At 68.1% G+C, this 54,813-nt stretch carries 56 protein-coding genes (1 of these 56 running past the window's edge); 28 read left to right on the top strand and 28 right to left on the bottom strand.

Annotated features, from left to right (window positions below; translation table 11 throughout):
- The first annotated feature begins 188 nt into the window (after positions 1-188).
- The 3 genes from WOA58_RS02125 (at position 189) to WOA58_RS02115 (ending at position 4,725) form a co-directional block, all read left to right on the top strand.
- The gene (locus WOA58_RS02125; protein ID WP_340602495.1) at positions 189-575 is read left to right on the top strand and encodes a zinc ribbon domain-containing protein; all 387 of its coding nucleotides are present in this window, start codon (positions 189-191) and stop codon (positions 573-575) included.
- A gap of 49 nt (positions 576-624) precedes the next feature.
- The gene (locus WOA58_RS02120; protein ID WP_340602494.1) at positions 625-1,791 is read left to right on the top strand and encodes a metal-dependent hydrolase family protein; all 1,167 of its coding nucleotides are present in this window, start codon (positions 625-627) and stop codon (positions 1,789-1,791) included.
- 156 nt (positions 1,792-1,947) lie between these two features.
- Entirely contained in the window at positions 1,948-4,725 is a 2,778-nt protein-coding gene (locus tag WOA58_RS02115) for a M14 family zinc carboxypeptidase (protein WP_340602492.1), read from the top strand.
- 4 nt (positions 4,726-4,729) lie between these two features.
- Here the strand turns inward: WOA58_RS02115 and WOA58_RS02110 are convergent, their stop codons facing one another.
- Positions 4,730-5,986 (bottom strand): hypothetical protein, encoded by a 1,257-nt coding sequence (locus WOA58_RS02110; protein WP_340602491.1) that lies wholly within the window; start codon positions 5,984-5,986, stop codon positions 4,730-4,732.
- Positions 5,987-6,152: 166 nt separating this feature from the next.
- On the opposite strand from WOA58_RS02110, the gene WOA58_RS02105 reads away from it, so the two are divergent.
- The 4 genes from WOA58_RS02105 to WOA58_RS02090 are packed head-to-tail and all read left to right on the top strand — an operon-like array spanning position 6,153 to position 8,468.
- On the top strand, positions 6,153-6,383 hold the full coding sequence (locus tag WOA58_RS02105) for an AbrB/MazE/SpoVT family DNA-binding domain-containing protein (RefSeq protein WP_340603115.1): 231 nt from the start codon (positions 6,153-6,155) through the stop codon (positions 6,381-6,383).
- Positions 6,384-6,755, top strand: a complete 372-nt coding sequence (locus tag WOA58_RS02100; protein ID WP_340602490.1) for a type II toxin-antitoxin system VapC family toxin — start codon at positions 6,384-6,386, stop codon at positions 6,753-6,755.
- 40 nt (positions 6,756-6,795) lie between these two features.
- Positions 6,796-8,262 carry a replication factor C large subunit gene (locus tag WOA58_RS02095; protein ID WP_340602489.1) on the top strand — a complete coding sequence of 489 codons (1,467 nt, stop codon included), beginning with the start codon at positions 6,796-6,798 and terminating at the stop codon, positions 8,260-8,262.
- A gap of 56 nt (positions 8,263-8,318) precedes the next feature.
- Positions 8,319-8,468 carry a hypothetical protein gene (locus WOA58_RS02090; RefSeq protein ID WP_340602487.1) on the top strand — a complete coding sequence of 50 codons (150 nt, stop codon included), beginning with the start codon at positions 8,319-8,321 and terminating at the stop codon, positions 8,466-8,468.
- Here the strand turns inward: WOA58_RS02090 and WOA58_RS02085 are convergent.
- The gene (locus WOA58_RS02085; RefSeq protein WP_340602486.1) at positions 8,462-9,292 is read right to left on the bottom strand and encodes a COX15/CtaA family protein; all 831 of its coding nucleotides are present in this window, start codon (positions 9,290-9,292) and stop codon (positions 8,462-8,464) included. The two genes, WOA58_RS02090 and WOA58_RS02085, sit on opposite strands and share 7 nt — an antisense overlap.
- A 123-nt stretch (positions 9,293-9,415) precedes the next feature.
- On the opposite strand from WOA58_RS02085, the gene WOA58_RS02080 reads away from it, so the two are divergent.
- Entirely contained in the window at positions 9,416-10,486 is a 1,071-nt protein-coding gene (locus WOA58_RS02080) for a M24 family metallopeptidase (RefSeq protein ID WP_340602485.1), read from the top strand.
- 4 nt (positions 10,487-10,490) lie between these two features.
- Here WOA58_RS02080 and WOA58_RS02075 read toward each other — a convergent pair whose 3' ends face one another.
- Positions 10,491-11,120 carry a reverse transcriptase-like protein gene (locus WOA58_RS02075; protein WP_340602484.1) on the bottom strand — a complete coding sequence of 210 codons (630 nt, stop codon included), beginning with the start codon at positions 11,118-11,120 and terminating at the stop codon, positions 10,491-10,493.
- Positions 11,121-11,200: 80 nt separating this feature from the next.
- Here WOA58_RS02075 and WOA58_RS02070 point away from each other — a divergent pair, with 80 nt between their 5' ends.
- The 3 genes from WOA58_RS02070 to WOA58_RS02060 are packed head-to-tail and all read left to right on the top strand — an operon-like array spanning position 11,201 to position 14,628.
- On the top strand, positions 11,201-12,130 hold the full coding sequence (locus WOA58_RS02070) for a DMT family transporter (protein WP_340602482.1): 930 nt from the start codon (positions 11,201-11,203) through the stop codon (positions 12,128-12,130).
- 51 nt (positions 12,131-12,181) lie between these two features.
- Entirely contained in the window at positions 12,182-13,834 is a 1,653-nt protein-coding gene (locus WOA58_RS02065) for a hypothetical protein (protein ID WP_340602481.1), read from the top strand.
- Positions 13,835-13,869: 35 nt separating this feature from the next.
- Positions 13,870-14,628, top strand: coding sequence for an ABC transporter ATP-binding protein (locus WOA58_RS02060; protein WP_340602480.1), 759 nt, complete (start codon positions 13,870-13,872; stop codon positions 14,626-14,628).
- A gap of 66 nt (positions 14,629-14,694) precedes the next feature.
- Here the strand turns inward: WOA58_RS02060 and WOA58_RS02055 are convergent, their stop codons facing one another.
- From WOA58_RS02055 to WOA58_RS02040, 4 genes are all read right to left on the bottom strand, one after another.
- Entirely contained in the window at positions 14,695-14,961 is a 267-nt protein-coding gene (locus WOA58_RS02055) for a hypothetical protein (protein ID WP_340602479.1), read from the bottom strand.
- A 171-nt stretch (positions 14,962-15,132) separates the two neighbouring features.
- Positions 15,133-15,378 carry a hypothetical protein gene (locus tag WOA58_RS02050; protein ID WP_340602478.1) on the bottom strand — a complete coding sequence of 82 codons (246 nt, stop codon included), beginning with the start codon at positions 15,376-15,378 and terminating at the stop codon, positions 15,133-15,135.
- Between the two features lie 55 nt (positions 15,379-15,433).
- The gene (locus WOA58_RS02045; protein WP_340602477.1) at positions 15,434-15,865 is read right to left on the bottom strand and encodes a universal stress protein; all 432 of its coding nucleotides are present in this window, start codon (positions 15,863-15,865) and stop codon (positions 15,434-15,436) included.
- 38 nt (positions 15,866-15,903) lie between these two features.
- Positions 15,904-17,694: an ATP-binding protein gene (locus WOA58_RS02040; protein WP_340602475.1), complete on the bottom strand. Its 1,791-nt coding sequence runs from the start codon at positions 17,692-17,694 to the stop codon at positions 15,904-15,906.
- Between the two features lie 79 nt (positions 17,695-17,773).
- Here WOA58_RS02040 and WOA58_RS02035 point away from each other — a divergent pair, with 79 nt between their 5' ends.
- Entirely contained in the window at positions 17,774-18,118 is a 345-nt protein-coding gene (locus tag WOA58_RS02035; RefSeq protein ID WP_340602474.1) for a DUF7113 family protein, read from the top strand.
- 31 nt (positions 18,119-18,149) lie between these two features.
- Here the strand turns inward: WOA58_RS02035 and WOA58_RS02030 are convergent, their stop codons facing one another.
- The gene (locus WOA58_RS02030; protein WP_340602473.1) at positions 18,150-19,400 is read right to left on the bottom strand and encodes a DNA double-strand break repair nuclease NurA; all 1,251 of its coding nucleotides are present in this window, start codon (positions 19,398-19,400) and stop codon (positions 18,150-18,152) included.
- Positions 19,401-19,477: 77 nt separating this feature from the next.
- Here WOA58_RS02030 and gpmI point away from each other — a divergent pair, with 77 nt between their 5' ends.
- Positions 19,478-21,004, top strand: coding sequence for a 2,3-bisphosphoglycerate-independent phosphoglycerate mutase (gpmI, locus tag WOA58_RS02025; protein WP_340602472.1), 1,527 nt, complete (start codon positions 19,478-19,480; stop codon positions 21,002-21,004).
- Positions 21,005-21,031: 27 nt separating this feature from the next.
- Here gpmI and WOA58_RS02020 read toward each other — a convergent pair whose 3' ends face one another.
- Positions 21,032-22,555, bottom strand: a complete 1,524-nt coding sequence (locus WOA58_RS02020; protein ID WP_340602471.1) for an amidohydrolase — start codon at positions 22,553-22,555, stop codon at positions 21,032-21,034.
- An 86-nt stretch (positions 22,556-22,641) separates the two neighbouring features.
- Between WOA58_RS02020 and hmgA the strand changes: the two genes are divergently transcribed.
- Positions 22,642-23,865 carry a hydroxymethylglutaryl-CoA reductase (NADPH) gene (hmgA, locus tag WOA58_RS02015; RefSeq protein ID WP_340602470.1) on the top strand — a complete coding sequence of 408 codons (1,224 nt, stop codon included), beginning with the start codon at positions 22,642-22,644 and terminating at the stop codon, positions 23,863-23,865.
- Here hmgA and WOA58_RS02010 read toward each other — a convergent pair.
- On the bottom strand, positions 23,862-24,731 hold the full coding sequence (locus tag WOA58_RS02010) for a hypothetical protein (RefSeq protein ID WP_340602469.1): 870 nt from the start codon (positions 24,729-24,731) through the stop codon (positions 23,862-23,864). The genes hmgA and WOA58_RS02010 overlap by 4 nt on opposite strands.
- A gap of 142 nt (positions 24,732-24,873) precedes the next feature.
- On the opposite strand from WOA58_RS02010, the gene WOA58_RS02005 reads away from it, so the two are divergent.
- A complete protein-coding gene (locus WOA58_RS02005; protein ID WP_340602468.1) occupies positions 24,874-24,996 on the top strand; it encodes a hypothetical protein in 123 nt (40 codons plus the stop codon).
- Here WOA58_RS02005 and WOA58_RS02000 read toward each other — a convergent pair.
- The gene (locus WOA58_RS02000) at positions 24,993-25,514 is read right to left on the bottom strand and encodes a DUF5817 domain-containing protein (protein ID WP_340602466.1); all 522 of its coding nucleotides are present in this window, start codon (positions 25,512-25,514) and stop codon (positions 24,993-24,995) included. The genes WOA58_RS02005 and WOA58_RS02000 overlap by 4 nt on opposite strands.
- 53 nt (positions 25,515-25,567) lie before the next feature.
- Here WOA58_RS02000 and WOA58_RS01995 point away from each other — a divergent pair, with 53 nt between their 5' ends.
- Both WOA58_RS01995 and gvpN read left to right on the top strand, forming a co-directional pair.
- Positions 25,568-25,900 (top strand): cupin domain-containing protein, encoded by a 333-nt coding sequence (locus WOA58_RS01995; RefSeq protein WP_340602465.1) that lies wholly within the window; start codon positions 25,568-25,570, stop codon positions 25,898-25,900.
- Positions 25,901-25,981: 81 nt separating this feature from the next.
- Positions 25,982-26,905 (top strand): gas vesicle protein GvpN, encoded by a 924-nt coding sequence (gene gvpN, locus WOA58_RS01990; RefSeq protein WP_340602464.1) that lies wholly within the window; start codon positions 25,982-25,984, stop codon positions 26,903-26,905.
- Between the two features lie 385 nt (positions 26,906-27,290).
- Here the strand turns inward: gvpN and icd are convergent, their stop codons facing one another.
- From icd to WOA58_RS01975, 3 genes are all read right to left on the bottom strand, one after another.
- Positions 27,291-28,553, bottom strand: coding sequence for an isocitrate dehydrogenase (NADP(+)) (gene icd / locus WOA58_RS01985; RefSeq protein WP_340602463.1), 1,263 nt, complete (start codon positions 28,551-28,553; stop codon positions 27,291-27,293).
- Between the two features lie 71 nt (positions 28,554-28,624).
- A complete protein-coding gene (locus WOA58_RS01980) occupies positions 28,625-29,038 on the bottom strand; it encodes a hypothetical protein (RefSeq protein WP_340602462.1) in 414 nt (137 codons plus the stop codon).
- Entirely contained in the window at positions 29,035-29,721 is a 687-nt protein-coding gene (locus WOA58_RS01975; protein WP_340602461.1) for a hypothetical protein, read from the bottom strand. The genes WOA58_RS01980 and WOA58_RS01975 overlap by 4 nt, the downstream gene beginning before the upstream one ends.
- A gap of 219 nt (positions 29,722-29,940) precedes the next feature.
- Here WOA58_RS01975 and WOA58_RS01970 point away from each other — a divergent pair, with 219 nt between their 5' ends.
- Positions 29,941-30,888, top strand: coding sequence for an isoaspartyl peptidase/L-asparaginase (locus tag WOA58_RS01970; RefSeq protein WP_340602460.1), 948 nt, complete (start codon positions 29,941-29,943; stop codon positions 30,886-30,888).
- Between the two features lie 282 nt (positions 30,889-31,170).
- Positions 31,171-32,070, top strand: coding sequence for a type II methionyl aminopeptidase (gene map, locus WOA58_RS01965; RefSeq protein ID WP_340602459.1), 900 nt, complete (start codon positions 31,171-31,173; stop codon positions 32,068-32,070).
- An 87-nt stretch (positions 32,071-32,157) separates the two neighbouring features.
- Here map and WOA58_RS01960 read toward each other — a convergent pair whose 3' ends face one another.
- Entirely contained in the window at positions 32,158-32,358 is a 201-nt protein-coding gene (locus WOA58_RS01960) for a DUF7835 family putative zinc beta-ribbon protein (RefSeq protein WP_340602458.1), read from the bottom strand.
- A 116-nt stretch (positions 32,359-32,474) separates the two neighbouring features.
- Here WOA58_RS01960 and WOA58_RS01955 point away from each other — a divergent pair, with 116 nt between their 5' ends.
- Both WOA58_RS01955 and WOA58_RS01950 read left to right on the top strand, forming a co-directional pair.
- Positions 32,475-33,020: an HIT family protein gene (locus tag WOA58_RS01955; RefSeq protein WP_340602457.1), complete on the top strand. Its 546-nt coding sequence runs from the start codon at positions 32,475-32,477 to the stop codon at positions 33,018-33,020.
- A gap of 38 nt (positions 33,021-33,058) precedes the next feature.
- Positions 33,059-33,979: a cation diffusion facilitator family transporter gene (locus WOA58_RS01950; RefSeq protein ID WP_340602456.1), complete on the top strand. Its 921-nt coding sequence runs from the start codon at positions 33,059-33,061 to the stop codon at positions 33,977-33,979.
- An 87-nt stretch (positions 33,980-34,066) separates the two neighbouring features.
- Here WOA58_RS01950 and WOA58_RS01945 read toward each other — a convergent pair whose 3' ends face one another.
- The gene (locus WOA58_RS01945; RefSeq protein ID WP_340602455.1) at positions 34,067-35,344 is read right to left on the bottom strand and encodes a tRNA (N(6)-L-threonylcarbamoyladenosine(37)-C(2))-methylthiotransferase; all 1,278 of its coding nucleotides are present in this window, start codon (positions 35,342-35,344) and stop codon (positions 34,067-34,069) included.
- Positions 35,345-35,383: 39 nt separating this feature from the next.
- Complete coding sequence (locus WOA58_RS01940) at positions 35,384-37,663, bottom strand: amino acid permease (RefSeq protein WP_340602453.1); 2,280 nt, start codon at positions 37,661-37,663, stop codon at positions 35,384-35,386.
- 234 nt (positions 37,664-37,897) lie between these two features.
- Between WOA58_RS01940 and WOA58_RS01935 the strand changes: the two genes are divergently transcribed.
- The gene (locus WOA58_RS01935; RefSeq protein WP_340602452.1) at positions 37,898-38,326 is read left to right on the top strand and encodes a universal stress protein; all 429 of its coding nucleotides are present in this window, start codon (positions 37,898-37,900) and stop codon (positions 38,324-38,326) included.
- Between the two features lie 6 nt (positions 38,327-38,332).
- Here the strand turns inward: WOA58_RS01935 and WOA58_RS01930 are convergent, their stop codons facing one another.
- The 4 genes from WOA58_RS01930 to WOA58_RS01915 form a co-directional block, all read right to left on the bottom strand.
- Positions 38,333-40,381, bottom strand: a complete 2,049-nt coding sequence (locus WOA58_RS01930; RefSeq protein ID WP_340602451.1) for a cation:proton antiporter — start codon at positions 40,379-40,381, stop codon at positions 38,333-38,335.
- Positions 40,382-40,565: 184 nt separating this feature from the next.
- Entirely contained in the window at positions 40,566-41,216 is a 651-nt protein-coding gene (deoC, locus tag WOA58_RS01925) for a deoxyribose-phosphate aldolase (RefSeq protein WP_340602450.1), read from the bottom strand.
- A 32-nt stretch (positions 41,217-41,248) separates the two neighbouring features.
- On the bottom strand, positions 41,249-41,464 hold the full coding sequence (locus tag WOA58_RS01920) for a hypothetical protein (protein ID WP_340602449.1): 216 nt from the start codon (positions 41,462-41,464) through the stop codon (positions 41,249-41,251).
- Positions 41,465-41,931: 467 nt separating this feature from the next.
- Positions 41,932-42,612, bottom strand: a complete 681-nt coding sequence (locus WOA58_RS01915) for a helix-turn-helix domain-containing protein (RefSeq protein ID WP_340602448.1) — start codon at positions 42,610-42,612, stop codon at positions 41,932-41,934.
- 300 nt (positions 42,613-42,912) lie between these two features.
- On the opposite strand from WOA58_RS01915, the gene WOA58_RS01910 reads away from it, so the two are divergent.
- Genes WOA58_RS01910 through WOA58_RS01895 form a run of 4 tightly spaced genes read left to right on the top strand, consistent with a single transcriptional unit; the run spans position 42,913 to position 46,558 of the window.
- Entirely contained in the window at positions 42,913-43,704 is a 792-nt protein-coding gene (locus WOA58_RS01910; RefSeq protein WP_340602446.1) for a DUF63 family protein, read from the top strand.
- Between the two features lie 42 nt (positions 43,705-43,746).
- Positions 43,747-44,475 (top strand): nucleoside phosphorylase, encoded by a 729-nt coding sequence (locus WOA58_RS01905; RefSeq protein WP_340602445.1) that lies wholly within the window; start codon positions 43,747-43,749, stop codon positions 44,473-44,475.
- 42 nt (positions 44,476-44,517) lie between these two features.
- Positions 44,518-45,516: an AI-2E family transporter gene (locus WOA58_RS01900; protein WP_340602444.1), complete on the top strand. Its 999-nt coding sequence runs from the start codon at positions 44,518-44,520 to the stop codon at positions 45,514-45,516.
- 43 nt (positions 45,517-45,559) lie between these two features.
- A complete protein-coding gene (locus tag WOA58_RS01895; RefSeq protein WP_340602442.1) occupies positions 45,560-46,558 on the top strand; it encodes an AI-2E family transporter in 999 nt (332 codons plus the stop codon).
- 6 nt (positions 46,559-46,564) lie between these two features.
- On the opposite strand, the gene WOA58_RS01890 is transcribed toward WOA58_RS01895, so the two are convergent.
- From WOA58_RS01890 to WOA58_RS01870, 5 genes are all read right to left on the bottom strand, one after another.
- A complete protein-coding gene (locus WOA58_RS01890) occupies positions 46,565-47,722 on the bottom strand; it encodes an NAD-binding protein (RefSeq protein ID WP_340602441.1) in 1,158 nt (385 codons plus the stop codon).
- Positions 47,723-47,771: 49 nt separating this feature from the next.
- Positions 47,772-49,466, bottom strand: coding sequence for a cation:proton antiporter (locus WOA58_RS01885; RefSeq protein ID WP_340602439.1), 1,695 nt, complete (start codon positions 49,464-49,466; stop codon positions 47,772-47,774).
- Entirely contained in the window at positions 49,459-51,210 is a 1,752-nt protein-coding gene (locus WOA58_RS01880) for a cation:proton antiporter (RefSeq protein ID WP_340602438.1), read from the bottom strand. Before WOA58_RS01880 ends, WOA58_RS01885 begins: the two co-directional genes overlap by 8 nt.
- Positions 51,211-51,266: 56 nt before the next feature.
- Positions 51,267-51,713, bottom strand: a complete 447-nt coding sequence (locus tag WOA58_RS01875) for a universal stress protein (protein ID WP_340602437.1) — start codon at positions 51,711-51,713, stop codon at positions 51,267-51,269.
- Positions 51,714-51,828: 115 nt separating this feature from the next.
- The gene (locus WOA58_RS01870; RefSeq protein WP_340602436.1) at positions 51,829-53,046 is read right to left on the bottom strand and encodes a cation:proton antiporter; all 1,218 of its coding nucleotides are present in this window, start codon (positions 53,044-53,046) and stop codon (positions 51,829-51,831) included.
- A 130-nt stretch (positions 53,047-53,176) separates the two neighbouring features.
- Between WOA58_RS01870 and WOA58_RS01865 the strand changes: the two genes are divergently transcribed.
- Positions 53,177-53,656 (top strand): cation:proton antiporter regulatory subunit, encoded by a 480-nt coding sequence (locus tag WOA58_RS01865; RefSeq protein ID WP_340602435.1) that lies wholly within the window; start codon positions 53,177-53,179, stop codon positions 53,654-53,656.
- Positions 53,657-53,812: 156 nt separating this feature from the next.
- On the opposite strand, the gene WOA58_RS01860 is transcribed toward WOA58_RS01865, so the two are convergent.
- Positions 53,813-54,046 carry a TrmB family transcriptional regulator gene (locus tag WOA58_RS01860; protein WP_340602434.1) on the bottom strand — a complete coding sequence of 78 codons (234 nt, stop codon included), beginning with the start codon at positions 54,044-54,046 and terminating at the stop codon, positions 53,813-53,815.
- A 147-nt stretch (positions 54,047-54,193) separates the two neighbouring features.
- Between WOA58_RS01860 and WOA58_RS01855 the strand changes: the two genes are divergently transcribed.
- Complete coding sequence (locus tag WOA58_RS01855) at positions 54,194-54,484, top strand: ubiquitin-like small modifier protein 1 (RefSeq protein WP_340602433.1); 291 nt, start codon at positions 54,194-54,196, stop codon at positions 54,482-54,484.
- Here the strand turns inward: WOA58_RS01855 and WOA58_RS01850 are convergent.
- Positions 54,459-54,813, bottom strand: the 3' end of a protein-coding gene (locus WOA58_RS01850; protein ID WP_340602432.1) for a GNAT family N-acetyltransferase. The gene runs 545 nt beyond the window's last position; only the last 355 of its 900 coding nucleotides appear in the window; its start codon lies off the right edge, out of view; it ends in the stop codon at positions 54,459-54,461. The two genes, WOA58_RS01855 and WOA58_RS01850, sit on opposite strands and share 26 nt — an antisense overlap.

Here is a 54,813-nt window from a genome sequence, read left to right as displayed (position 1 = left end):
GGCGGTTCCCGGAGCGGCGGAACCCGCCGTGATCCCGAGCGCCGACCCAGGGATCGGTGACCTCGATGCGTTCGATGTCGCCGCAAGCGTTCGACCCCTCCCTCGCGGTTCGTGTGAGTTGGCAACACAGACCTAACCGGTGGTTTCGCCCACAATACTCAATACGGCTTGTCGCGTCGTTTCAAAACATGGACATCTCATCCCGGAAGCGGCCGTGGCTCGCGGCCGCGCTCGCGTTTCCGGTGACGGGGCTCGGTCACCTCTACCTCCGGCGGTGGCGCCGTGCGGCCGGCTGGCTGCTGCTCGTCGCGGCCGCGGCGGTGGTGCTCGCTCCGGGGGTCGAGAGCCCGTCCGTGCTCGTGGGCGCGTCGTTCCAGGCGGTCCCGCTGTTCGTGCTCGTCTGGTTGAGCGCGCTCGACGCGTACATGGTCGCGTACCGACAGAACCTCGTCGGTGATATCGATAGCGAACGGCGCTGTTCCCGGTGTTATCGAACCCAGGGGATGGACATCGGGTTCTGTGAGTGGTGTGGCGACGAGGTGAGCGGCGCCGACCTCCGCGACGGGCGCAGGTGAGCCGACCGAGTTCGTGCCATTCAAGCACCCCGGCGGATAAACTCCGGTAATGATTCTGCGGGACGCGCGCCTGTTCGACGGGCGCGAGGAGCTAACGACGGACGGAGCGATCCGCTTCGACCCCGAGTCGGGGCTGATCGAAGCGGTCGGCGATGCCGAACCACAGGGCGACGAGCGGACGGTATCGCTGTCGGACCACACCCTCCTCCCGGGACTGGTCGATGCCCACATCCACTTCTCGCTGTCTGGCCAGGCGACCGTCGAGGACGTCGTCGGGCAGAGCGACGCCGAACTGACGCTGACCGAGGTCAAAAACGCCAGGACGACCCTCGAATCGGGCGTGACGAGCGTGCGCGCGATGGGTGCGCGCGACCTCGACGTCGTGGTGAAGCGGGCGATCGATCGCGGTGACATACCCGGTCCGCGGACGCTCACGAACTGTCGGTCGATCACGATCACCGGCGGCCACGGCCACCACCTCGGCCGGGAGGTCGACGGACCCACGGAGTGTCGCACGGCCGTTCGCGAACAGGTCAAGCGCGGTGCGGGATTCATCAAGTTCATGGCGACCGGCGGGGTGACGACGCCGGGCACCGACCCCGAGACGCTCGCGTTCACCCACGAGGAGCTGGAAGCACTGATCGACGAGGCCCACCGCCGGGGCGTCCATGCGGCGACCCACGCCCACGGTGCCGAGGGGATCAAGGCCGCCGCCGCGGCGGGCGTCGACACCGTCGAACACGGCACCTTCATCGACGAGGAGGCGATCGACCTGCTGCTCACGAACGACGTGACGCTCGTTCCGACCCTCTCGGCGCCCTACCGGATCGCGCGCAACACAGAACAGGCGACCGAGGAGAGCTCACGCAAGACCGGGAGCGTCTACGAACGGCATATCGAGTCGTTCAGACAGGCCTACGAGGCGGGCGTGAACATCGCGGGCGGCACGGACGCGGGCACCCCCTTCAACTACCACGGAACGAACAGCACGGAGATCTCCTTCATGGTCGAACACGGGATGAGCCCGGCGGAGGCGATCGAGGCGATGACCGCGAGCGCGGCCGAGGTGGTCGGCCTCGACGTCGGCGTCCTCGAACCGGGGAACTACGCCGACCTGCTCGTGGTCGAGGGCGACCCGTTAGAGGACGTCTCGCTGCTCCACGAACCTACGGCGGTCCTCAAGGGCGGCGAGGTCGTCGCCGGCTCGCTTCCCTGACCCGCCGTGTCGTGTCGGGAAACGGCGTTCGATCCCTCCCTCGCCGCTCGCTAGCGAGCGGCGAGGACGAATACCGTCGTGGCGGATATCGCTCTATGTTAATACTTCCGTAGCTAATTATACTTCGAACCGAAATAGGACAACCGTTGACGCGACATGAGTGAACAACGACGGAGTCCGAACGGAGAGGGGTCGCGGTTCGGCGACGGAACGGTCGATCGACGCGAGTTCCTCGCGCTCTCGGCGGCGATGGCGGGGGCGCTTGCGCTGCCCGGGATGGCAACGGCGGAGCTCGAGGACGACCGGCTGACCGATCGCTACGCGTTCGTCATCAACCACACCGACGACGACTACGAGGCGGCGACGCTGATCCGGCTGGCGGAGGGTGCCACCGACGACGTCTCCGGGTGGGCGATCGAGACGACGACCGACCCGGGGCCGGCGGCGTACGCCCGACTCACGACCGCGGAGGTCGAGGAGGTCCTCGCAGTCGAGGGCGTCGAGCGCCTCGAGTTCTCGCCGGGGTCGAACCCGTTCTGGAAGCTCGACTCGTACCCGGGACGGGTGTTCCACCCGCCCGAAGAGAGCGTCGAGTACGTCGGCTATCGGGAGACGGTCGCCGGTCTGACCCACCTCGCCGAGGAGCACCCCGACCGGCTCGCGTTCTCCCCGATCGGCGAAACCCACGGCCACGAGAACCTGCTGTCGGGCGAGCAGGACCCCCAGGACGTCTGGGTGGCCGAGCTGACGAACGATCACGGCGAGTCGTTCGCGGACAAGCCCAAGGCCGTGTTCACGATCGGGATCCACGGCGACGAGCGCGCGGGCGTCGAGGCGGGCGTCCGGCTGATCGAGGAGGTCCTTCGGGGCGAACGTCCCGAGGTCGACGACCTGTTGGAGGAGGTCGCGCTGGTGTTCGTGACGGCCAACCCCGACGGCTGGGTCTCGCGCAAGCCGGAGTTCGCGAGCCGCTTCGACGACTTCCAGCGGGGGACGCCGGCGCTCCAGCGCGGCGTCGACGAGGCCGACGTCGAGGAGCCCTGGGAGGGCTCGTTCCACCTCGACTCGAACCGCCAGTACCCGAGCCTGGGCTGGATCGATCCGATCAACTTCCCCGGCAAGCCCGACGGCGCGCCGTCCGAGACCGAGGAGCGGGTCCCGGATGCGACGTCGGTCGTCTCGCATCTCAGGGGCTACGACGACATCGAGTACGTCGCCGACTACCACGGGATGCAGTGGGCGGATCACTTCGTCCTCAGCCTGATCGCCAACGGCGACTTCGATCTGACCGACCAGCACGCCCTCGACGAGGTCAACCGTCGGATCGATCGGGGGATGATCGACGCGCTGGGCTCGCGCGACGACATCGAGGACGCGATCCTCGCGTCCGCGGAACGGCAGTACGCGGACCAGTTGCGCGAGCCCCTCGACCTCGGGGACGACTGGCTACCTCCACAGCTGAACGACGAGGGGTTGTTCGAGTGGGGGTCGATCCACGATACGCTCTCGTATCAGGTCGGGGGCGCGCTGCTCTGTTGGGCCGGCCAGCCCGAGGAAGCGGGCGGGCTCGGCGCGCGAACGATCGCCCCCGAGATGGCCTGGTCGAACAGCCAGGAGCCCATGGAGAAACGGTTCGTCCCCGAGACAGTCGACGTCCAGGCCACGGCCTACCAGGTCTCGATGGTCGAGATCGCGACGATCCTCGCCCAGGGGGTCGAGGCGACGATCGATGCCGGCGGGACGACGACCGCCTACGTCACGAGCGACGCGGTCGAGCGCAGCTCCGAGGAGCTCGCGTTCACGCAGGCCGAGACCGAGTCGAGCAAAACCGACGTGACCGTCGAGGACGGGGAGAGCGAGACTGTCACGATCGAGGTCCCGACGGGGACGAACAGCCTCGACGTCCACATCCGCCCGGAGTTCGGTTCCGTTCGCGTGACGATCCGCGATCCCGACGGGGAGGCCGTCGTCGAGACCGACGAGCTGTCGGGCCACGGCGACACCGTCGGCTGTGCCTGCATGGAGCACGACGAGACCGAGCAGTTCCTCTGTGAACCGGCCCCCGGCGAGTGGACGATCGAGGTCGAGGGCCTCGACGGGGAGAGCGCGGTGAGCCTCTGGACGCTCGCCGTCTCGGGGGAGGCAGAGGGGGTCGCGAGCCCGGATCCGGCGGACGTGCTCGGCTACGAGCAGCGCGAGTACGACGTCTCGCCGCTCGCCTTCTTCGAGGACCACGACGCGTACATCGAGGACGGCGGGTTCGAACCAGTCACTGTCGAGGAGGTCTGTGAGGGTGTGCTGCTCGAGGACGGGAAGCCGGCCTACGGGAACGTCGTCGTCATCCACGACGACGGGGCCGACCGCCCGATATACGCCGAGGCACTCGACGCGTACACCGAGGCGGGCGGAGACCTCGTCCTGACCGATGACGGGGTACGACTGGCGGGGGTGATGGACGCCGGAATCGACGCCGAGGCGATCGGCGAGGTCACGGAAACGGTCTCACATCTCGCGTCGAAAGAGGACCACCCACTGCTCGATGGCGTGCGGGGGATCGAGGCGGAGCTCTGGAAGCCCGCGCCGCTCGGCTATCCGGTGACCGACGCGGGGACCGCCCCGACGACCGTGATCGATGCCGACGAGTTCGAGGCCGCCGGCGGGACCGTCGCGGGCTGGCTGGGCGAGGACGAGGAGGGCTACCCCCGCGTGGCCGCCGGTTCGATCGACGGGTCGATCCACGTCATCGGCGGGCTGTTGCCGCCGGCGAACCAGCGGTACCTCCACCCGTTCGGGCTGCTCGACTACTGTCTGTCCTATGCGGGCCAGACGGTCCTGCTGAACGCGCTCGGCTACGATCAGCACAGAACGGTCGACGGCGAGGAAACGCCGGAATCGGCCGGCGACGAGCGGGCCGCCCTGTCGGCAAGCGAATAGGGAGTCAGTCGGTCACGACCTCCTCGGCCAACACCTCGGCGATCCGCGCGTTGGTCTCGGGGCTGTAGTGGCCGCCCTCGCCGCGCTGGACGTACAGCGATTCGGGGTCCCCCGAGAGATGCTCGGCCATGTCGATCGTCTCCAGTTCGGGGTAGCGCTCGTCGAGCCGATCCATGAGGTCGCCGTAGATCGGGCCGTGTTCGGCCTCGTAGGTCGCATACCGGAGCTGTTGGACCATCACGAACGTCGGCGTGAAGTCGTGTTCCTCGGCGTACGAAACGAACTCGCCGATCAGCGCGTCGAGCAGGTCCTCCTTCTCGTCGAACAGCCGCTCGTGGTACTTCACGCGGGACCGTTCGAGCCGCAGGTTCGTCGCCGCCTGCCGGGCCCCGAAGTCGATCCCCGGTACCGAGACGTCGTACTCGCTCTCGAGGTCGATCCCGACCCCATAGAGGGCGTACTTGATCTGGTCGGCGCTGGTGAGGAAGTCGGTGGCGTAGGGAAAGCTCGCGAGGTGGGGCTTGAACCAGTTCTCGTAGTGGTGGTCGTGGGTCCGCAGGAAGGGTGCGCGCGACTCCAGATCGAGCAGGTCCTCCTTCTCGTCGACGGGGCTCTCGACCAGCTCGAGCTCGCCGTCGTTCAGCTCGTAGCGCGGTTTCACGGCCAGCACGTTCCCGAACTCCTGGTAGTGCTTCCAGACGCTCAGGATCCGGGCGATCGAGGAGGCGGTGACGACCACGCAGACGTGATCGGTCGGGTCCTCGGGATACTGGCGTTTCATCCGCAGGAGCGCCTGGTCGAGCCCGTAGTTCCCGCCGCCGTAGTTGCCGACGTGGGAGTCGATCTCCTCGGCCAGATGGTTCTGGAAGGTCTCGTCGTCGTCGACCTCCCGGCAGAAGCAGTACGAGTCGCCGTAGGTCGAGACCGCGCCGCGGCCCGAATCGCGGTCGGCGGCGGGACAGACCCGACTGCCGTACTCGTCGGTCGAGTAGGTGACGACGCTCTCGACCTCCTCGCCGGGGAGGTGGTCGCCGGTGTCCTTCTGCTTCTGCTGGTTCGGCTGGGGCACCCATCCGAGTTCGGGGTCGAAGCTTGTATACTTCTCCAGTAGTCCGGGGCTGATGCCGGGGAACTCCTCCAGCACGACGGTCGGCATGCTGCCCAGTCCTTCTCCGTAGCGCTCGAGGGCGCGTTTCGAGAGCAGCTCGACTACGACCAGTACGACGATCAGGGCGATCGCTATCGGAACGACGGTTACCATCGCCTTCGGCTATCCGGACGGGCCATATAGGCGTTCTGCCGGATCGTTCACCGGACCTCGTCACCCACCGTGCGACCGGTTCGGATCCGAGGCGAACACCCGTTCGAATGGGTAGATGTGGGCAGTAGGGGGAACTCTTTTGATCGTTCCCACCGTGTTCGAGGACGTGACCGAATCGACGCTCGACGAACGGGGTCGCCTGACGCTGCCCAAGGAGCTCCGGGAGCGCTACGGCGAGCGCTACCATCTCGTTCGACTCCCGGACGGGATCAAGCTGATCCCGATCGCGGACGATCCACTCGAGGCGCTCCGCGAGGAGTTCGACGGGACCGACAAGAGCGCTAAGGAGCTCCGTGACGAGGCCCGAGACGGGGCGATCTCGGAGGCCGGACGCTGAATGTACGTGGAGACGGACTTCCTGCTCGCGCTCATCAAGGACGACGACTGGCTCGGCGAAGCGGCCGAAACGGTCTATCGCGACCATCGGGACGAACTGTGGACCTCCCAGCTCACGCTCATCGAGCTGCTTCTGGTCGCCTACCGCGAGGACCGCAGCGCCGAGCGAGTCGTGGCCAACGCCGCGGGGCTCATCGACGTGCGTGGCGACGTGGAGACGATCGTCACGGCCGCGACGTACGTCGACGACCACGGCTTCACCCCGTTCGACGCGCTGCACCTCGTCGAGTCCGGAGGAGAGACGATCGTCTCGAGCGACGAGGCCTACGACGGATTCGCCCGACGGCTCGACCTGCGGGCCGACGGGGCGTAGCTTCGCAACCACTAAACGCACCACACGCCTCCCTTCGACAATGGCCGACTGGACCGAGCGGTACCGCCCCTCCACGCTCGCCGAGGTGCGGGGCAACGACAAGGCCCGCGACGCGCTGCGGGAGTGGGCCGAGAGCTGGGAGGACCACCGGAAGGCGGTCATCCTCCACGGGAGCCCCGGCGTCGGCAAGACCTCGGCGGCCCACGCGCTCGCGAACGACCTGGGCTGGCCGACGATCGAGCTCAACGCCTCGGACCAACGGAAGGCCGACATCGTCAAGCGGATCGCGGGCGAGGCCGCCCGGAGCGGCACCCTCACCGAAGGGAGTGCGGGCCGGCGGCTCGTGATCCTCGACGAGGCCGACAACTTCCACGGCAACGTCGACTACGGCGGCTCGCGGGCGGTCACGGACGTGATCAAGTCGGCAAACCAGCCGGTGGTGCTGATCGCGAACGAGTTCTACGACATGTCCCAGGGCCTGCGGAACTCCTGTGAGACCATCGAGTTCCGCGACGTCTCGAAGCGCTCGATCGTGCCCGTGCTGCGGGACATCTGCCGCCAGGAGGGCATCGAGTTCGAGACGGAAGCGCTGGAAGCGATCGCCGAGAACACGAGCGGGGACCTGCGTTCCGCGGTCAACGACCTCCAGGCGATCGCCGAGACGGAGGATCGCCTCACTGCGGAGGCGGTCGTCACCGGCGAGCGCGACCGTACCAAGGGCATCTTCGACTTCCTCGACGAGGTGATCAAGGAGAAGGGCGCACAGGAGGCGCTGTATGCCTCCTACGACGTCGACGAGACCCCCGACGACCTCATCAACTGGATCGAGGACAACGTTCCCAAGGACTTCGAAGGGGGCGAGCTCGCGGACGCCTACACCGCCCTCGCGCGGGCCGACCGGTGGCTCGGGCGCGTGCGTGCGACGCAGAACTACTCCTACTGGCGCTACGCGGGCGACAACATGACCGCCGGGGTCGCCGCCGCCCGCCGCGAGCCCAAGGGCGGGTGGACCCGCTACGGCCCGCCGAGCTACTGGCGCAAGCTCGGGAGCTCGCGGAGCGCGCGCGACCGGCGGGACTACGTCGCCCGGAAGATCGCCGAGTCAGGTGGGGTGAGCATGTCGAGCGCCCGCCGGGAGGTCCTGCCGTATCTCGCGGCGATGACCCACCACTGCAAGAACCGCGAACTGACGGTCGCGATGACCGCCCGCTACGAACTCGACGCCGAACACGTCTCGTTCGTCACCGGTAGCGGGAAGGACACCAACAAGGTCCAAGATATCGTCGCGGACGCCGAGCGCCTGCGCGAGGAGGCCGCCGTCGAGGGATCGGGAGGTGCCTTTGAGGGCGCGAGGCGGTCGACTACCGACGAGGACGAGGCCGTGACTGAGGATGATCCCGGCAAAGAAACGACCGACGGCGCCGAGACCGAGCGGGAGGCCGACGATGATGGTGACGAAGGTGAGGACGAGAACGACTCCCAGTCCGGGCTCGGCGACTTCATGTGACGTTCCGTCGGTAGGGCCGTCATAACTATATATCAACGATACGAACGGTAGAGTCCATGTCCTCCACCGAACTCCGTGTTACCTGCCCGCACTGTGGCGCCTCGATCGCGGCGGCGACGAACTCACCGCCGGAGAGCGGCCGGCTGACCGGCAGTATCGAGAGCTGTCTCGACTGTGAGAACCCGATCGAGCTGTACTACTACTGAGCCTGCGGGCTGGCCGCGGGTGGTTCGATCCGGTAGGTGAGCCACGCCGCCGCGGCGGCGATCAGGAACGCCGCGGTCATCGCGGTCGCGTCGAGCAGCTGGATCAGGTCGGTGTAGACGTAGCGCCCGAGCAGGAGCTGGGCCGCCAGGACCACCGCCCCGACGCCGGCGAGCAGGCGCACCCGCGAGAGGCGATCGGCCGCCGATTCGAGGAGACCGGACCAGACCGCCACGGCGAGCAATAGCGCGAACATCGCGAGCCCGATCGCGTAGTAGACGGCCTGGACGGCCGCGGTGTGGGCGACCAGCGTCCCCGGCGAGAGCGCGACGAGCACCGGGAACAGCCCGACGACGGCCAGAAGCGTATACCGGATGCGCGAGAGCGTCGCGAGTTCGGGCAGGTACCACAACGTCGCGGCGACGATCGAGCCGAAGATCACGAGCGCGGTGAGGAAGTGCGCCGTGAGGTAGAGCAGCGAGTAGTCGAGCACCGTCCCGGCGCCCAGAAGCGCCTGCAGCGGGTAGAGCGCGAGCGCGAGCGTCATCCCCAGTCTGATCCGGCGGTCGTCCTGCCAGCGCCAGGCGCCGTAGGTCGCGCCGATCACGACGAAGCCGGCGATCATCGCGATCAGCCGGTGGAACCACTCGATGAAGCTGGGCCAGTTCGCGGGAAACAGCCCGAAGACGGCGCCGTCACAGAGCGGCCAGCGCCCCTCGCAGGTCAGGCCCGCGCCGGAGGCGGCGGTGTAGATCCCGATCAACAACAGGACGTAGGTGAGGCCGGCGGTCGCAAGCAGGAGGGTGCGCAGCCGCGAGCGGGTCATGGCATCCCCCGCGTCGGTACTCGCGTCATAGCTATCGTCCGGCCCTCGGGGCCGGCCGCACATAGGTCTGTCCACCCGCCATCGGCCCCCGGCAGTTTTGGTCCTTCCGGGCGATTCCCGACCATGAAACGCACTCGACTGGACGCCTACCGGATGCGCCACGACCTCGACTCGATCTGGCTCGCGCGACCCGAGAACTTCGCGTGGCTCACCGGCGGGGACAGCGTCGTCGACCGCGCGGGGGAGCTCGGCGTCGCCGCCGCGGGCTACGATGGCCACGAGGTGACGGTCATCACCGACAACATCGAGGCCCCGCGGCTCGCGGAGGAGGAGCTCTCGGGCGAGCGGGTGCTCACCTACGACTGGTACGGCAGCTCGCTCGCCGACGCCGTCGCTTCCCACGTCGACGGCCCCGCTGCCGCCGACTTCCGGGTGCCCGGGCTTCGACACGTCGACATCAGCGCGCTCCGCTACCCCCTCACCGAGGGTGACATCGATCGGTATCGCGATCTCGGCCGTGAAACCGCCGAGGTCCTCGAGGAAGTCTGCCGAGGGCTCGAACCGACCGACACGGAACGCGAAGTCGCCGCCGACCTTCGAGGAAAGCTCGCGAATCGGGGGATCGACTCGCCCGTCGCGCTCGTCGGGGGCGCGAAGCGCGCCCGCGAGTACCGCCACTACACGCCGACGACGAGGAAGCTCGGCAAGTACGCGCTGGTCTCGGTCACGGCGCGGCGGGACGGCCTCAACGCGAGCTGTACCCGCACCGTGGCGTTCGACGCGCCCGACTGGCTCGAGTCACGACACGAGGCCGCGACGAAGGTCGAAACGGCGGCGCTGGCCGCGACCCGCCGGGTGGGGCGGGCCGGCGGGACCGCGAGGGAGGTCTTCGGGTCGATCCAGGAGGCCTACCGCGGGGTGAGCTACCCCCGCGAGTGGAAACGCCACCACCAGGGTGGAGCCGCCGGCTACCGGGGCCGGGAATGGATCGCGACGCCGTGGCACGACGGGGAGGTGACGCTGCCGATGGCCTACGCGTGGAACCCCACCGTACAGGGCGCGAAAAGCGAGGACACCGTGCTAGTCACGGAGGACGAGCCGGAGGTCCTGACGAGCACCGGCGAGTGGCCGACGGGGACGGTCTCGAAGGGCGGGCTGGAGGTCGAACGGCCGGCGATCCTCCACATCGAGTAGTCGCCTAGTCGCTCGCGTGGCGGTCGGCCCGCGACGGCGGCGGGACGCCCGGGCCGCGTTTCGTTGGGGACGCGTCCGTTTCCGGGCGAACACACCGATCGGGTTCGCGGTTGACGTGGGCGTACTCCTCGGGGGAGTTCGCGAGCGGGTGGGCGGGGTTCTCGGTGCCGTCGATCACCGCCGCGCGCAGTTCCTCGAAGCCGGCGATGCGCGCGCGGATCCCCCGCCAGTGGTTCCCGCTCGCGGCGGGGGTCCTGATCTCGCCGGGGCGCCAGCCGTCGCTCGCGAGGGCGGCGGCGTTGACGTTCGTCGCTAGGCTGTCGTGGTCGGTGAGGACGCCGACCCGGACGGACGGCGGGGTGCGCGCGGCGAGCACGTCGAGCCCGAAGTGGAGCGCCTGATACTCGGCGACGTTGTTGTCGGTCGCCGTCGTGGGGAGGGCGAAGCGGGCGACGCGCGTGCCGTCGCGCGTCTCGATGACGACGCCCATCCCCGCCCGATGGTCGTGGAGGTGATACGACCCGTCGGTCGCGACGTAGAAGTCCCGATGGTGGGTTCGGGGAGGGTGCGCGACGTGGGGGGTCGGGGCGCTGTCGAAACGATCCCGGAGGGACTGACGGCCATAAGCGGCCATGCTACCGTGTATGACGGCGATCCTATATAAACGTGACCCGGGTTCGAGCCCTTCAAGACGGTCGGCGCGACAGGTTCGCCGTGAGCCGGCATCGAACCCTCGTCCTGTTCCTCCTGCTCTCGGTCGCGTGGGGGACTGCCTTCGTCGCCATCCGGGCCGGCCTCGAGTACTTCCCGCCCGTCCTCTTCGCCGCGCTTCGCTACGACATCGCGGCCGTCTTCATGCTCGGGTACGCGTTCTACGCTACCGACTATCCGGTGCCGCGAACCCGCGGGGAGTGGGGGCTCGTGGCGATCGGCGGCGTCTTCCTCATCGCGGCCTACCACGCGCTGTTGTTCGTCGGCCAGCAGAGCATTACCAGCGCGATGGCCGCCGTGATCGTCAGCCTCTCGCCCGTCCTGACGACCGCCTTCGCGCGCGTCTGGCTGCCCAGCGAACGCCTCGCTCCCGCGGGCCTGCTCGGCATGGCGCTCGGGCTCGTCGGCGTCGTGATCCTCTCGCGGCCCGACCCCGGGAACGTCCTCTCGGCGGACGTGGTCGCGACGGGGCTGATACTCGTCGCAACGGCCGCGTTCGCGCTCGGGAGCGTGCTGCTCGAGCGGAGCGACGCCGAACTCCCCATCGAGACCATGGAGGGGTGGTCGATGGCGCTGGGCGCGCTGTTGATGCACGCCCTCTCGCTCGCGATGCCCGGCGAGTCGGTCGCCGCGATCGAGTGGAGCGCCGAGGCGATGCTCGCGCTCGCCTACTTGGGGATCGTTTCGAGCGCCCTCGGGTTCCTGCTCTACTTCGAGCTGCTCGGGACGATCGGCCCAATCGAGATCAACCTCGTCTCGTACGTCGCGCCCGTCGTCGCCGCGATCGCCGGCTGGCTGCTGCTCGGCGAGGCGATCGAGCCCGCGACCGTCGTCGGCTTCGCGGTGATCTTCGTCGGCTTCTGTCTGATCAAGCGCCGCCGGCTCGCGGCCGAACTCCCCGCGATCCGTACCGCGATCGGCGACCGGTTGTGACCCATCAGAACCCTTTTATTGCACGTCTGTGAGTAGGAATCAACTACCGAAATGGCATCCCTCACGAAGCCCCGTCTGATCGCCCGCACCGAACTCCGGCGCTCGTCGCGGGCGTTTCGGACGAACCGCTACCAGCTGATCGCGACGGCCGCCTTCGGGCTGTTCTTCCTCCTGCCGCTGCTCGTGTTCGGCTCCATCGCCGCCCGCGAGCTCGGCGAGACCCTCGCGGCGGGAGGGACGATCGGCGGGTTCGACCCGGTCCCCCTGGTTCGGGCCGTCGTCGCCGTCTACTGGGCCGTGTTCGTCTTCTTCGTCGCGAGCCGGGCGGTCGGGAAGACGGCGACCGTCGACGAACCCGAGGCCGTACTGACCGCCGTCTCGGTGCCGACGGCCCTCGCGGGCACGCTGCTGGCCGAGGTGGTCCTGGTCGGCCTGTGGCTCGTCCCGCCGGTCGTCGTGATCGTCGGCGCGTTCGCCCTCGGGGCGGGATCGCCCCTCGTGATCCTGGCGGCGGCGCTCGCGCTCGCGCTGATGGTCGCGAGCGCGATCCCGATCGGCTACCTCGTCGGGCTCGGGATCCGGCATCTGCTGACGGTCAACGAGACGCTCGCGCGCTACAAGACCGCCATCGGGGCCGCCGCGTTCGTCCTCTACTTCGGGGCGCTCGCGTTCGCCGAGTCGCTGTTCGCGGACCTCTTCGGCTGGATCGGGCGGCTGCCCGTCGGCTGGCTCGCCGACCTCGTCCTGCTGGGAGCGCCCGGCGTCGCACCCTCCGCCCCGCGTGCGGGCGCCGCGGTCGGCCTCTCGGTGCTCGCCGGGGGCGGGGCACTGGTCGGCGCGGTCCGGCTGGCCGACCGCCACTGGTTCGCCGATCCCGCCCGCGATTCCCGCCCCGCCACGCGGACCGGGACGGGCAGTAACCGTTCGAGCCCGATCGGCCGGATCGGACGGGTCGGCTCCCGGCCGACGCGGGCGACCGCGCGGGTGGTCTGGCTTCGCGTGCGCCGGGCACCGATCCGGCTGCTCTACGCGGCCTACCCCCTGTTCGGGCTGTTGATCTTCGCGAACGACCTCTCCACGGTGCTCCCCTACCTCCCGGCGATCCTCACGCTGTACGTGATCTGGGCCGCCGGCGCGGCGTTCACGCTCAACCCGCTCGGCGATCAGGCCGGGGCGCTGGCCGCGACGCTGACGACGCCCGTCAGCGGCGAGCAGTTCGTCCGCGGCCACCTGCTGGTCGCGACGACCGTTTTCGCGCCACTGGGGCTGCTCGTCAGCGTCGGGAGCGGCTATCTGGTCGGCCTGGCTCCCGATCGGATCGCGCTGCTGGCGGCGGCGAGCGTCCTCGGCGTTCTCGCCGCGGCGTCGCTCGCGAGCGGCGTCGGCACGGTCTTCGCCCGGTTCGGCGCGGTGCGGCTCTCGGGGAGCCACGAGACGGTGATGCCCAGCAAGTCGGCGTTCGCCACCTACAGCCTCCTGATCGGGCTGACGGTGGCCGCCCTGGGGCTTCTGCTCAGCGAGCTCGCCAGGACGACGGTCGCGCTTCTCGCGACCGGGCTCGTGCTCGACCGGTTCTCGATGGCGCTGTCTTCCGATACGGTGCTGACGGGAGCGGTGATCGTCCTGATCGGTTCGCTCGCGCTCCCGCCGGTCGCGTACGTCCACGCCGCCCGGACGTTCGATCGGTTCACGATAAGTCAGTAGGAAAATATATACAACCCTGCGCGGAACACCGACGCATGACTCCCGCCATCGAGACCGAGGGCCTGACGAAACGCTACGGGGACGAGGTCGCCGTCGACGACCTCTCGATCGAAATCGAGCCCGGCACCGTCTACGGGTTCCTCGGCCCGAACGGGGCCGGGAAGACGACGACGATGCGAATGCTCACGACCCTCACTCGGCCGACCTCGGGGACGGCCCGTGTCGCCGGGGCGTCGATCGAGGAGCGCGACGATGTCACGCCTCACATCGGCTACTTGCCGGACGAGCCCCCGCTGTACGACGAGCTGACGGGTCGCGAGCAGCTCACCTACATCGCCGGGCTCCGGGACGTTCCCGAGGAGCGGGCGCGCGCTCGGATGAACGAGCTGTTCGAGCGCTTCGACCTCGTCGACGGTGCGGACAAGCGGATCGACTCGTACTCGACGGGGATGCGCAAGAAGCTCGGGATCATGCAGGCGGTGCTCCACCGGCCGCGCGTGGTCCTCCTCGACGAGCCGACCACGGGGCTCGATCCGCGGGCCGCCCGAACGATGCGCGATACGATCGCCGAGCTCGCCGCCCGGGAGATGACGATCCTCCTCTCGACGCATATCCTCCCGGTCGTCGACGAGCTCGCGGACCGGGTCGGCGTGATCCACGAGGGCCGTCTCGTGGCCGAGGGCGCGCCCGACGAGCTGAAGCGGCGGGCCGAGACCGGCGAACAGCGGAGCCTCGAGGACGCATTCCTGGACGTCACACACGATACGCCGGAGACGAATCCGTCCTCGAGGTAGGACGACCGACGGCCCGTTGCTGTCGAGCCTATCGCGATCCCGTACGGAGAATGGGATGAGTCTGGCCTACGCCCGATTGTATCGATGGCCGCCGACGATGGTGACGGCGTGGATCACGAGCAGGGCGAGGAACGCGGTGAGCTGCTGGCTCGAATCGAGACCGGAAACGAGAAGCGGGAGGTAGAGGAAGGGGAGGGCGATGGCGCTCCAGAAGGAGATCGCCTCGATCGGGCGGGCGATCGAGGCGACGCGGCGTCGGTTCGAGTGATCGGCGGACTGTTCCGTGTCCGAGCGGGCGGACGCGTTTTCGTTTTGGATGGAGGGCATTGACATCGAGTGATACCTCGTGTCTGCATTTCTATATGTTCGACCAGTATATAAAGTGACACGAGATTTAGCGTGGTTTCACGTCGATTCACGCCGCTACGAACGTGATAATTCGGTTTCACGACGGGTGGAGAACTGCCGAGACGTTTCATACTACTCACAAATCAAGTCACGCTATCACGTCCTCGACAGGGCGACGGAAACGGACCGATCGTCGGAGGCCACGACCGTCCCGAGCGCCAGCAGCACGAGCCCGACCGCTCGGAGGCGTCGGTTCGTCTCGCGGCCCCCGTCGAACTCGGCGGACAGAACCCGGTCGTAGGCGTACCGCGCCGCGTCGATCAGGAGCCCTGGGGCGAGGAGATGGACGAGGCCGGCAACGATGAACCCGCGACCGGCGGCCGTGGCGTCGAGTCGGACCATGCCGAAGACGTGGGTCCCGGCGACCAAAAACCGTCGTGTCGTGGACGGACGGGAGCTATCGAACGACGGTCACGGGACAGGGCGAGCGCCGGACGACCGTCTCGGCCACGCTGCCGAGCAGGATCCGTGAGACGCCGTCGCGTCCGTGGCTCCCCATCACTACCTGGTCGATCGCGTTCTCCTCGGCGTAGTCGACGATCGCGCGGGCGGGGCGCCCGAGCACCGTCTCGCTACGGAGGTCGGCGCCGTAGCCCTCGGCGACCTCGCGTGCCTCCTCGAACCGTTGCTCGGCGCGCTCCTCCTCCGCGTCCATCCACTGGTCGGCGTAGGAGGCCATCCCCATCTCGGTGCCGCCGGCGCTCATCTCGGCGGGGTTGAGCACCGTGATCACGGTGATCGTCGCGTCGGGGAACTCCTCCAGCGCGTACTCGAACGCCTCCTGGGCCTGCGGCGAGCCGTCGATCGGGACGAGGATGTTCTGTGCCATGCCCGGACCATCACGGGCGACTCAATTATACTCTGTGCCTACTCGTGTTTGGTGAGACACTTCGGGAGCCCGATCAGCTCGACGGGCTCGGAGTTGTCCGGCGAGTAAGCCACCATCTGTCCTTTCTCCATGTAGGGAACCTTCCCCTGAAGCGATGCGGGGATGTTCACCGCCGAGATGGCGTCCTCGTCGCCGAGGTTGAGCACCAGCTTGGTGTTGACCTGCTTGAACACCGGCTCGGCGATGTCCTGTGGGTCCTGGGTGATGAGGAACAGGCCCAGCCGTTCCTTCCGTCCCTGTTTCGCCGCCTCGGCGAACTTCCCGATGACCTTCCCCGCCTGGGCGCTCTCGGCGCCGCTGAGGAAGTTGTGGGCCTCGTCCATCCCGAGGACGAGCGGCGTCTCCTTGATCCGGTCGAACTCGGGGTCGTTCGAGAGCTTCTGGTCGACCAGCAGGCTCGCGAGCGCGAGGACGATCACTTCCGTGGCCCGCGAGTCGTTGATGTGGTAGGTCGGCACCACCGAGAGCCCGCCGGGACGGACGAACCGGTGGACGAGGTCGGTGATCGGCGGGGCGTCCCGGTCGAAGACGCTGTCGAAGCCGTATGCCCGGCGCTTGACGGCGTCGAACGTCGCCTCGTGGACGCGCCCGCTCTCGTCGAGCTCCTCGCGCAGCGCGGGGTCGTCGAGGAAGCTCTTGAACTGGCTGTAGCTCCCCGAACCGCCGTGCTGCTTGAAGAAGCGATCGAGCAGGTAGGTCAAGGCGTTGTACTGGTTGTCGTTGAGGTCGCCGCCCGCGACGAGCCACTTGTTCTCCCGGACCATCGAGAAGGGGATGGTGAACGCGACCTGTTCGGCGTGGTGGTCGTCGGCCCCGTACGTCGAGGAGCCGACTTTCGGGACGAACGCCATCGTGTCGTCGTGACCGCCGTGGGCGATCCCCTCGCGCTCGAAGGCGCGCTCGTCGTCGCGTTCGATCGCGGGGTTGTCGTCGTGCATCTGGGCGTACTCGTCCTGCGGGTCGAACTGAACGACCGCCGGCGAGACCGTCCGCCCGTCGTCCATCCCGTAAGATCGATCGTCGCCGAGGTACTGTCTGAGGACGTTCTTCGCGGCGTGGGTCTTCCCCGAGCCGGTGCCGCCCGCGACCAGCGTGTGACGGAAGACCAGCGGGTCGCCCGCCTCGTAGTCGTCCTTCAGCCGGTAGTCGATCGTCGGCGGCTCGGCCGCGGTCCGCACCTTCTCGCCGCCGACCGCCAGATGACCCATGAAGACGCCGTCGTCGGGCATCTTCAGGCCGGTCTTAATCTCCTCGACGTCGGTCGCCTCCCGCACGGTGGTCTCGGGCTTGGGAACGCGGTCGGCCATCCGGCGTTTCAGGTCGTCCCCGTCGGAGTAGAGCACCGCGACCGGCTCGACCGTCGCGAGGAACTTGTAATCGCGCTCCTCGACGCCGCCGTTTCGCATCGCGCGGCGGGCGTGGATCTCGGTGGCGTCGTCGGCGCGGAACTCCTGGGCGTACTCGAGGCCGGTGATCCGGCAGAACAGCTTCTCGCCGTCGGGGTAGGGCACGAGCAGGTACTTCCCGAGGCGGATCCCCGAGCGGTTGCCGGCGGTGATGTACGCCTGGATCTCGGTGTCGTCGCCGTCCTCGGCGATCTTCAACCCCTGGGAGGCGGGAACGGTACCGATGCCGGAGTCGGTGCCCGTCGGGGAGATGTCGCTCTCCTCGAAGCGGTCGGCCTCGGACTCGCGGTCGGCGCCGGTATCGGTGTCGGAGGGGGCGTCGTCCGTGGAGAGGGAGGACGTGAAATCGCCGAGATCGGACATGATTCGGCCATCGGGCGGCACGAGTAAAAACCCTTCTCGGTGCCAACGGGCTTTTGCCCCCTCACCGGGTAGGTTCGGTATGCTTCTCATCCAGGGTAGCGCGGGCGGCACGACGCTGACCGGGACGCTCTTCGAGCGTGGCGAGCGCGCGCCCACGTTCAAGGGTGCCCCCGACGAGGACGCCCCCTACGTCTGGGTCTGCGACGAGTTCTACGAGGTCGAGAGCGGCGGCTCGGAGATGGAGGTCGGCGGCCAGCCGATGAACGTCGCCTTCGAATCGCCCATGCCCCGCGGGTTCGACACCCGCCAGCAGGCGATCGACGCCGCCGAAGAGCACGTCCGCACGCAGTTCGCCCGAATCGGGATCGCGCCCACCGACGTCGAGGTCGAGGTTGAGAAGGCCGAACCCGGCGCGGAGATCTAGTCGGAATCGCCGGGACATCGAACGCAGCCGCTCAGAAGAACGCCTCCTCGCCACCCCATCGCTTGTCGTCGTACGTCCGCGAGAGCTCGGTGTCGAGCTCGCCCTCGATCATCCGCCGCAGCCCCTCCTTCTCGCGGGCGCTGATCCGCGCGAGCTCGTCGGCCTTCGCCACCGCCTCGGGCGGGCCGCGCTGGCTCGCGACCTCCGCGAGCATCTGGGTCCGCAGCGCCTCGCGCGTTTCCTCGTCCTTCGTGACCCCGTAGGGCGCCTCGACGGTGTAGAGCACGTCGTCGCGGGGATCGTAGATCGCGAAGAAGGTGACCTCGTAGTCCTCGGCGGGTCGGTGGCGCTCGAGTCCCAGCGCGTCGCCGTCGGCGGCGAACGTCCGGTCGGCGCCGCCCCGGGAGTGAAACCAGTTGGTGTAGGTCAGTTCGTCGCGAACGCGCTCGCCGCCCTCGCGCCGTTCGAGCAAGCGGACGAACATGGCGGCGTCGTCGGTCCACGGGGCGGACGTCTCCCCCGCGACGGCGTTCGTGATCCGCTTCGAGCCCGGGTTCTTGACGAAGCCCGCGATAGGGACGTCCCGGTCGAGAAAGCCCTCGACCAACCGGGCGTAGTTCTCGACGACCTGTCGGGGCGTCTCCTCGTCGAGCTGGGCGGCGAGCTCGGGCGCCTGATCCCGCCAGCTCAACAGCCCCTTCGGGTAGAGCGGCCCGTCGAGGACCAGCAGGTCGTCGATCCCCTCGGCGTTCGCGAGCGCGTGTTCGCTCTCGGCCAGATAGAGCGAGAGGGCGTGGACGACGCCTTCAGTGTAGCGCTTGCGGTCGATGTCCCCGAGGTGGAGGATCCGCCGGCGGCTGTAGCCCCCGTCGTACATCACCCAGTCCGAGGAGAACCGGAGCGCGTCGTCGTCGATGTGGATCCCGATGATCACGGTTCGGGCGCGGTGACAGTCCAGATCGGTCGGCACACAACCCATCGCGGCGTGGGCGACGTCCATCACGACCCCGTTCTTGTAGGTCGTGGGGTTGATCGTCCCCGAATCGAGGCCGTGACTCCCGGGAAACGGGCGTTCACAGAGGGCGGCGTCCTCGATGGCGACGCGCCCGCGGAACTGCCCGTCGACGGGTTCGAGCACGCGGCGGCCGCCGGCCTCGAGCGGGTCGAGGAACTCCGCCCAGACGGTCTCGGCGAACTCCTGGTGGGAGGCGTCGTCGACCTCTCGGCCGACCTGGCGGGCGAGGGCGGCGATCCCCTCGAAGTGGACCGGGTCCAGGGTCATGGGGGAGCCTCGCCCTACCGCGAAAAAAAGCTGCGGATAGCGAAGGGTAGTTACCGGCGGCGGTTCACCTCCCGGACATGGACGCCGCACTGATCGTACTGGACGGTTGGGGACTGCGCAAGGAGGGTGACGAGGGCGGCCGGGACGCCGTCGCGAGCGCCGAGACCCCCACGTTCGACCGGATCCGCGAAGCGGGCGCGTTCGGCCGGCTGGACCCCACGGGCCGGCGGGTCGGCCTGCCGGAGGGCCAGATGGGCAACAGCGAGGTCGGCCACCTCAACATCGGAGCGGGCCGGGTCGTCAGGCAAGCCTACACCCGGATCAACGACGCGGTCTCGGACGGCTCCTTTCGCGAGAACGAGGCGCTTTCGGGCGCGTTCGATCATGCGGAGGAGACCGGCGGACGGGTCCACTTCCTCGGGCTGGTCAGCGCCGGCGGGGTCCACTCCGACCAGAAACACCTCCACGCGCTGATCGAGTGGGCCGCAGACCGGGGCGTCGAGGCCGTCACCCACGCCTTCACCGACGGCCGGGACACGGACCCGAAGAGCGGCGAGCGCTACATGCACGAGCTGGAGGCGGTGATCGAGGGGGCGGGCACCGGCGAGGTCGCGAGCGTCTCGGGGCGCTACTACGCGATGGACCGGGACACCAACTGGGACCGTACCAGAAGGGCCTACGACGCGATGGTCAACCGCGAGGCCGAGCACACCGCCTCCTCGGGGACCGCGGCCGTCGAGGCCGCCTACGAGCGCGGCGAGACCGACGAGTTCGTCGAGCCGACGCTCGTCGACGGCGGCCCGGCGATCGAGGACGGCGATTCGGCGGTCTTCTTCAACTTCCGGGGCGACCGCGGGCGCCAGCTCACGCGAATGCTGCAGGACATCCGCCCCGAGTGGGACCTCGACACCCCCGCGCCCGACATCCATCTGGTGGCGATGACCCAGTACGACAAGACCTTCGACGTCCCCGTCGCCTTCCCGCCGAACCAGCCGAAGGACACCCTCGGGGAAGTGCTCGCGGCCCACGGACGGACCCAGCTGCGGATCGCCGAGTCCGAGAAGTACGCCCACGTCACCTACTTCCTGAACGGCGGCCGGGAGGTCGAGTTCGACGGCGAGACCCGCGAGATCGTCTCCAGCCCGGACGTCCCGACCTACGACCTCCAGCCCCAGATGAGCGCAGCGGAGGTCACCGACCAGGCGATCTCGATCGTCGAGACCGAGGAGCCCGACGTCCTCGTGCTCAACTACGCCAACCCCGATATGGTGGGCCATACCGGCGACTTCGGGGCCGCGGTCGACGCCGTCGAGGCGGTCGACGGCCATCTCGACCGGCTCCTCGGAACGCTCTCGGAGCAGGGTGCGCACGTCCTCGTCACGGCGGACCACGGCAACGCCGACGACATGGGCACCGAACGGCAGCCCCACACCGCCCATACCTACAACCCCGTCCCGCTGGTCTACCTCGCGCCGGACGACTCCAGCGGCGGCTACGGCGTCCGGGAGGGTGGCTCGCTCTGTGATCTGGCGCCCACCCTGCTGGAGCTGATCGGGATCGAGAAACCCGGGGCGATGACCGGCGAGTCGCTGCTGACACGCTGACGCCGCGCCGCCCGACGCGATCGCGAATCAGCCTGTAGCATCGTGGACGACCCGGCCGCCGACGAACGTCATCGCCACGTCGATCCCGTCGATCGACTCGGGTCGGTCCCACGGCGAGTCCTCCAGAACGACCAGATCCGCCAGTTTCCCGACTTCGACGGTTCCGAGCCGGCCCTCGTCGAAGCCCGCGTAGGCCGCCCCCGAGGTGTACGCCCGCAGGGCCTCGGTGACCGAGAGACGCTGGCCCGGTTCGGGTGCGTTGACCGCGTGATGGACGCCGAGAAGCGGGTCGAGCGGCATGCAGTCGCTGCCGAAGGCGAGGTTCGCGCCCGCGTCGAGCAGGTCCCGATAGCGGTTCGTCCGCGTTCGGCGTTCGTCCCCCAGACGGTCGGCGTACAGACCGTTCTCGCCGGCCCACTTGAGGAAGTTCGGCTGGACGCTCGCGACGATCCCCGACTCGGCGAACCGTTCGATCGCCCCGTCGGAGAGGAGCTCCGCGTGTTCGACCCGGTGGCGGGCCGCGCCCGGATCGTCGGTTCCCGTGAAGGCGTCCAGTACCTCCTCGATCGCCCGGTCGCCGATGGCGTGCGCCGAGAGCTGGTATCCCTCCCCGTCGGCCCGTTCGACCAGCCCGCGAAGCTCCTCGGGTCCGACGACCCACTGACCGGTCCCGTCGGTCCCCCCGGCATCGGCGTAGGGCTCGGAGAGCTTCGCGGTCCGCCCGCCGAAGCTCCCGTCGGTGTAGCTCTTGATCGCGCCGGTCTCGACGAGCGCGCTGCCGTGGTTCGTTCGGAGGCCGGCCTCCGAGACGGCGTCGAGGTGGTCGCTCCAGTAGTTGATGCGCACGCGAAGCGAGAGCGCTCCTTCGGAGTCGAGCTCGCGATAGATCCGCGGGGCATGGGAGTTACGAACCATATCGTGGACGCCCGTCACCCCGCGGGCGTTCGCGAACTCCTGGGCGGCGAGGAGGAGTTCGCGGGTCTCCCCGGGACCGGGTGCGATCGCCTCGTAGATCGTGTCGACGGCCTCCTCGACGATCACGCCATCACCCTGCACGTCCGCCGCGGGCATCTCGCCCTCGTAGCGCTCGCGGGCGACGGTGTTGAGCGAGGCGACGTGCATGTCCTCGCGGAAGGCCGCCACCGGCCGGGTTTCGCTCACTCGATCGAGGTCCTCGCTGGTGAGGTACTCCGTGTTCTCCCACCCGCTCTCGTCGTAGCCGAACCCGAGAACCCACCCCTCCCCGTCGACCGATCCCCAGAGCCGTTCGATACACTCCTCGGGCCCGCTCGCCCCCGAGAGGTCGGCGTGGACGAGATACCGGCCCAGCGTCTCCATGTGGGTGTGGGCGTCGACGAATCCCGGGAGGACGATCCGCCCCCCGCAGTCGATAGTGTCGGTTTCGACGCCTGCGAGGAAGTCGACCTCGTAGCTCTTCCCTACCCGAACGATCCGGCCGTTGCGGACCGCGAGCGCTTCGTACGTCTCGTCGGGCTCGGCGAGGGTGTGGACCTCGGCGTTTCGTAGCATCAGATCCGCGGCCTCCGTCATACCCGCGAGAGGGGCGGCGTCGATCAAAGCCGTTGGGATCCGCCCGGGATCGGCATCCTTAGGCCCCGCGGTTACGAGGTCCCGGTATGAGCGATCCAGCGGACCTCGCGGCACGCGTCCGCGAGGGCGACCTGCGTCTGCACGAGCTCGAGGAGCATGCTGACCCGGAGACGGCCGCCGCCGCCCGCCGGGAGCTGCTCGAGGCCGAGACCGACGCCGACCTGGGAACGATCGGCGACTTCTCCTTTGCGGCCGAGGACGCCGAGCCCAACGTCGAGAACATGATCGGGGGCGCACAGCTCCCGATGGGCGTCGCCGGGCCGATCCCGCTCAACGAGGACGGGGAGGGCGGCGCGGCCGAGGGCGACTTCTACCTCCCGCTCGCGACCACCGAGGGCGCGCTGATCGCCTCCGTGAACCGGGGCTGTTCGGTGATCCGGGCGGCCGGGGGGAGCGACGCCCGCGTCACCAAGTCGGGGATGACCCGCGCGCCCGTCTTCCGGGTCTCGGGGATCGCCGAGGCCGCCGAAGTCGTCGAGTGGGTCGAGGAAAACGTCGAGAGACTGCGCGAGAAGGCGGAGGAAACGACGGGCCACGGCGAGCTGCTCGATATCACGCCCTACGTCGTCGGCGACAACGTCTTCCTCCGCTTTCGCTTCGACTCGAAGGACGCGATGGGGATGAACATGGTGACGATCGCGACGCAGGCGGCCTGCGACCTGATCGAGGACGCCACCACCGCATCGCTGGTCGCGCTCTCGGGCAACCTCTGTACCGACAAGAAGCCCGCCGCGATCAACGCGGTCGAAGGCCGGGGGCGTAGCGTCACCGCCGACGTGACGATCCCCCGCGAGGTCGTCGAGGAGCGGCTCCACACCACCCCCGAGGCGATCGCGGAGGCGAACACCCGGAAGAACCTGATCGGGAGCGCGAAGGCCGGCAGTCTGGGATTCAACGCCCACGCGGCGAACACGATCGCGGCGGCCTTTCTCGCGACGGGCCAGGACGCCGCCCAAGTGGTCGAGGGCGCGAACGCGATCACGACCGCCGAGGTCAAGGACGGCGACCTGTACGCGAGCCTCTCGATCGCCAGCCTCGAAGTCGGGACGGTGGGCGGCGGCACGAAACTGCCGACGCAGAACGAGGCCCTCGACGTTCTCGGGCTGCGCGGCGGCGGCGACCCGGCCGGCTCGAACGCCGACGCGCTCGCGGAGGTCATCGCGACCGGCGCGCTCGCGGGCGAGCTCTCCCTGCTCGCGGCGCTCGCCTCCCGACACCTCTCGAGCGCCCACGAGGAGCTCGGGCGCTAACCCGAGAAGAACGCGACGAGGGCGAACAGGAGTCCGAAAAAACAGAAGACGACGGCGATATACCACCGAAGAACGGGATCACCCGCGCTACCGGGTTCCGCGAAGAACACGAACACGGCGGTCGAGAACGACGAGAGTGCGAGAGCCCCGAGTGCGGCCTGCACCACCCGGTTCGGGTCGTATTCCTCGTCGATCTCGGGTTCCACGCTGGCGACTGTTCGCTCGATCGCGTCGGCGGCCTCGGGAACCGCAACGATCAGGTGGGGCGTGCCGAAGCTCCCGTAGCCAGGGTGATATGAGAGCCAACAGAACGCCGTTCCGCCGAGATCGACCCGCCTGATCCGTTCGATCCGGGCGAGGTCGACGGGCCGATCCATGTAGGTCAGCGTCGCCTCGTTAGGATCGACCCGCCCGCGCGAGATCACACCCGAAGCGACCGGGAGCAGGAGGAACGACCCGACGACGGCCCCGAAGGCGAGTCGCGGGTCGACGAGAGCGAGCGCGAACAGCCCGACGGCGCCGCAGAGGACGGCCGCCAGCAGCCGATCACGGGTGAAGACGGCGGCGTAGCGCTCGGCCATCTCCCGGTCGCCGGCGAAGGACGCGAGCGGCGGGCGCTGCTCGCGTTCGACGAGCATCGGCCAGAGATAGACCAACGAGAGAGGGCCGCCGATGAAGGCGAGCAGGGCGACCCAGGCGAGATAGGTGTACTCGCCGTCGAGGGCCAGCGATACCCCCAGAAACCCCATTCCGCCGAGGAGGAGCAGCGCGCCGCCGCCGAACAGCCCGACGGCGAGGTAAACCATCACCCGCAATGACCGCGAGCTGGCGGCGTCGACGTGCCACTCGATCGCCCGCGAGGACATAGGTGAACTGTTCGTAGGAGCGTAATAAATCGGCCGGCCGCGCCAGTTTCACTTCCGCCGTGCGGATGGCTCGGAATTATCCCTTCGACCCGTGAATCCAACGAGCGTACCCGTCGGGCGAGCACCCGCGGGTACTCCACCCATGACCGACCGCGACCACGAACAGCGCACGCGCTGTCCGGAGCTGACCGTGGTACAGCTTCGCATCATCAAGATCGCCCTGTCGATCGTCGCGACGCTGTTAACGATCTGGCAGGCGCTCTAGAGCCGGCGGTACCGACCGCCCGATTCGCTGAGCTCGCCGGCCCGCACCAGTTTTTCGAGCGCCCGTTCGACGTAGCTCTCGGGAACGCCGCGGGCCGTGGCGTAGGCGAGGACCTCGTCTTTGGTCGCCCCCTCGCGCTCCTCGACCGCCGCGAGGACGACCTCCTTGCGGCTCCGGGAGCCGCCCCCGGTTCCCGTCGATTCGCCCGCCGCGGCCGCCTCCCCCGAATCGATCCCGGCGCTCTCGAGCAGCTCGTCGTCGTCGATGACGGGCCGCTCGACCTGGGAATCGAGCTCCGAGAAGGAGTCGACCGCGGCGAAGGCGTCGGCGTGGCCGCCGCGGCTCGCGAGCATCGAGGCACGTACCTCGCGGGCGTGATCGGCGTCCTCAGTCTCGACGAACTTCTTCAGCTTCCCGTACTGGTGGGTCTTCCCGCAGCCCGGACAGCGGGCGCTCTCCTGGCGGCCCTCGAGGATCCAGAGGCTGCTACAGTCGGTGCAGCCCACGACGGCGTACATGCCCCGGAGTTGGGGAGGGCGACGTATAAGGCCCGCCCGCGCGATGGGGCAGCATGGAACGGGTTTCGCTGACCGAGACGACCGAAGCCGTCGAGAACGTCCACCTCGCACAGCTGGCCGCGGGCGAGGAGATGAGCGTTCAACATTTCGAGTTCGAGCCCGGTGCGACGGTGCCGAAACACGACCACCACCACGAGCAGACGGGCTTCGTCTACGAGGGCGAACTGACCTTCCTGTTGGAGGACGGCGAGGAGGTCGTGAACGCGGGCGAGTCGTACGTCATCGCGGGCGAGGAGCTCCACGGCGCGGAGAACCGTGGCGAGACGGTCGTCCGAGGTGTGGATATATTCAGCCCGCCGCGGACGAACCCCGACTGGGCGGAGTAGCCGCAAGCACAGCCCTTTTTCCTCCGACCGGCCCATGCTCGAACCACACGTTCATCAGCGCGGGCGGCCGACACAACAGCCATGGACAAGGAAGAACGCCAACTCGATCGGTTCGTACGGGAGCATGGGGAGGACGGCGCGACGTTCGCGCCGACGAGCGTCGAGGAGGCGATCGGCGGCTCGTTCGTCGAGACCGACGAGATCGAGTCGCTCCAGGAGCGGATGCGCGGCTGGCTCGACGTCCCCCGCCCGGTCCACATCGTCGGCCCGACCGGATCCGGGAAGACGGCGCTCGCGCTGTCGGTCGCGGCCGCCCGCGACCAGCCGGTCGTCTGGATCAACGGCGACGAGCTGATCGACACCGGCTCGCTGGTCGGCGAGCGCTCGGGGAAGGCCCAGTACAAGGAACGCGACAACTTCGTCAGGGGCGTGATGAAGAAGAAGTCGATCGTCCGGGACCGCTGGGTCGACAATCCCCTATCAGTGGCCGTCCAGAACGGAGCGACGCTGGTCTACAACGAGTTCTCGAGGACCAAACCCGCCGCGAACAACGCCCTCCTCTCGGTGTTCGAGGAGGGCGTCCTCGATCGGCCCGGCCAGCGCGGCCAGGACCGCATCGTCGAGGTCCACCCCGAGTTCCGGGCGATCTTCACCTCCAACTCGACGGAGTACGCCGGGGTCCACCGCCCGCAGGACGCGCTGCTCGACCGGCTCGTCGGCATCCACCTCGACTACTACAACCGCGAGACCGAGATCGCGATCGTCTCCTCGCGGGTCGACGAACACGACGACGAGACCATCGAGCAGGTCGTCGAGATCGTCCGCGAGCTCCGCGACCGCCTCGACCTCCACGTCGGCACGCGCGCGGCGGTCATGGTCGCGGAGGGGCTCACCGTCTTCGGCGACGATGCACTGGTCGAAGTCTGTGTCGACGTGCTGGGATCGAAGGCCGAGTCCCGCGAGGAGATCGAGGAGGTCCGCGAGGAGATCGAGGACGTGGTCTGAACGGCGTTCTCGACCCGCCCATCGCTTCGACAGTTCTCCGCAGGTCCTACCCGCGTAGCGACAACGGTGAGAGGCAGAACCGTCGTCTACGGCATCCGTTCGATGTCGTCGGATTCCACAGGAATCCGACTGCTCGAAGAGGTGGCCTAAAGGCCACCTCTTCGATGTGATCAGACGCCTTCGGCGTCTGATTGCTTGAGGAACTGGCGTAGCCAGTTCCTCAAGCAATCAGACGCCGAAGGCGTCTGATCACATCGAAGAGGTGGCCTAAAGGCCACCTCTTCGATGTGATCAGACGCCTTCGGCGTCTGATTGCTTGAGGAACTGGCGTAGCCAGTTCCTCAATGTTCTCGCGGCAGTGCCGCGAGAGCCAGAAGAACTCGCTTCAGGCGAGTTCTTCGATGTTCTCGACGACGGCGTCGGCGAACTCGCTTGCCGCCAGCTTCTCGCCGCCCTCGATCTGGCGTTCGAGGTCGTAGGTGACCTGTTTCGAGGAGATGGCCTCCTCGACGGCGTCGCCGATGAGCTGGCCCGCGTCGTCCCAGCCCATGTACTCGAACATCAGACGGCCCGAGAGGATCATCGCCGTCGGGTTCGCCTTGTCCTTGCCGGCGTGTTTCGGCGCGCTCCCGTGGACCGGTTCCGCGAGACAGCGCGTCTCGCCGAAGTTGGCGCCGGGGGCGATGCCGAGGCCGCCGATCTGGGCGCCCGCGGCGTCGGAGATGTAGTCGCCGTTGAGGTTCATCGTCGCGATGACGTCGTAGTCGCTCGTCCGGGTGAGGATCTGCTGGAGCATGTTGTCGGCGATGCGGTCCTTCACGACCAGGCTCCCCTCGGGCTGCTCGCCCTCGTACTGGTCCCAGAGGGTGTCCTCGGTGATGACGTCCTCACCGTACTCCTCCTTTGCGACCTCGTAGCCCCAGTCGCGGAACGCACCCTCGGTGAACTTCATGATGTTGCCCTTGTGGACCAGCGTCACCGAGTCGCGGTCGTTCTCCAGCGCGTAGTCGATGGACTCGCGTACGAGGCGTTTGGCTCCGAACTCCGAGATGGGTTTGATGCCGATGCCCAGCGGGTTCTCGTGCATCACGTCATCGAAGCCCATCTCGTCCTCGACGAACTCCCGGACCTGCTGGACCTCGTCGGTGCCGGCCTCCCACTCGATACCGGCATACACGTCCTCGGTGTTCTCCCGGAAGAACACCATGTCCATCGCATCGGGGTCCTTGACCGGGGACGGGACGCCGTCGAGGTGGTAGGTCGGGCGGACGTTCGCGTACAGGTCGAGCTTCTTGCGCAGGGCGACGTTCAGCGATCGGAAGCCGGCGCCGACGGGCGTGGTCAGCGGCCCCTTGATGGCGACGTGGAACTCCTTGATCGCCTCGACGGTGTCGTCGGGGAGGTTCTCGTCGTACTTCTCGCGGGCGGACGAGCCGGCGTAGACGCGCATCCACTCGACGGAGCGGCCGGTGGCCTCGGCGGCGGCGTCGAGGACCCTCTGGGCGACCGGGCCGACGTCCTGTCCGATCCCGTCGCCGTGGATGATCGGGATGATCGGGGTCTCCGGGACGTTCAGGCTGCCGTCGTCGTCGGCGGTGATCTGCTCCCCGTCCGCGGGAACCTCGACCTCGTCGTAGTCGTAGCTCATATCACCTAAACGGTCGCGGAAGACACCTAAAAGACCTGCTATTCGCCCGTCGGAGACCCGTTTCCCGGAAGTTATTGCATGTTCTCGAGCGGGATCGTCGCGTCGTGGCGCATCGAGAGCCATCCCTCCTCGTCGTCGGGATCGTAGACGACCACGTCGTCACCGCCGAACGGGCCTACGACGTCCCCGTCGTCGCCCATCGTCGCTTCGAGGTCGGTTTCGATCCCGTCCTCCGAGCGATCTCCGTGCGTTTCGCCGCCGTCCGCCTGGGGTTCCGGGGAGGACCCCGCGCTCCGGTCCGCCTCGCTTCGCTCGCTTTCGCCGGTGTCGAGCGACGATTCGAGCCGCGAGAGGAACTCGAGGGCCTCCTGGTAGTTCGCCTTATCGCTCGCCGCGAGCGCCTCGTACTCCCGGTCGTCGTGGTCCTCGAGTAGAGCCTTGGCCTCGACGATGACGTCGTCGAAGGTGCGGTCGTTCGCGCTCATCGGTCGCCCTCCTGTGTGCCGAGGATCCCTGCGTAGTAATCGGCCATCACGCCGACGGCCTCCTTCCAGTGGCGTTCGGTGTGCATGTCGTGGAGCTCGAGGCCGGTCAGATACCGGGTCGCCAGGTGGCCGTAGCCCGACCGGCCGTACTTGGGCTTCTCCTGGGCGGCGCCGATCGCCGCGGTGATCTCGTGGGACTGGGCGACCATCGTCGGCGTCCAGTAGTCGCCGCCGGTCTTGTGGTTTCGCCAGGCTTCGGTCGTCTTCGGCGCGTATTCGGGGTCGATGCCGGCGATCTCGGCGCGGCGGGCGAGGGCGTCCTCGACGGGGCTCCAGTCGGCGTCCTCGAGCGCTGGATCGACGTCGGCGCCGTCGATGTAGCCCTGCTCGACGTCGTCCTTCGCCCAGAAGGCGTCGGTGAGGGCACGGGCGGTCTCGAGGGCCTCCTCGTCCGAGAGGTGGGCGAACTGGTGGCGATCGACCCGGTAGAACGCGGCGACGGCGGCCTCGTACTCGCGGCGGTCGTGGTAGATGAAGCCGAGGCAGGTCTGCTCCGACATGAACCGGGCGAGGTCGCGCTCGTCGGCCTCGGCGAAGGTGTCGGCGTCGATGTCGTATCCTTCGGCGTCGGTCGGCGTTCCGAACTGTGCGGCGGGCGTCGAATCGAGTGTTTCAGCGTTCATGGGGGGGCTCCGAGTACACCCATAGCTGATCCAGGAACACATATATAACTCAGCGAACATGTAGGTTACCGGCCCCGCTTACCCGCCAGTAACCACCAGACTGCGTCGACGTGATCGACCCCTCCGCAACTCTAAGTACGTCTACATTCTGCATTTACATATATATTATGACTGTAATCGGAGGGGCAGCGTTAACCGGATCGGGAGAGACCCCGGGACATGAACGTGATCGTCCACGGTGGAGCCGGAAGCACGCCCGAGGAGCCCGAGGAGAGACAGGCGGTCCTCGACGGGGCCGCGCGGGCGGGAACGGAGGCCGACTCGGCGGTCGGGGCGGTCCAGGAGGCGATCCGCGTCCTCGAGGACTCCCCGCGGTTCAACGCCGGAGTCGGCGGGGCGGTCCAGAGCGACGGGATCGTCAGGACCGACGCGGGGATCATGACCGACCGCAGGGAGGCGGGCGCGGCCTGCTCGATGCCCGGGGTTCGGCGCGCGGTCGACGTCGCACGCGCGGTGATGGAGGAGACGCCCCACGTGCTTCTCTCGGGGGTCCACGCCGTCGACTTCGCCGCCGACCACGGGATCGGCGTCGAGGAGGACCTGTGGTCAACGCGCACGCGCGAGCGATGGGCAAACCTGGAGCCGCCCGCAGGCGGGCCGCGCGAGCAGCTCGCCTGGATCGAGGACCGGTTCGGCGAGACCGCCGACGATCCCGAAGGGCGGGAACTGGAGAGCGATCCGAAGGACCACGACGACGCGGGACACGATCCCGCTGGCCACGGTCCGAAGGACCATGACACGGTCGGCGCGGTCGCGAGCGACGGCGAGCACGTCGCGGCGGCGACTTCCACTGGTGGCCGGTGGCTCGCGCTCGCCGGGCGCGTGGGCGACGTCCCCCAGATCGGGAGCGGCTTCTACTGTACCCCGGCGGGCGGCGCGAGCGCGACTGGCGCGGGCGAGGACATCGCGCGGGTGACCCTCTCGCGGCTCGCGGTCGACCACCTCGAAGCAGGTGCGAGCGCCCAGGAGGCGGCCGACCGCGCCATCGACGAGTTCGCCGCGATCACCGACTCGACGGCGGGGATCATCGTCTGTGATCGGAAGGGTGGGATGGGGAGTGCCTATAACAGCGAGCTCATGCAAACGAAAGCCCTCGCGACTAACTAGCGTTAGTCGCTCGCCCTTCTCATTTCCCTAAGAAAGGCCGCTTTGCGGCCTTTCTGGGTCCCGAAAACCTCCGGTTTTCGGAGACCTCCAGGACAGCAGGACGCGGCGCGCGGTTACGCGCCGCTTCCGGGTCAGCCAGCCTTTCCCCGCCCCGCGAACGGGATCGCCACCTCCGGCGATCCCGTTCGCGCCGGCCACCGCACCGCCGACGGCTCACGCAGCGCCAACTACCGCCGAACCGGACAACGCAAGGGCTTTGGATCGTTCGTCCGAAGCGCGCCCATGAGCAGCAGCCGCATCGAATTAGGCAGCGAAGAGCACGAGAAGGTCCGGGAAGCCGGCGAGATCCTGACGCAGGTCCGCGAGGAGACCGCCGACCGCGTCGAGGTCGGTACGGGCCACCTCGAAGTCGCGGAGTACGCCGAGGACCGGATCCGCGAGCTCGGCGGCGAGCCCGCCTTCCCGGTCAACATCTCGATCGACGAGGAGGCTGCCCACGCGACCCCGAGCGCCGACGACGACTCGACGTTCGGCGAGGAGCTGATCAACATCGACATCGGCGTCCACGTCGACGGCTGGCTCGCCGACACCGCGACCACCATCGACCTCGCGGGCCACGACGAGCTCACCGAGGCGCCCGCCGAGGCGCTCGAGGCCGCGATCGACCTCGTCGAGCCGGGCGTCGAGACCGGCGAGCTCGGCGCGGCGATCGAGGAGACCATCGAGGGCTACGGCTTCAACCCCGTCGTCAACCTCTCGGGTCACGGGTTGGGTCACTGGGACCAGCACACCGAGCCGAGCATCCCGAACCGCGCGGTCTCACAGAGCACGACCCTCGAGGCCGGCGACGTGGTCGCGATCGAACCCTTCGCCACCGACGGCAGCGGCAAGGTCACCGAGGGGGGCGACGAGGAGATCTTCGCGCTGGAACACGAGGGCTCGGTGCGCGACCGCGGCGCGCGCGAGGCCCTCGAACAGATCACCGAGGAGTTCCGCACCCTGCCCTTCGCCGCGCGGTGGCTCGATTCCTCACGGCCGGGGATGGCGCTTCGCCGCCTCAAGATGCAGGGACTCGTCCACGGCTACCCCGTCCTGAAGGAGGACGACGACAGGCTCGTCAGCCAGAAGGAACACACCGTGATCGTCACCGAGGACGGCTGCGAAGTCACGACGCGGGACTGAGCCACGGACTGCCGCGCACTCGGCGCGGCGCTCGAAAGCGAAGCAAGCGGGCGGCGGGGGGGACCTGGGGGTGGGCCCGGGCGGCTCTTATGCGTTGTTCATGCGCTGGCTCCGGCGCTCGCCGCAGCCGAGACAGCGGGTGAGCCGGTAGGGCTCGCGCGAGTAGTGGGCGGTTTCGGGGTTCGTTCCTTCGGTGCGTAGCTCGATCGAGACCGCGTGTTCGGTCTCGCTGTCGCAGCAGAGACACCACTCGTTCATCGTTTGGGAGGACCGTTCTTTGACAGCCATTACTTTCTTCATAGACCTAATCATAAAAAAATCTATCTTTTTTGATCTGGTAATAATAAGTGATCCCGCCGGGCCGATTGAGGGGCAACTAAGGGGACGCTGTCCGAGCCCGAGACATGGACCAGATCTTCGCCCCCTGGCGGATCGAGTGGGTCGAGCGCGACGCGCCCGAGGGCGGGGCCGACCCCGACTGCGTGTTCTGTGCGTTCGAGGCCGACGACGCCGACCGGGAGAACCGGGTCGTCGCCCGCAGCGAGCACGCGTTCGTCCTCCTGAACAACTACCCGTACAACCCGGGTCACGTAATGGTGATCCCGAACCGCCACACCGGCGACTACACCGAGCTCCCCGAGGAGGAGCTTCTGGACCACGCCCGGCTGAAACAGCGAACCCTCGAGGCGTTCGACGCGGCGTTCGCGCCCGACGGGGTCAACGCGGGCTACAACCTCGGAGAGGGGGCAGGCGGCTCGATCGGCGACCACCTCCACGCCCACGTCGTCCCGCGCTGGGAGGGCGATACGAACTTCATGCCGGTGATCGGCGAGACGAAGGTGATCGTCCAGGCCTTAGAGGAGACCTACGACCGACTCCACGGGGCGTTCGCGGAGCTCGACGGGGCCCGAACCGGCGAGGGCGAGGACCGAGCGGTCAGGTTCGAGTAGCCCGAAGGCCATTTATCCGCCGGCTGTGAACCCCCGCCGTGAACCGGGCCTCCGCGATGCGCAGGGTCGGCCTCCTGATCCTGGTGGCGAACCTGGGGCTCGTCGTCGCGAAGGGGGTCGTCTGGTTCCAGACCGGCAGTCTCGCGGTCGGTTCGGAGGCCGTAAACAGCCTCACGGACGTGATCTACAGCGTCGTCATCCTCGCGGGGCTGTATCTGACGACCCAGCCGCCCGACACCGACCATCCCCACGGCCACGAGCGCATCGAGCCGCTGGTTTCGCTGTTCATCGCGATCGCCATCTTCGCCGCCGGCGGCGTGATCCTCTGGCAGGCCGCCCGTGCGCTGTACTTCGGGCAGGTCGCGGTCACGACCGGGCCCGCCGCGATCGTCGTCCTCGTCCTGGCCGGCGCGGTGAAGATCGGCCTCTATCGCTACTGCCTGCGCGCCGGAAACGAGTACAACTCGCCCGCGCTCGTCGCGACCGGCCTCGACAGCAGGAACGACGTGCTGACCGTCGCCGCGGCTCTGATCGGCGTCATCGGTGCCCGCGCGGGCTACCCGATCCTCGACCCGCTCGCGGCCGTCGTCGTCTCGGTCGGCATCTTCTACACCGGCTGGGAGGTGTTGCGGGACAACGTCGACTACCTGATCGGGCGCGCCCCGCCCGAGGACCTCCACGCCGAGATCGTTCGGCGCACGATTGCCCACCCCGAGGTCGAGGGCGTCCACGACGTCGTCGCCCACTACGTCGGCCCCGAGATCGACGTCTCGCTCCACATCGAGGTCGAGGGCGAACGCACCCTTCTGGAAGCCCACGACATCGAAAGCGAGATCGTCGAGGCGATCCGCGATCTCCCCGAGATCGACGACGTCTTCGTTCACATGGATCCCAAGGAGCTCGGCGAGTGGAAGGACGACCCGGACGCGGACCGCCTGCTCGGCCGCGAGTTCGAATGAGGTCCCGGCCACTGGAGCTATACACAGTCCGGTCTCAGCGTAATGCCGTTCTCGGAAGGAGATGGACGAGGAGCCGACGCTGGGACCTTATCGCATGGGTGCGGGCTCGGTTCTCGTCGCCCGGGTCGGTGTGGCGAACGCGTACATCGTCTCGTTGGCGGTGATCTCGGCCTCGAAGAAGTCGCCGGGTTCGATCCCGTGTTCGGAGGCGTTCTGGATGATCACCTGTCGGTAGGCCGAGTCCCGGCACTTCACCGAGTCGCCGGTCCCCGGCTCGACACAGAGGAGTTCACGGGTATCGCCGACCATCTCCGCGTAGACCTCGCCCACGATCTCCCGCTTGAGCTCGCTCATCGCCTTCGATCGGTCCTTCTTGGTCTGCCCGCCGAGACCCTTCATCTCCGCGGCGTCGGTCTTCGGGCGCTTCGAGAACCGGGTGACGTTGACCTTCTCGGGGCGGACCTCTCGAAGGAGCTCCATGCTCAGCTCGTGGTCGGCCTCGGTCTCGGTCGGGAATCCGACGATGAAATCGGTCGAAAGCGTCCAGTAGTCGAGCTCCCGGTCGAACGTCTCGACGACCTCCCGAAACTTCTCGACCCTGTGTTGGCGGCGCATCTCCTCGAGCACGTCGTCGCTGCCCGACTGGACCGGCGCGTGGATGAAGTCGTACAGCTTCCCGTTCTCGGCGAAGACCTCCGCGAGCTCCTCGTGGATGCCGTGGATGCCTCCCGGGTTGGCCATCCCCAGCCGCACGCGAAAGTCGCCCTCGATGGCACAGATCCGCTTGAGGAGCTCGGGGAGCTTCCGTTCCCCGTCGTCCCAGCCATATACCCCTGTGTCCTGGCCGGTGATGCGAAGCTCCTTCGCGCCGGCGTGGACCAGCGCGCGGGCCTTCTCGACGTTCTCCTCGACGCTCGGGGAGTCCACTCGCCCGGTGGCGTGCTTGGTGATGCAGTACGAACAGTTCGACATGCAGCCCCGGGCGATCGGGAGGATGCCGACGACGCCGTCGAGAACGGGCTCGACGCCCGGACCAGGGGTGGGACACTCGCCGTTGAGCGCGGCCTGGGGCACCTCGTCCCAGTGCATCACGCGGGCGTCGACGTCGGCGAACTCCTCGCCCTGGGCCAGCGCCATACAGCCCGTGACGATCAGGTCGGCGGTCTCCTCCTCGAGCTCCCGTGCCCGTCGTAGCATGTTCGTCTCGGTCTTCTCGACGACGGTGCAGGTGTTGAGGATGGCGACGTCCGCCTCCGCGGGACCGTCCGCCCGGTAGTGACCCGCGTCGCGCAGCGCACTCTCGATCGCGCGGCTCTCGCCGCGGTTCGAGGTGCAGCCGTAGGTCTCGATGTGGTACCGGGCCATATCCGAGAGAGCGGTTCCGGGGAGAAAAGCGCGACGGATTTACTCCTCGTCGCTGCCCGAGCCGAACAGCCGGTCGCGGATCGAGCGTTTCGAGGGGCGTTCCGCGAGCAGCACCGAGCAGTCGACCTCGTCGACGACGTCAAAGACGAGCGAGGCGCTGAGGAGCCGCGAGAGCAGCCCCCGCTCGGTCGCCCCGATGATCACGAGGTCGCGATCCGCGGCGGCCCGCCCGATCGCGCCCTCGACGTCGCCCGACTCGTCGATCAGGATCTCCGCGTCCGAGAGGTCGTGGCCCGCCGCCCAGTCGGTCAGGAACGCCTCGCCCTCCTCGCGTTCGTCCTCGCCGTCGACGACGTACAACAGCGCGATCTCGGAGCCGACCTCGTCGCGGAGGGTGCGTGCGACCTCGGCGCTCAGGTCGGAGTCGGGGCCGCCCGCGGTCGGGACGACCACCCGGTCGACGCTGAGGTCCCGGTCCTTCAGGACCAGGAAGTCACAGGGCAGATCGTGGGTGAGCTCGTCGAGCGTGCTCTCGGCGCGGCCGGCGGCCCACGGGCGGTTCTCGCTCCAGCCCATCACGACGGTGTCGGCCTCGAGCCGACGGGCCGAGCCGAAGACCTCCTCGAAGGACTCGTGGGAGACGATCGTCGTGGTCTCGACGGGCGCGCCGAACGTCTCGGCGCTCTCCTCTGCGGCCGCGAGCAGCTTGCTCGACTCCTCGTCGATCCGGTCGACGTGTCTCGAGCCCTGCTGGAGCGGCGTCTGATCCGGGACCTGAACGATGTGGACGGCGTGGACGACGCCGTCGTTGGCCTTCGCGAGCGTGCTCGCGAGCGAGATCAGGTTGCTCTCGGTTCGGGGGTTCGACAGCGGCACCATCACGCGGTAGTCGGCCGAGTCGGGCTGGACGGTCTCGGCGGCCGAGACCGCCGCGTCGGGCATCTCCTCGGACTGGCTGAGGATGTACTGGCCGAGCAGCCCCTGGTGGTCGGTGTGCTGGCGCGCGTAGAGGAAGTACCACGCGATCGCGACGACGACGAACAACGCCGACAGCGCGATCTCGAGGGGTGCCATAAAGCCGATCAGCGCGAGCGAGAGCAGCGCGCCGAGGATCGGCGTGATCGGGTACAGCGGTACGGTGAAGTCGGGGTCGTAGTCGGGCAGATCGGAGCGCCGGAAGACGATCAGCGCGACGTTCATCAGCGCGTAGACGATCAGGTGGAGCACGCTCGCGGCTTGGGCGAGGATCTCGAGGTCCCCGCCGAGCACGATGATGAAGAAGATGATCATCGCGCCGGTGAGCAGGATCGAGCGGTAGGGCGTGGCGAACTTCGGGTGGATGTCGTTGAGCGCGTCGGAGACGATCTTGTCCCGGCCCATCGCGAAGTTGATGCGGGCCGACGAGAGGATCGAGGCGTTCGCCGACGACGCGGTCGCGAGCAGCGCGCCGAAGGTCATCAACGAGGCGACGCCGGCGACGACGGCACCGGGGGCGCCGACGTCGGTGAACGCGACCTCGGCGGCCTGCGAGACGGGCACCTCGAGGCTGAGGTCGGGCCACGGGACGACCCCGACCATCACCGTCACGAGCACGCCGTAGATCACGGTGACGATCGCGACGCTGCCGATCACCGCGATCGGGAGGTTCCGGCCGGGGTTCTTCATCTCCTCGGCGATGGTCGCGATCTTCGCATAGCCCAGGAAGGAGACGAAGACGAGCGCGGTCGCGGGCAGGATCTGGCCCGTGCCGCCGGGCGCCCAGCCGCCCTCGCTGAGGAGCGTGGCGTAGTCGAAGGCGAGCAGTCCCCCGAACGAGAAGACGGTGAGGATGCCCAGCAGGATGAAGACGATGACCGTTTGGATGCCGCCGGTCTCCTTCGCGCCGATGTAGTTGACGCCGACGAAGGTCGCGCCCGCGAGCAGCGCGCCCAGTTGGACGTCGGTCAGGAAGAGCAGGTCGGGAAGCGGGACGAACGTGACGAGATAGCCGCCGAAGCCGATGCAGTAGAAGGCGCTGGCGAAGGCGAGACCCATCCAGTCGCCCAGTCCGGCGACGCTACCGAAGACCGGCCCCAACGCGCGGTTGATCCAGTAGTAGGCGCCGCCGGCTTTCGGCATCGCGGTGCCCAGCTCGGCGACCGAGAAGGCGTTGACGAGCGCGACGAGCCCGCCGATGATGAACGAGGCGACGACGATCGGGCCGGCCTCCTGGGCGGCGACGCCCGGCAGGACGAAGATCCCCGCGCCGATCATCGTCCCGATGCCGATCGTCATCGCCGAGACCAGCCCGAGGTCCTTCGCGAGCTCCTCGTCGCTCATCGGCGACCCCGGCGTCTCGGCTGCGCGGTCCGTCCCGCGCGACGTCTCGTCCGGCGGCTACCGGCGTATCGACACGACATATGGAAACCCCTTTTCGAGGGGACTCCTTAACAGGTTCGAAGGCGGCTAGGAGGGGGGTGAACTAGATACCGCGAAGGGCTCCACCCACCGGGCTGGCCGCGATTTCCCGGTCGATCCCCGCCGATTAACAACCATGGGGACGTACGCCCCCGTATGGCCGAGAACGTTCTCGAACGAGTACTGCTGCCGGTCGCAAGCGAGGAGGACGCCCGAACGACCTGCGCGAGCGCGCTCCCGCGGATCGCCGACGCCGACGGGTCGGTGCTCGCCGTCCACGTCGTCGAGAAGGGCGACGGCGCGCCCGACCCGACCTCGCCGACCCAGCAGGAGGAGCGCGGCGAGGAGGCCTTCGCGGTCGTCGCCGAGGAGTGCGAGGCCGCCGGGATCCCCTGCGAGACGCGGATGCTCTACGGGTCGGACGTCGCCGAGACGATCTTCGATGGCGCCCGCGAGGAGGACGCGACGGCGATCGGGTTCATCCCTCGCGAGTCGAACCGGATCGTCGAGATCCTCTCGGGATCGACGACCTACTCGATCCTCCAGAACGCCGACCGGCCCGTCGTCGTCTTCCCCTCGGGGTAGGGGAGCTCAGTTGAACCGGAGGAACTGCGCGCCGTATTCGGGCTCGCCGTGGCGCGGGTAGACCATCACGAACGATTGTGGGGGTAGCTCGACGAGCCGGCTCGGCAGCTCCGCCAGCTCCGAGTGCCAGCCGACCTCGCCCTCCCGTGGCGAGAGCGTGACGATCAGGTCGTCCTCCGCGGCACGCTCGCCCAGCGAGTCGAGCAGCGAACTCCACTCCATCGACTCGAACTCGGCGTCGACCTCGTTCTCGACCATGCCGAACAGCCGCTCGTACTGGTGGGTGTCACCCTCCATGACCAGCACGGTGACCGGCGTCCCGAGCTTCGAGGCCAATCGTTTGACGACGTGGACCGCCTCGTAGAACCCCTCGTGGTGGTCGATCCCGTGGGGGACGACGAGGAAGACCCGCTCGGTGGTGTTGATCGGGTGGCCGAGGCGCGAGACCATGACGGGGATCCGCGTGCGCCGCAACACCTGGTCGATGATGTCGCCGAAGATCCGCCGGCCGAACGAGGCGCGGGCGTCCCAGCCCATGAGGATCACGTCCGCGCGGGTCTCGACGCTGCCCCGGACGATCCCCGAGGCGATGTTGTGGTTCACGCGGGTCTCGCTCTCGATGGGGACCTCGGCTGCACCGCCGAACTCCGCGGCCCGTTCGAGGTCGCGCTCGACCAGCGCGACCTGCTCCTCCGTTCGCCCGGACTCCGGGCGTACCACGGTCAGCAGGTGGACCGGCTCGGCGGCGTCCTCCTCCTTGAGGACGAACGCGAACTCGAGCAGGCGCTGTTGGCGCTCGGCGTCGGTCGACAGCGGCAGGAGCACCCGGGGGTCGAGCTCGTCGTCACCGCCGGGCTCGACCTCCTCCTCGCGGGCGAGCTTCTGGCCCGCCCGTACGGTCCACCACGGGCTGACGACCGTCGCGACGAGCATCATCAACACGACGGCGTTGAGCACGTCCGCCGTGAACAGCCCCTCCTCGAACCCGATGAGGGTGATCGCGAGCGCCGCCGCGGCCTGGCCCACCGAGAGCCCGTAGATCACGCCGCGCTCGTTCTCGTCGTAGCCCTGGATCCGGCTGACGACCCAGGCGGCGACCCACTTCATGACGAACATCGTCGCGAGGATCGTCGCGGCGACCTGCAGGGTCCCCAGCCCGTCGAAGATCACGCCGACGTCGACGAGCATCCCGACGTAGATCAGGAAGAAGGGGATGAAGAAGGCGTTGCCGACGAACTCGATGCGGTTCATCAGCGTTCCCCCGCGGGGGATCTGGCGGTTCAGCGCGATCCCGGCGACGAACGCCCCGAGGATCGCCGACAGGCCGAGGACCTCCGCGAGGCTGCCCGCGGCGAACAGCGCCGTCGCGACGAAGAGGAACTCGAAGTAGCTCTCCTCGCTCAAGTTCTGGAAGAACCACCGGGCGATCGGCGGGACGACGAACCAGACGCCCGCGAACAGCACGACGATCGCGCCGAAGATCTGCGCGAACAGCAGGGCACTCAGCCCGCCGTCGACAGCCCCCATCACGAGCGCGAGTACGACGAGCGCGAGCGTGTCGGTAAAGAGGATGCCACCGAAGACCGCGGTGACGGCCCTGTTCTTGGTGATGTCGAGCTGGTTGGCCACCGGGTAGGCAAGCAGCGTGTGCGAGGAGAACACCGCCGCCAGCAGCGCCGCGGCGGGCACCGAGAGCCCGAGGACCGCGACACCGAGCCCCGTACCCGCGATGAAGGGGAGAAAGAAGCTCGTCAGCCCGAAGAGCGCGGCGTTCTCGGGTGCCTTCGCGAACCCGCGGAGGTCGAGCTCGAGCCCGACGGTAAAGAGGAGGTAGACCAGCCCGACCTCGCCCAGCAGCTCGATCGCGCTGGTCAACGAGAGGATCCCGAGCCCGTTGGGACCGATCAGCGCGCCGAGCAGGACGATCCCGACGATGCCGGGCAGGCCGACGCGTTTGATCGCGAGGGGACCGACCAGGAACACGGCGAGCGCGAGCGTGAAGACGACGACCGGCTCCTCGACCGGGAGCCAGCCGAACAGCTCGTCGAGGAGCATCTACGCGCCACCCCGCCGCCAGGGTCGCCACTGTCGTCGATGGAGAGGGGGACTCACGGGACGGCGCTATGGACGTCGCCCGAGGATCGTGGTTCGCGGCGACGCGCCGGGATCGCTGGCCGGGCCGAGTCCGCGTCGGCCGGCGGATCGCACGTTCATGGAACCGGGTTTCGCTGCGGGCGTCTTAACTGGTTCGACCGGCGTCGGGAAAGTCCTCGACCAGCGCGACCCCGGAGGAGGCGCCGATGCGCTCGGCGCCGGCGTCGAACATCGCTTTCGCCGTCCGGTAGTCGCCGACCCCGCCGCTGGCCTTCACGGGGAGGAACTCCGCGAGCAGCTCGACGTCCTCGACGGTCGCCCCGCCGTCGGCGAAGCCCGTCGAGGTCTTGAGCATCGCGACGTCGGCCTCCGTGGCCAGCTCCGCGGCCCGCCTGATCTCCTCGGCGGGGAGCTCGCTCGTCTCGAGGATGGCCTTGACGGGGACCGGCACCGCGGCGACGATCTCGGCGAGCTCCTCGTGGAACCGCTCGGGCTCGTCGCCCAGCAGCCGCCCCCGGTTGCAGACCACGTCGAGCTCGTCGGCCCCGGCCTTCCAGGCCTCGACGCCCTCGCGGCGCTTGCTCTCGGGGGTGTTCTGGCCGTGAGGGAAGCCGATCACGGTCGCGATCGTCACCTCGGGGGCGTACTCGGCGGCCTCCTCGACGTAACACGGCGGGATGCAGGCGTTCATCCCGTACTCGTCGGCCTCATCGAGGACGCGCTCGACGTCGCCCCGTGTCGTCTCCGGCCCGAGAACGGTGTGGTCGATCGATGCCGCGAACGCCGCTTTGTCCATGGCCGGGCCAACGGCATGGGAACCTAAAGAGGCTACTGGTCGGCGAGCTCGAAACAGATCAGCTCCAGATCGGGATGCTCCCCGTCTTCACACATCCACGTCGGTCCCAGCGGGACCTCGTTGCGACGGGTCGATCGGAAGAGACGACACAGCTCCCGCTGCAGTTCCGCCTCGCTGTTGATCTCGTCTGATGGCTCGATAGATTGAATACGCGCCGACGGCGATAGGCAGTCGACTCGGTGGACCACCTATGCCGGTGGCTCGTCGACGACCGGTCCAAGAGAACGACGATCTGACGGCCGGTTTCATCGATGGAAGCCCCGCCGAACCCAGACGTGTCGGCGGGAGCCGGCGTTACGGTCGACCGGGGTACGTCACAACTACGGGATACGTGATCGAACAGGATTCGATCGAGTGGCCGGACTCGGCGTAGTGCTCGATCGCTTTCCGACCGACTGCGGCGCGTGACCGATGGTCCTCGGTGCTCGCGCTCCAACCGCAGTCGGTACAGTGGTTCTCGAAGTAATGCACCACTTCTGAGTACGTGTTCCAGCCGGATGAAGGGTCGACTTGGTATAGCAGACCCACCCGGAATCGCCTTCCGGCAAACGCCGACCGAGGTACCGCACCTCGCGATCCCGTGGGGTCACCCGACGTCCCGCCGAAAGGGCTCAGACAGTCATGAAGGCCCGGGAAAGCGTCCTCGGCGGGACGGCTACTCGGGTTCCGGTGGCCGCTCGGTTCGAACCGTGCCGTTCGAGCCCAGGGTCCGGTCGATGAGCCGCCCATGGCCGCGTCGAAGCCGCTCGGAGAGGGCCTGGTGTGAGACCCCGAGCTCGTCGGCGAGATCGGAGAGCGAGACCGACCGGGGGACGTCGTAGTAGCCCATCTCCTTGGCCGCCAGCAGCGACGTGTGCTGGGGATCGGTCAGCCCGTGGGCCGCCTCCTCGCTGCCGCCGAGCTCGTAGATCGCGTCGACGGTGAGCGAGAGCCCGTTCTCCTCGCAGAGATCGTAGATCTCCGACAGCGAGTAGTGTTCCGGACACATCATCTGGAACTCCCAGGCGTCGCCCTCCGCGCTCGCGGACATGATCGCGCCGTCCTTCGCGAGCAGGAGGCGGACGACGGACTCGACGTTCTCGGTCCAGTTCATCCGGTAGAGCCGTTCGCCGTCACCGTCGGCGAGCAGCGAAACGGACTCGACCGAGGGGTCGTCCGCGACCGCGTCCTCGAACCCCCCGACCCCCTCGGCGGAGACCCAGGCGAACGGTATCGCCGAGCCGTCGTCCTGGGCGGCGAACCGCTCGATCTCGAGACGGAGATCCGAAACAGCATCGAAGGTGTGTGCCAGCGCGAACTGCTCGATCGGCAACCGGAACTCGATGATCGATGCCATGGGATATCAAGGATACAGGCAGGGATAGGTGTTCAGATCGTTCGGTATAGACACCTGTCTCGTGGGAAGCGACGAATCCACCGGGGAGACCGCGCTACGGCACCGGACGGATCTACCGGATCGTTTTCATTCCGTGTGGTATTAATACTGCTAATAATACGTATTTCTCAATCGAGCCGATCGCCGAAACGATGGCTCCGGTGGGGTCGTCGGGCCGGACAGGCGGGTCGGCGACGGTGCCCGGCGGGCGGCGGGCACCCGGATCGCAACGCTTTCTATTTCCCGGCGGGGTTCCTCGGTATGGTCCTGCCCGACGGGTTCGCTCTCCCGCCGCTCGCGTATCTCCTCCCCCTACTGGTGGCGACAGTGGGCGTGGTGGCGTTGCTCCTACGTCGACGGCCACCCGTCGGGGAGGCGACCGTGCTGGCGTTCGCCCCGTGGATGATCGCCGGCGCGGCCGGCCACGTCCTCGGGGTCATCGACGCCGCGCCCGACGCCCTCTCCCCGCTGCTCGGCACCCCGAGCGTCTACATCAGTACCTTCGTCCTCGCGGGGCTCGTCTGGGCGCTCGGCGACGACCGGGTCCTCGCGTTCGCGGGGACGGTGGCCGCGCTGCTCGCGGTCGGGGCGGCCTTCGCGGTGGGCTACGACCGCGGGACCGTCGTGCTGGTCTGGCCGACCGTCGCGCTCGTCCTCTCGACCGGCCTCGCCGCGATGACGTGGTGGCTGTTCGGGCGCGCGCTACCGGGTGCGGCGACGACGACCGGCGCGGCCGGCGCGCTCGTCGTCTTCGGGCACGTCCTCGACGGGGTCTCGACGGCCGTCGGGATCGACGTGCTGGAGGTCCACGAGCGCTCGCCGCTCCCGCGGGCGATCATGGGCTTCGCGGAGGGGCTTCCCACCGCGGAGGCGATCGGCGTCGGCTGGCTGTTCGTCCTCGTGAAGGTCGCGCTGGCCTGCGGGATCGTCTGGCTGATGGCCGACTACGTCGAGGACACCCCGGGCGAGGGGTTTCTTCTCCTGGGCGCGATCGCCGCGGTCGGGCTCGGCCCCGGCACCCACAACCTGCTGCTGTTCGCGGTCGGGGGCTGACGAGACCGCACGGCTTTTGCCCGCACCCCGAGACTCGCGCGTATGGCGAAACAACCACACCTCCTGGTGGAGCCGGGCGACCTCAACGACATCGCGCTGATCCCGGGCGACCCCGGCCGCGTCGACCGGATCGCCGGCCTCTGTGACTCCTCCGAGGTCGTCGCCGAGAACCGCGAGTACAAGCTCGTCAACGCCACCTACGAGGGGGTCGACCTGACGATCTGCTCGACGGGGATCGGCTGTCCCTCCGCGGCGATCGCGATCGAGGAGCTCGAACGCGTGGGCGTCGAGACGGTGATCCGCGTGGGCACGACGGGTGCGCTCCAGAGCGGCATCGAGATCGGCGACATGATCGTCGCGACGGGCGCCGCGAAGGACGAGGGTACCTCGAAGCGCTACGAGTCGGTCACCTACCCCGCCGTGCCGGATTACGACGTGCTCTCGGCGCTGGTCGACGGCGCCGAGAGCAGGGACGAGGAGGTCCACGTCGGCCCGATCGCGTCCGACGACGCCTTCTACGCCGAGACCGACGAGTACGTCGAGAACTGGGAGGAGGCGGGGATCCTCTCGGTCGAGATGGAGGCCGCCGCCGTCTTCAGCCTCGCGCGGCGCAAGGGGATGGCCGCGGGCGCGATCTGCACCGTCGACGGCAATCTCGTTGAGGGCACCCAGAAGGGCGAGACCGACGACGAGGAGCTGCCCGAGAAGGCCAAGGACAACGTCGAGCGCGCGATCGGCATCTCGCTCGACGCCGTGGTCGCGCTCTCGTAGCTCGCCGGATCGTTTTATCCCCGTTCCCGGCGTCAGTTCAGTATGGACGTGAGCAGGGGGTTCATGCTGGTCGTGATCGGCGCGCTCGGCGCGCTGTCGCTCGCGATCGCCTGGCCCTTCCTCCAGTACGTGCTGCTGGCGGTGCTGATCGCCTACCTGCTCGCGCCGGTCTACGAGCGCCTCGAGCCCCGCATCGGCGGAACCGGGGCCGCCCTCGCGCTGATGGTCGCGGCGACCGGGGCGCTGATCCTTCCATTTGCCGCGATGGTCGCCTTCGTCGGGAACGACGCGGTCGACCTGGCCCAGCGTCTGAGCGACAGCCAGGTCGACCTCGGGGGGCTGGAGGCGGCGATCGAACGGGCGACGGGTCAGGAGGTCGACCTGCCCGCCGCGCTCGGGGCGGCCGCCGAGAACTTCGCGGGCGTCTTCCTGGGCAGCGCGCCCGACCTCGTCGGCGCCTTCACCCATACGCTGCTCGGGATCGCGCTCGCGGCGTTCATGCTGTTCTTCTTCCTCCGGGACGGCCGGCGGCTCGTCGACTGGCTGTTCGAGGTGACGCCGCTGCCCGACCGGGTGCTTTCGGACCTCGCGACCCGCATCGACGATCTCATGTGGGCGGTGCTGGTGGGCCACGTGCTGGTCTCGACGATCCAGGGGTTCCTCGCCGGGATCGGGCTGTTCGCCACGGGGATCCCGAACGCCGCGTTCTGGACGCTCGCGATGGTGCTGCTCGCGCTGTTGCCGATCGTCGGCGCCTTCCTCGTCTGGGGGCCCGCGGCGGCCTGGCTCGTCCTCGCGGGGAGCCCGGTCGCGGGCGGCGCGCTGTTCGTCTACGGCGCGGTGGTCGTGAGCCTCTCCGACAACTACCTCCGACCGATCCTCGTCGACCGCCGGGCCCGGCTCAGCCCCGCGACGATCATGCTCGGGGTGGTCGGCGGGCTCTACCTGCTCGGCGTGATGGGGCTGTTCTTCGGGCCCGTGATCGTCGGCGCGTTCAAGGTCGCCGTCGAGACGTTCGACGAGCACTACGTCGACCGATAACGCAGGGTCGCGTTTTATCCGGCCGGCGGCCCCAAACGACAGTATGAACATTCGAAAGGGGTTTCTACTACTCCTCATCGGGATCCTGTCGTTACTGTCGTACTGGTTGATCGAGCCGTTCATGCAGTACTTCCTCATGGCGGGGCTGCTCGCGTTCGTGCTCTCGCCCCTCCAGAAACGCCTCGAGTCGCGCGTCGGGGCGGGGATCGCGGCCTTCCTGTTGATCCTCGGGTCGTTCGTCACGCTCGTCGTCCCCTTCGTCGTCATCGCCGCGCTCGTCGCCGACGACGCGGCCGAGCTCGCCCAGCAGGCGGGCGGGGCCGACGTCGAGTTCGGCGGGATCGAGGGGCTGATCGCACAGTACACCGGCCAGCAGATCGACATCGTCGAGCAGGCGAGCTCGTACGCCCAGGACGCCGCGGAGGTCGCACTGGGGAGCGCGGCGGGGGTTCTGGGAGCGGCCACCGACGTGGTCATCGGCCTCGCGATCGCCGTCTTCATCCTGTTCTTCCTGCTCAAGGACGGCGATTCGCTGGTCGCGTGGCTCAACACCATCATCCCGCTCCCCGAGGACGTCCGCTCGGAGCTCATGGACCGCCTTGGGGACATCACGTGGGCGGTGCTTCTGGGCCACGTCCTCGTGGCGTTCGTCCAGGGCGCGGTGGCGGGGATCGGGCTGTTCGTCACCGGGATCCCGAACGCCGCCTTCTGGACGTTCATGATGATCATCCTCGCCCTCCTCCCGGTGATCGGCGCGTTCATCATCTGGGGGCCCGCCGCGATCTATCTGGTGGCGACCGGCGAGCCCCTCTTCGGCGTCGCGCTGTTCGTCTACGGCGCGGTCGTCGTCAGCGTCACCGACGAGTTCCTCCGGCCAGTCATCGTCGACCGGTACGCGAGCATGAACCCCAGCGTCATCCTCGTGGGCGTGGTCGGCGGGCTGTATTTGGTCGGGTTCATGGGGCTGTTCATCGGTCCCGTGATCGTCGGCGCGCTGAAGGCCGTCCTCGAGGTCTTCGACGAGCACTACGACCGGCTCTGACCGGGACTACTCGTCGCCCAGCAGCCTGTCGGCGATGTCCTCGGTGTCCTCGCGTCCCAGCGCCGACTGGACCATCAGTCGCCCGCCGATGGTCGCCGGGCTGATCACGGTGTCGGCGCCCGCGCGCTTGAGCTTGATCACGTTCTCGCGATCCGTCGCCGCCGAGACGATCCGGATATCGGGGCGCAGTTGGCGGACGGTCAGCACCGTCAGCGCGTCCTCGGCGTCGGTGTTGGTCGCGACGACGACCGCCCGCGCCGCCTCGAGGCCGGCGCGCTCGATCGTCTCCTCGTCGCTCGGGTCGCCCCGAACCACGAGGAGGTCGCGGTCGGCCAGCCGGTCGGCGCGGGCCTCGTCGTCGGTGATGACGACGAAGGGCGCGCGCGTCTCGAGTTCCTGCAGGATCGGCTCGGTGAGTTCGCCGTAGCCGAGAACCAGTACGTGATCGTCCAGTGAGGCGAGTTCTGCGTCGTTCATCTTTCCGAGTGCGGAGGCGAGGCGGGCTTCGATGACGGGGCTCAGAAGGGCACCGAGCGCGACCGCGAAGCTCGCTGTGCCGACGAGGAGGACGGAGAGACCGAACAGCCGTGCCTCCTGGGTGAGCGGGGTCGCGTCGCCGTAGCCGACGGTGCTCGCGGTGACCAGCGTGAAGTAGAAGGCGTCGAGGATCGTCTCGACCTCGCCGAACTCCTCGCGCAGCGCGTAGGTCCCGAGCGTCCCGTAGGCCTGCGCGCCCACCAGCGCGAGGCCGGCGGCGATCTGCGTGTTCGAGAGCTGGAGCTCGCGGTCGAAATGGCCCCGGTTCGCGAGCAGGTTCGGCATCGCGAGCGCGGAGATCACGATCAGCGGGATCGAGAGCACGCTCGACTGGAGCAGCCCCTGGATCGCCGTCATCGGCAACAGGACGGCCGTCGACCACCAGGCGACACGGAGGCGGCCGCGGAGCCCATAGGCCGAAAGCAGCATGAGAAAGCCGGTCATCGCGCCGGTGAACCCGGCCGTCCGGTGGACGACGAGCGGGAGGTCGATCAGCTCGTAGAGCAGTCCGACCGCGGGGGCACTGATGTTCGCGATCCCGGTGACGATCGAGAGCACGGCGACGATCCCCGTCAGCGCGACCGTCAGATGGGTGCCGATCAGCCCCCAGCGTTCGCCCCACTCCATACGGGGGACGCGCACGGCGGACCCATAGCTCTCACGTTCGCGGACGGGATCACGACCTCGGGTCGGTGTCCTCGCTCATCGAGGAGAACCCCGCCTCCTCGAAGGCGTCGAGCTCCTCGAGATGTTTCCCGCGAAGGCGCTCGCGGTAGCCGGGCTCCTCGGTGACGCCGGCGACGTGCTCGAGCAGCCGGTCGGCGGCGAGTAGATCGGGAACGTTGACGTAGAGCGCGCCCCGGTCGAGCAGGTCGCCCGCCTCGTCGGCGGTCCGCGAGCGCAGGATCACGTCGGCATCAGTCTCCAGCGAGAGGATCCGATCGGAGACGCGGCGCTGGTCGACGGTGGAGACGATCAGCGAGGCCCCGTCGGCCTCGGCCTTCTCCCAGGTGTAGCGGTCCATCACGTCGCCGAAGACGTAGTTGCGACACTCGCCCTCGAGGGACTCGAACATCGTCGGGTCGTTCTCGACGACGAGGTAGTCGATCCCCCGACGCTCGCAGGTCTCGACCAGCCGCCGACCCTGCCGGCCGTAGCCGACGACGATCACGTGATCCGACAGCCCCGGTTCGACGGCGCTTCGCTGATCGGTCTTGCGGTGGCTCGCACGCGGCAGCCCGGCCCGACTCAGGAGCCCGTAGAGGCGCTCGTCGTTGCGTCGGGTGTAGGAGGCGGTGATCATCGTCACCGCGGCCGCGAGGATGATCGCGTCGAACAGCTCGGGGACGATCAACCCCGCGATGAACGCCTCGATCGCCATGATGAGCGCGAACTCGCTGGTCTGATCGAGGCTGAGGCTCGTCAGGGTCGCGGTCCGGGCGTCGTAGCCCTCCCGGAGGAACGCGACGAACGTCACGGCGGGTTTGACGACCGCGGTGAGGAAGACGAGGACGAGCGCGGCCGCGAGGACGGTCAGATCCGGCGTCCCGAGGAAGACGAGCGCGCCCAACGAGACGAAGAACACCGCGACGAAGAAGTCCTTGATCGATTCGATCCCGTTGAGCATCCCCAGGTTCCGCGTGAAGTCGCGCTTGATCGCGAGCCCGGCGGCGAAGGCGCCGACGACGATCGAGATCCCGACCAGCTCGGTGAGCGCGAGGAAGCCGATCAGGATCGAGATCGCGGTGATCATCAGCAGCTCCTGGGAGCCCTCCGCGAGTGCCGAGAGGTGATCGAACAGGTAGACGTTGATGACGTAGGCGGCCGCCAGCAGGACGACGCCGTAGCCGAGGCTCGAGGCGACCGCGTCCGCCGACGCGGTCTCGGCGCTCAGCACGAGGATCAGAAGGATCGCGAGCAGGTCCTGAACGAAGTGGACCGAGTGGGCCAGCCGGCCGTAGACGAGGTTCTGCCGGAACTCCGCCTGAAGCAGGCCGGCGCCGACGATGGTCGAGGAGAGCGCGGCGGCGACGCTGAAGTACAGCGCGTTGGTCGCGTCGAAGCCGAGCCCCAGCCCGGCGGCGAACCCGAGCGCGCCGACCACGCCGACCTGGACCGTCGTCGTGATCTCGGCATCGCGAGCGAGGGTCCGCATCGAGCCCAGATCGAGCTCGACGCCGAAGACGAACACGAGGAAGGCGATCCCCCACTGGGCGAGCTCGAGCAAGACGGGAGGATCGATGAAGAAGCCGGCGATCACCCCCGCGAGGATCAGGAACGGGACCGTCGCGAGCGAGTAGTGGTTCGCGACGAGCAGCAGTCCGCCGGCGACGACGAAGATCACCGAGAGGGCGGTCAGCAGCTCACTCATCGGCGACACCCTCCGATTCGCGTTCCGACCGGCGCAGTCGCTCGGTCATGTAGGTGTCTATCTCCTCCTCGTCGTGGCGCCGGATCCGTTCGACGTCGTCGGCGACGTACTCGCGGAACGACGCGCTGTCCTCGACGTACAGCTCGATGTACTCGCTGATCCGTTCGGCGGTCAGATGCGTGCTCATGATCACGTAGTGTGCGCCGAGATCGTAGAGCTCGCGCGCGTCGTCGATCCAGTTGGCCTCGACGAACACCGTCGTCTCCTCGGGAAGTTCCGCGAGCAGCGCCTTGTTCACCTCGGGCTGGACGGTCGAGCTCAACACGAAATCGGCACGCTTCAATCCCGCGGCCTTGCGGATCTCGCCGTGGCGGAAGTCGCCGTAGATCGCGTCGTAGCCCTCGCGTTCGAGCGCCTCGACGTGGGCGGTCTTCCTGTCGATGACGACGACGTGGCCGAACTCCTCCTCGAGGAACGGCAGCGCGCTCCTGGTGATCTCGTCGTAGCCGATCGCGACGGCGTGGTCGCGGTACTCCGGCAGCTCGACGTCGCCCTTCCCCTCGCCCTCGAAGCGCGCGAACCAGGGCTGGACCCGGGCGTAGATCGCGTGATTGTAGTTGATGATGTAGACCGAGACGCTCATCGTCAGCAGCGCCATCAGGCTCAGATAGCCGAGGATCTCGGTGCCGATGTAGCCCTGGGCGATCGCGAGCGCGCCGACGACCAGCGAGAACTCGCTGACCTGGATCATGTTGATGCTCCCGAGGAAGGAGGTCTCGACGCTGAAGTCCTCGCGGTCGATGAGGTAGAACATGATCCAGAAGTTCCCGACCATCAGCACGACCGAGGCGACGACGGCCTCGACCCAGTAGGCCAGCAGGTCGTCGGCGGCGAGGCGCAGCCCGATCGAGGCGAAGAAGACGAGGATGAAGAAGTCCGTGATGGGGCCGATGCGCTCCTCCAGCTCCTTGCTGTAGGGCAGCTGGGCGAGGCTGATCCCCGCGAGGAAGGCGCCGACCTCGACCGAGAGGTCGAGCGCCTCGGAGACGCTGATGAAGAGAAAGGCCCACGCGAGCGCGACGACGAAGAAGACGTCCTTGTTGTCGGCGATCTCGCGGAAGAGCTTCGGCAGGAGGTAGCGCGAGGAGGCGACCGAGAAGACGCCGATCAGGCCGATCAGTGCGGTGATCGTCGCGAGGGTGATGCCGGCCTCGCTGGCGCTGTCGAGCTGGCCCGCGCCGAGCATCGCGAGGACGAACACCAGGTAGATGTCCTGGACGATCAGGACCCCGACGTCGATCTTGCCCGGCAGCGCGGTGATCTCGTCCTTGTCGGTGAGGATCTTGACGATGATCGGGGTCGCGCCGAAGACGGTCGCGAGCGCGATGATGCCCGTCTCGACCAGGGTGAACCCGAGGACGTAGGCGACCGCGAAGGCCAGCGCGGTCTGGAGGATCGTCTGCCAGACCGCGATGTTGACGATCGGACGCAGGATCTCCTTGACGTCGTCGAGGCGCATCTTGATCCCCAGCAGGAACAGGAGGAAGCCCAGGCCGAGCTCGGCCATGAGCTCGACGAGCCCCTCCTCGGTGACGACGTCGAGGAAGACGGGCCCCAGCAGCAGCCCCGTCAGGATATACGCGATGATGGTCGGCTGGCCGGTCTGCTTGGCCAGGAAGCCGATGACCGTCGCCGTGACGACGATGATCGCGAAGTCGGCCGCGAGCGCGATCTGCGTGACCATCAATAGGGAGTCGTCTTATCGACGGAGCACGGGGAATAAATCAGTTGTCGTTCCGGTTAGTCCGGCCCGGAGAGGGACTCGTCGGGGCGGACGGTCAGCACGTCCGCCGGCGCCTCGTTGACGACGAACTTCGAGACCGTTCCCAGCAGCTTGTCCGTCGGGTCGTCGGCCCCGGTCGAGCCGATGACGATCAGATCGATCCCGTGCTCCTCGGCGTAGTCGGCGATCGTCGACCGGGGAACGCCCGGTTCGACGGTCGTCGTCGTCTCGACCTCCCCGTTTGCGGCTCGTTTCTCAACCCCTTCGACGACTTCGCGTCCCCGATTCAGCTCCTCCGAGACCTTCTCCTCGATCCCCTTCGTTTCCGGATCGTCCCGAGTCCGTTCAACAACGTAGAGGACGTGCAGCGTCGCCCCGAACGTATCGGCGACGGCGATCGCACGGTCCGAGGCCAGTTCCGCGTTATCGCTGCCGTCCGTCGGGAGGAGTATCGTGTCGTACATGGCACCGAGATGTGGTCGGTATCCCGTCGGCGTGGCTACCGTTTGGATGTTCGGCCGGCATTTCAAGGCGCGAGAGCAGTACGGTCCGGGATCCGTCCTCGGAGACGTGGGGAGCTTAGTCGGCCGGGACTTCGTCCGAGGAACGGGCAACGACCAGCTCCTCGAAGACACCGGAGTAACGCATCAGCGTCGTCCCGAGGATACTCATCACGAGGACGTAGCCGACGGCGAACGCCTGGATCGTGGCCGCCATTTCCGCGGGGAGCGTCACGCCCGCGCCGCCGACGGCGACGGTCGCGATGATCAGCGAGAACTCCCCGCGGGTGACCATCCCCAGCCCGACGCGGGTCGAGCGCCGTTCGTCGAGGCCGTAGACCCGCCCACCGAGGTAGCCGCTGACGAGCTTCGTCGGCGTCGTGAGCAGGACGGCGAGCGCGACGAGGCCGGCGACCGCCGGAAAGAGCGCGGGGTCGGTGACGAGACCGATCCAGAAGAAGAAGACCGCGGCGAAGGTGTCGCGGATCGCCTCGAGATTGTGTTCGAGCTCGTCGACGTAGTCGGTCGAGCTGAAGGCCATCCCGATGAAGAAGGCCGCGACTGCCTCGCTGACCCCGGCGGCGAGCGCCGCGCCCGCGACGAGGACGGTGATTCCGATCGCCCGAAGGACGAAGAACTCGTTGGACTGGGTGCGAAGCGCGCGCTCGAACCAGGCGGTGCCGAAGTAGACGAGCAGGAGGAGCACGAGGATGAACGCGAAGGCGATCCCGACGGACTCGACGGCCTCGCCGACGTCGCCGCCGCCCAACACGAGCGCCGAGACCACAGCGAGGTAGATCGCGATGAAGAGGTCCTCGTAGACGAGCGTCCCCAGCATGGGATCGCTCTCGCTGTTGGCGATCCAGCCGAGGTCGATCAGCGACTTCGTGATGATCGCCGACGAGGAGATGTAGACGATCCCGGCGACGAGGACGGCCGGGAGGAGCGCGTCGAAGACGACGTAGCCCAACACGAGCCCGATCCCGAAGTTGATGACGAGGTCGATGGTGCCTGCTCTACCGATCCGTTCCTTGCTCTCGAGCAGCCGGTCGAGATTGAACTCCAGGCCGAGGAAGAAGAGGAGAAAGACGATCCCGAGCTCGGCGCCGATCTCGACGAACGTCGTCTCCTCGACGAACGGGAGGCCGAGCTCCCCGAGGACGTGCGGGCCGAGCAGCATGCCGATCAGGATGTAGAAGGGGATAACGGACTGGTCGAGGCGCTTCGCGACGACGCCCATCGCGGCGACCGCGGCGAACATGATCCCCACGTCGAGGAGGTGGTTCTCGACGGCCATACTCAGCGGATCGGGCGGCGACGTGTGCTCGGCCTACGATGCATGTCTATTCGATGCGAGAGGCCGGGGAATAGCCTTTCCATCCGCCCGAGGGTTTCACCTTTATACGAGCGAAGCCGAAAGTCCGTGTATGGACGTTTCGGAAACCGATCTCCCAGGGGTCGGCAAGCGCTTCGAGGTCACGCTCGAGGAGGGGGGCGTCGCCGTCGTGATCATCCACAACAGCGGCCGGCGCGAGCTCTTCTACCGGGAGTCGCCGGACGCCGACGGGGAGGAGATGCTCGACCTGACCGACCAGGAATCGCGGATCGTCGGCTCGATCCTCGAAGGGGCCTACTTCCAACCCGTTCGCACGAAATCGCCCGAAACGATGCTCGGCGAGGGCGTCATTCTCGAGTGGTACACCCTCGCCGAGGACGACCCGATCATCGGGCAGACCCTCGCGGAGGCGGACATCCGCGAGCGAACCGGCGCGACGATCATCGCCGTCGAGCGCGGCGAGGAGTGCGTCGCCAGTCCGGAGGCCGATTTCATCCTTCAGACCGACGACATCGTCGTCGCGGTCGGGACCCGCGAGAACCAGAGCGAGCTCGAGGCGCTGCTCAAGTAGCGGCCGCGTTCGCCGAAGGGCGCCCTCGTCGGTCCTCCGTCGGATGGACGCACCACTCGTGGAAACGTGAGTTCGGGAGTAGAAGGGCCGCGTTCGTGTTTCGGAGTGGTTCGAATCGGCTCCCGGCTCGAAGGTCGGGGTCGTTCGTACGCTCGATCAGGCCGCGACCGTGTAGCGCTCGCCCTCGCGGTCGACGAGGCCCTCACCCGAGAGGGTCTCGAGCACCGGGAACAGCGCGAGCTGCTTCATGCCCAGCGAGGACTGAAGCTCCTCGACGGTCGCCTCGCCGGCGGTGTGCAGGTAGAGGTAGACGAGCTTCGAACTGGCCGACTGGATCTCGGCCGGGATCTCGGTTCGGTCGTGATCGTGGGTGAGTGCTGCCGTGCTCATACTCGAGTGATATTCGTCATTCAATATAAACTTACCCCCTATATCGGATAATCCATAGGTGTGTTATATAATGTCATAATGTGGCGTGATGGCGTGTGACGAGGTCGCGAGCGGAACGCTCATCCTCCCCGAGCGGGGAGACGGGGTATGGAGTGGAAACTGTTCGCCGATCTGGCGGAGCTGGCCGGCGGGAAGCGCGTTGCGGTCGACGCTGGGCCCGGCGACACCGTCGGGGAGGCCCTGGAGGCGCTGCTGGACTCCCATCCGGCCCTCGAGGAACGGGTGCTGGACGACGAGGGCGAGCTCGAGGAGCACATCAACCTGCTTCGCAACGGGTCGAACGTCTTCACCCAGGAGTCGGGGCTCGATACCGAGCTCGAGTCGGGCGACGAGCTCGCGCTGTTCCCCCCGGTCAGCGGCGGGTCCGGTCGGCAGTGAGGTCGGCCGCGAACACGAAGTCGGGCTCCTCGGAGGCGCCGGCCCGCAGGTAGGCGGCGTCCGAGACGTGCTCGGTCGTCTCGGGGATCCACACCCGCGTGCGATCGGCGCCGAGAGCCGCGGCGTCCCGGGCGATCGCGGCGAACAGCGCCCGGGCGGCCTCGAGGTCGTCCCAGGCGCCGACCCCGTACTCGGCCCAGCGCTCGGTCCCGTCCTCGCCCTCGCGCTCGTAGTCGCGAACCCGATAGCTCATCGCCCTGAGTCCGTCGTCGCGCACCGCGAAGACCGCGGTCTCCTCGGCCGCCCGGCGGAGGTCCTCGCGGGTGAGC

This window comes from Halalkalicoccus tibetensis (assembly GCF_037996645.1).
Lineage (GTDB): Archaea > Halobacteriota > Halobacteria > Halobacteriales > Halalkalicoccaceae > Halalkalicoccus > Halalkalicoccus tibetensis.
The sequence above is the reverse complement of the archived record's forward strand: the minus strand, read 5'-3'. Positions and strand labels throughout refer to the sequence as shown.

Bases quoted from the DNA above. Each gene is read 5' to 3' on its own strand.
- WOA58_RS02125 (WP_340602495.1), top strand. From the start codon at position 189: ATGGACATCTCATCCCGGAAGCGGCCGTGGCTCGCGGCCGCGCTCGCG.
- WOA58_RS02120 (WP_340602494.1), top strand. From the start codon at position 625: ATGATTCTGCGGGACGCGCGCCTGTTCGACGGGCGCGAGGAGCTAACG.
- WOA58_RS02115 (WP_340602492.1), top strand. From the start codon at position 1,948: ATGAGTGAACAACGACGGAGTCCGAACGGAGAGGGGTCGCGGTTCGGC.
- WOA58_RS02110 (WP_340602491.1), bottom strand. From the start codon at position 5,986: ATGGTAACCGTCGTTCCGATAGCGATCGCCCTGATCGTCGTACTGGTC.
- WOA58_RS02100 (WP_340602490.1), top strand. From the start codon at position 6,384: ATGTACGTGGAGACGGACTTCCTGCTCGCGCTCATCAAGGACGACGAC.
- WOA58_RS02095 (WP_340602489.1), top strand. From the start codon at position 6,796: ATGGCCGACTGGACCGAGCGGTACCGCCCCTCCACGCTCGCCGAGGTG.
- WOA58_RS02090 (WP_340602487.1), top strand. From the start codon at position 8,319: ATGTCCTCCACCGAACTCCGTGTTACCTGCCCGCACTGTGGCGCCTCG.
- WOA58_RS02085 (WP_340602486.1), bottom strand. From the start codon at position 9,292: ATGACCCGCTCGCGGCTGCGCACCCTCCTGCTTGCGACCGCCGGCCTC.
- WOA58_RS02080 (WP_340602485.1), top strand. From the start codon at position 9,416: ATGAAACGCACTCGACTGGACGCCTACCGGATGCGCCACGACCTCGAC.
- WOA58_RS02075 (WP_340602484.1), bottom strand. From the start codon at position 11,120: ATGGCCGCTTATGGCCGTCAGTCCCTCCGGGATCGTTTCGACAGCGCC.
- WOA58_RS02065 (WP_340602481.1), top strand. From the start codon at position 12,182: ATGGCATCCCTCACGAAGCCCCGTCTGATCGCCCGCACCGAACTCCGG.
- WOA58_RS02060 (WP_340602480.1), top strand. From the start codon at position 13,870: ATGACTCCCGCCATCGAGACCGAGGGCCTGACGAAACGCTACGGGGAC.
- WOA58_RS02055 (WP_340602479.1), bottom strand. From the start codon at position 14,961: ATGTCAATGCCCTCCATCCAAAACGAAAACGCGTCCGCCCGCTCGGAC.
- WOA58_RS02050 (WP_340602478.1), bottom strand. From the start codon at position 15,378: ATGGTCCGACTCGACGCCACGGCCGCCGGTCGCGGGTTCATCGTTGCC.
- WOA58_RS02045 (WP_340602477.1), bottom strand. From the start codon at position 15,865: ATGGCACAGAACATCCTCGTCCCGATCGACGGCTCGCCGCAGGCCCAG.
- WOA58_RS02040 (WP_340602475.1), bottom strand. From the start codon at position 17,694: ATGTCCGATCTCGGCGATTTCACGTCCTCCCTCTCCACGGACGACGCC.
- WOA58_RS02035 (WP_340602474.1), top strand. From the start codon at position 17,774: ATGCTTCTCATCCAGGGTAGCGCGGGCGGCACGACGCTGACCGGGACG.
- WOA58_RS02030 (WP_340602473.1), bottom strand. From the start codon at position 19,400: ATGACCCTGGACCCGGTCCACTTCGAGGGGATCGCCGCCCTCGCCCGC.
- gpmI (WP_340602472.1), top strand. From the start codon at position 19,478: ATGGACGCCGCACTGATCGTACTGGACGGTTGGGGACTGCGCAAGGAG.
- WOA58_RS02020 (WP_340602471.1), bottom strand. From the start codon at position 22,555: ATGACGGAGGCCGCGGATCTGATGCTACGAAACGCCGAGGTCCACACC.
- hmgA (WP_340602470.1), top strand. From the start codon at position 22,642: ATGAGCGATCCAGCGGACCTCGCGGCACGCGTCCGCGAGGGCGACCTG.
- WOA58_RS02010 (WP_340602469.1), bottom strand. From the start codon at position 24,731: ATGTCCTCGCGGGCGATCGAGTGGCACGTCGACGCCGCCAGCTCGCGG.
- WOA58_RS02005 (WP_340602468.1), top strand. From the start codon at position 24,874: ATGACCGACCGCGACCACGAACAGCGCACGCGCTGTCCGGAGCTGACC.
- WOA58_RS02000 (WP_340602466.1), bottom strand. From the start codon at position 25,514: ATGTACGCCGTCGTGGGCTGCACCGACTGTAGCAGCCTCTGGATCCTC.
- WOA58_RS01995 (WP_340602465.1), top strand. From the start codon at position 25,568: ATGGAACGGGTTTCGCTGACCGAGACGACCGAAGCCGTCGAGAACGTC.
- gvpN (WP_340602464.1), top strand. From the start codon at position 25,982: ATGGACAAGGAAGAACGCCAACTCGATCGGTTCGTACGGGAGCATGGG.
- icd (WP_340602463.1), bottom strand. From the start codon at position 28,553: ATGAGCTACGACTACGACGAGGTCGAGGTTCCCGCGGACGGGGAGCAG.
- WOA58_RS01980 (WP_340602462.1), bottom strand. From the start codon at position 29,038: ATGAGCGCGAACGACCGCACCTTCGACGACGTCATCGTCGAGGCCAAG.
- WOA58_RS01975 (WP_340602461.1), bottom strand. From the start codon at position 29,721: ATGAACGCTGAAACACTCGATTCGACGCCCGCCGCACAGTTCGGAACG.
- WOA58_RS01970 (WP_340602460.1), top strand. From the start codon at position 29,941: ATGAACGTGATCGTCCACGGTGGAGCCGGAAGCACGCCCGAGGAGCCC.
- map (WP_340602459.1), top strand. From the start codon at position 31,171: ATGAGCAGCAGCCGCATCGAATTAGGCAGCGAAGAGCACGAGAAGGTC.
- WOA58_RS01960 (WP_340602458.1), bottom strand. From the start codon at position 32,358: ATGGCTGTCAAAGAACGGTCCTCCCAAACGATGAACGAGTGGTGTCTC.
- WOA58_RS01955 (WP_340602457.1), top strand. From the start codon at position 32,475: ATGGACCAGATCTTCGCCCCCTGGCGGATCGAGTGGGTCGAGCGCGAC.
- WOA58_RS01945 (WP_340602455.1), bottom strand. From the start codon at position 35,344: ATGGCCCGGTACCACATCGAGACCTACGGCTGCACCTCGAACCGCGGC.
- WOA58_RS01940 (WP_340602453.1), bottom strand. From the start codon at position 37,663: ATGAGCGACGAGGAGCTCGCGAAGGACCTCGGGCTGGTCTCGGCGATG.
- WOA58_RS01935 (WP_340602452.1), top strand. From the start codon at position 37,898: ATGGCCGAGAACGTTCTCGAACGAGTACTGCTGCCGGTCGCAAGCGAG.
- WOA58_RS01930 (WP_340602451.1), bottom strand. From the start codon at position 40,381: ATGCTCCTCGACGAGCTGTTCGGCTGGCTCCCGGTCGAGGAGCCGGTC.
- deoC (WP_340602450.1), bottom strand. From the start codon at position 41,216: ATGGACAAAGCGGCGTTCGCGGCATCGATCGACCACACCGTTCTCGGG.
- WOA58_RS01915 (WP_340602448.1), bottom strand. From the start codon at position 42,612: ATGGCATCGATCATCGAGTTCCGGTTGCCGATCGAGCAGTTCGCGCTG.
- WOA58_RS01910 (WP_340602446.1), top strand. From the start codon at position 42,913: ATGGTCCTGCCCGACGGGTTCGCTCTCCCGCCGCTCGCGTATCTCCTC.
- WOA58_RS01905 (WP_340602445.1), top strand. From the start codon at position 43,747: ATGGCGAAACAACCACACCTCCTGGTGGAGCCGGGCGACCTCAACGAC.
- WOA58_RS01900 (WP_340602444.1), top strand. From the start codon at position 44,518: ATGGACGTGAGCAGGGGGTTCATGCTGGTCGTGATCGGCGCGCTCGGC.
- WOA58_RS01895 (WP_340602442.1), top strand. From the start codon at position 45,560: ATGAACATTCGAAAGGGGTTTCTACTACTCCTCATCGGGATCCTGTCG.
- WOA58_RS01890 (WP_340602441.1), bottom strand. From the start codon at position 47,722: ATGGAGTGGGGCGAACGCTGGGGGCTGATCGGCACCCATCTGACGGTC.
- WOA58_RS01885 (WP_340602439.1), bottom strand. From the start codon at position 49,466: ATGAGTGAGCTGCTGACCGCCCTCTCGGTGATCTTCGTCGTCGCCGGC.
- WOA58_RS01880 (WP_340602438.1), bottom strand. From the start codon at position 51,210: ATGGTCACGCAGATCGCGCTCGCGGCCGACTTCGCGATCATCGTCGTC.
- WOA58_RS01875 (WP_340602437.1), bottom strand. From the start codon at position 51,713: ATGTACGACACGATACTCCTCCCGACGGACGGCAGCGATAACGCGGAA.
- WOA58_RS01870 (WP_340602436.1), bottom strand. From the start codon at position 53,046: ATGGCCGTCGAGAACCACCTCCTCGACGTGGGGATCATGTTCGCCGCG.
- WOA58_RS01865 (WP_340602435.1), top strand. From the start codon at position 53,177: ATGGACGTTTCGGAAACCGATCTCCCAGGGGTCGGCAAGCGCTTCGAG.
- WOA58_RS01860 (WP_340602434.1), bottom strand. From the start codon at position 54,046: ATGAGCACGGCAGCACTCACCCACGATCACGACCGAACCGAGATCCCG.
- WOA58_RS01855 (WP_340602433.1), top strand. From the start codon at position 54,194: ATGGAGTGGAAACTGTTCGCCGATCTGGCGGAGCTGGCCGGCGGGAAG.